Annotated in this window: 40 protein-coding genes (1 of these 40 cut by a window edge); 18 read left to right on the top strand and 22 right to left on the bottom strand. The window is 45.5% G+C overall.

Going from position 1 to position 57,671, the window contains the following annotated elements; all coding sequences use genetic code 11:
- The first annotated feature begins 357 nt into the window (after positions 1–357).
- From pdhR to lpdA, 4 genes are all read left to right on the top strand, one after another.
- On the top strand, positions 358–1,119 hold the full coding sequence (pdhR, locus tag L0992_13275; protein XGB66683.1) for a pyruvate dehydrogenase complex transcriptional repressor PdhR: 762 nt from the start codon (positions 358–360) through the stop codon (positions 1,117–1,119).
- Between the two features lie 62 nt (positions 1,120–1,181).
- A complete protein-coding gene (gene aceE / locus L0992_13270; protein XGB66682.1) occupies positions 1,182–3,845 on the top strand; it encodes a pyruvate dehydrogenase (acetyl-transferring), homodimeric type in 2,664 nt (887 codons plus the stop codon).
- A gap of 26 nt (positions 3,846–3,871) precedes the next feature.
- Positions 3,872–5,764 carry a pyruvate dehydrogenase complex dihydrolipoyllysine-residue acetyltransferase gene (gene aceF / locus L0992_13265; GenBank protein ID XGB66681.1) on the top strand — a complete coding sequence of 631 codons (1,893 nt, stop codon included), beginning with the start codon at positions 3,872–3,874 and terminating at the stop codon, positions 5,762–5,764.
- Between the two features lie 241 nt (positions 5,765–6,005).
- A complete protein-coding gene (gene lpdA / locus L0992_13260; protein ID XGB66680.1) occupies positions 6,006–7,436 on the top strand; it encodes a dihydrolipoyl dehydrogenase in 1,431 nt (476 codons plus the stop codon).
- A 374-nt stretch (positions 7,437–7,810) separates the two neighbouring features.
- On the opposite strand, the gene L0992_13255 is transcribed toward lpdA, so the two are convergent.
- On the bottom strand, positions 7,811–8,416 hold the full coding sequence (locus tag L0992_13255) for a TetR/AcrR family transcriptional regulator (protein ID XGB66679.1): 606 nt from the start codon (positions 8,414–8,416) through the stop codon (positions 7,811–7,813).
- Positions 8,417–8,753: 337 nt separating this feature from the next.
- Here L0992_13255 and hpt point away from each other — a divergent pair, with 337 nt between their 5' ends.
- A complete protein-coding gene (gene hpt / locus L0992_13250) occupies positions 8,754–9,284 on the top strand; it encodes a hypoxanthine phosphoribosyltransferase (GenBank protein ID XGB66678.1) in 531 nt (176 codons plus the stop codon).
- A gap of 69 nt (positions 9,285–9,353) precedes the next feature.
- Here the strand turns inward: hpt and can are convergent, their stop codons facing one another.
- Entirely contained in the window at positions 9,354–10,022 is a 669-nt protein-coding gene (gene can, locus L0992_13245; GenBank protein ID XGB66677.1) for a carbonate dehydratase, read from the bottom strand.
- Between the two features lie 286 nt (positions 10,023–10,308).
- Here can and L0992_13240 point away from each other — a divergent pair, with 286 nt between their 5' ends.
- From L0992_13240 to L0992_13230, 3 genes are all read left to right on the top strand, one after another.
- Positions 10,309–11,940, top strand: a complete 1,632-nt coding sequence (locus L0992_13240; protein ID XGB68735.1) for a SulP family inorganic anion transporter — start codon at positions 10,309–10,311, stop codon at positions 11,938–11,940.
- Between the two features lie 316 nt (positions 11,941–12,256).
- Positions 12,257–13,174 carry an ABC transporter ATP-binding protein gene (locus tag L0992_13235; protein XGB66676.1) on the top strand — a complete coding sequence of 306 codons (918 nt, stop codon included), beginning with the start codon at positions 12,257–12,259 and terminating at the stop codon, positions 13,172–13,174.
- 1 nt (position 13,175) lies between these two features.
- Positions 13,176–13,946: an ABC transporter permease gene (locus L0992_13230; protein XGB66675.1), complete on the top strand. Its 771-nt coding sequence runs from the start codon at positions 13,176–13,178 to the stop codon at positions 13,944–13,946.
- A gap of 137 nt (positions 13,947–14,083) precedes the next feature.
- On the opposite strand, the gene panC is transcribed toward L0992_13230, so the two are convergent.
- From panC to sfsA, 7 genes are all read right to left on the bottom strand, one after another.
- The gene (gene panC / locus L0992_13225) at positions 14,084–14,974 is read right to left on the bottom strand and encodes a pantoate--beta-alanine ligase (protein ID XGB66674.1); all 891 of its coding nucleotides are present in this window, start codon (positions 14,972–14,974) and stop codon (positions 14,084–14,086) included.
- Positions 14,975–14,982: 8 nt separating this feature from the next.
- Positions 14,983–15,777, bottom strand: coding sequence for a 3-methyl-2-oxobutanoate hydroxymethyltransferase (gene panB, locus L0992_13220; GenBank protein XGB66673.1), 795 nt, complete (start codon positions 15,775–15,777; stop codon positions 14,983–14,985).
- 22 nt (positions 15,778–15,799) lie between these two features.
- Positions 15,800–16,285: a 2-amino-4-hydroxy-6-hydroxymethyldihydropteridine diphosphokinase gene (gene folK / locus L0992_13215; GenBank protein XGB66672.1), complete on the bottom strand. Its 486-nt coding sequence runs from the start codon at positions 16,283–16,285 to the stop codon at positions 15,800–15,802.
- Entirely contained in the window at positions 16,282–17,637 is a 1,356-nt protein-coding gene (gene pcnB, locus L0992_13210) for a polynucleotide adenylyltransferase PcnB (protein XGB66671.1), read from the bottom strand. The genes folK and pcnB overlap by 4 nt, the downstream gene beginning before the upstream one ends.
- Before the next feature lie 183 nt (positions 17,638–17,820).
- The gene (gluQRS, locus tag L0992_13205) at positions 17,821–18,696 is read right to left on the bottom strand and encodes a tRNA glutamyl-Q(34) synthetase GluQRS (protein ID XGB66670.1); all 876 of its coding nucleotides are present in this window, start codon (positions 18,694–18,696) and stop codon (positions 17,821–17,823) included.
- A 148-nt stretch (positions 18,697–18,844) separates the two neighbouring features.
- Positions 18,845–19,291, bottom strand: a complete 447-nt coding sequence (gene dksA, locus L0992_13200; GenBank protein ID XGB66669.1) for an RNA polymerase-binding protein DksA — start codon at positions 19,289–19,291, stop codon at positions 18,845–18,847.
- A 135-nt stretch (positions 19,292–19,426) separates the two neighbouring features.
- Positions 19,427–20,170: a DNA/RNA nuclease SfsA gene (gene sfsA / locus L0992_13195; protein ID XGB66668.1), complete on the bottom strand. Its 744-nt coding sequence runs from the start codon at positions 20,168–20,170 to the stop codon at positions 19,427–19,429.
- Between the two features lie 94 nt (positions 20,171–20,264).
- Between sfsA and hrpB the strand changes: the two genes are divergently transcribed.
- The 10 genes from hrpB (at position 20,265) to L0992_13145 (ending at position 36,771) form a co-directional block, all read left to right on the top strand.
- Positions 20,265–22,703: an ATP-dependent helicase HrpB gene (hrpB, locus tag L0992_13190; GenBank protein XGB68734.1), complete on the top strand. Its 2,439-nt coding sequence runs from the start codon at positions 20,265–20,267 to the stop codon at positions 22,701–22,703.
- Positions 22,700–25,099, top strand: coding sequence for a penicillin-binding protein 1B (mrcB, locus tag L0992_13185; protein ID XGB66667.1), 2,400 nt, complete (start codon positions 22,700–22,702; stop codon positions 25,097–25,099). The genes hrpB and mrcB overlap by 4 nt, the downstream gene beginning before the upstream one ends.
- A 38-nt stretch (positions 25,100–25,137) precedes the next feature.
- Positions 25,138–27,477 carry a patatin-like phospholipase family protein gene (locus tag L0992_13180; protein XGB66666.1) on the top strand — a complete coding sequence of 780 codons (2,340 nt, stop codon included), beginning with the start codon at positions 25,138–25,140 and terminating at the stop codon, positions 27,475–27,477.
- Positions 27,478–27,749: 272 nt separating this feature from the next.
- Entirely contained in the window at positions 27,750–30,338 is a 2,589-nt protein-coding gene (acnB, locus tag L0992_13175; protein XGB66665.1) for a bifunctional aconitate hydratase 2/2-methylisocitrate dehydratase, read from the top strand.
- A 159-nt stretch (positions 30,339–30,497) separates the two neighbouring features.
- On the top strand, positions 30,498–30,866 hold the full coding sequence (locus L0992_13170; GenBank protein XGB66664.1) for a YacL family protein: 369 nt from the start codon (positions 30,498–30,500) through the stop codon (positions 30,864–30,866).
- Positions 30,867–31,116: 250 nt separating this feature from the next.
- Positions 31,117–31,455 carry a P-II family nitrogen regulator gene (gene glnK / locus L0992_13165; GenBank protein XGB66663.1) on the top strand — a complete coding sequence of 113 codons (339 nt, stop codon included), beginning with the start codon at positions 31,117–31,119 and terminating at the stop codon, positions 31,453–31,455.
- 27 nt (positions 31,456–31,482) lie between these two features.
- Complete coding sequence (locus tag L0992_13160; GenBank protein XGB66662.1) at positions 31,483–32,712, top strand: ammonium transporter; 1,230 nt, start codon at positions 31,483–31,485, stop codon at positions 32,710–32,712.
- Between the two features lie 144 nt (positions 32,713–32,856).
- Positions 32,857–33,870 (top strand): Fe(3+) ABC transporter substrate-binding protein, encoded by a 1,014-nt coding sequence (locus tag L0992_13155; GenBank protein ID XGB66661.1) that lies wholly within the window; start codon positions 32,857–32,859, stop codon positions 33,868–33,870.
- A 247-nt stretch (positions 33,871–34,117) separates the two neighbouring features.
- Positions 34,118–35,743 (top strand): iron ABC transporter permease, encoded by a 1,626-nt coding sequence (locus L0992_13150; protein XGB66660.1) that lies wholly within the window; start codon positions 34,118–34,120, stop codon positions 35,741–35,743.
- Positions 35,743–36,771 (top strand): ABC transporter ATP-binding protein, encoded by a 1,029-nt coding sequence (locus L0992_13145; protein ID XGB66659.1) that lies wholly within the window; start codon positions 35,743–35,745, stop codon positions 36,769–36,771. The genes L0992_13150 and L0992_13145 overlap by 1 nt, the downstream gene beginning before the upstream one ends.
- Positions 36,772–36,931: 160 nt before the next feature.
- Here L0992_13145 and L0992_13140 read toward each other — a convergent pair whose 3' ends face one another.
- From L0992_13140 to L0992_13080, 13 genes are all read right to left on the bottom strand, one after another.
- The gene (locus L0992_13140) at positions 36,932–38,344 is read right to left on the bottom strand and encodes a phosphoglucomutase/phosphomannomutase family protein (GenBank protein XGB66658.1); all 1,413 of its coding nucleotides are present in this window, start codon (positions 38,342–38,344) and stop codon (positions 36,932–36,934) included.
- A gap of 74 nt (positions 38,345–38,418) precedes the next feature.
- Positions 38,419–40,824, bottom strand: coding sequence for a N,N'-diacetylchitobiose phosphorylase (locus tag L0992_13135; GenBank protein ID XGB66657.1), 2,406 nt, complete (start codon positions 40,822–40,824; stop codon positions 38,419–38,421).
- A 127-nt stretch (positions 40,825–40,951) separates the two neighbouring features.
- Positions 40,952–42,886, bottom strand: a complete 1,935-nt coding sequence (locus L0992_13130; protein XGB66656.1) for a family 20 glycosylhydrolase — start codon at positions 42,884–42,886, stop codon at positions 40,952–40,954.
- A gap of 12 nt (positions 42,887–42,898) precedes the next feature.
- Positions 42,899–43,783, bottom strand: coding sequence for an N-acetylglucosamine kinase (locus tag L0992_13125; protein ID XGB66655.1), 885 nt, complete (start codon positions 43,781–43,783; stop codon positions 42,899–42,901).
- A gap of 2 nt (positions 43,784–43,785) precedes the next feature.
- Complete coding sequence (locus tag L0992_13120) at positions 43,786–45,507, bottom strand: glycoside hydrolase family 9 protein (protein ID XGB66654.1); 1,722 nt, start codon at positions 45,505–45,507, stop codon at positions 43,786–43,788.
- Positions 45,508–45,605: 98 nt separating this feature from the next.
- Positions 45,606–46,601, bottom strand: coding sequence for an ABC transporter ATP-binding protein (locus L0992_13115; protein ID XGB66653.1), 996 nt, complete (start codon positions 46,599–46,601; stop codon positions 45,606–45,608).
- An 86-nt stretch (positions 46,602–46,687) separates the two neighbouring features.
- Positions 46,688–47,671 (bottom strand): ABC transporter ATP-binding protein, encoded by a 984-nt coding sequence (locus tag L0992_13110; protein XGB66652.1) that lies wholly within the window; start codon positions 47,669–47,671, stop codon positions 46,688–46,690.
- A 2-nt stretch (positions 47,672–47,673) separates the two neighbouring features.
- Positions 47,674–48,699 carry an ABC transporter permease gene (locus L0992_13105; protein ID XGB66651.1) on the bottom strand — a complete coding sequence of 342 codons (1,026 nt, stop codon included), beginning with the start codon at positions 48,697–48,699 and terminating at the stop codon, positions 47,674–47,676.
- A 2-nt stretch (positions 48,700–48,701) separates the two neighbouring features.
- Positions 48,702–49,688 (bottom strand): ABC transporter permease, encoded by a 987-nt coding sequence (locus L0992_13100; GenBank protein ID XGB66650.1) that lies wholly within the window; start codon positions 49,686–49,688, stop codon positions 48,702–48,704.
- A 169-nt stretch (positions 49,689–49,857) separates the two neighbouring features.
- Positions 49,858–51,540, bottom strand: coding sequence for an ABC transporter substrate-binding protein (locus L0992_13095; GenBank protein XGB66649.1), 1,683 nt, complete (start codon positions 51,538–51,540; stop codon positions 49,858–49,860).
- Between the two features lie 710 nt (positions 51,541–52,250).
- Positions 52,251–55,640 (bottom strand): response regulator, encoded by a 3,390-nt coding sequence (locus L0992_13090; protein ID XGB66648.1) that lies wholly within the window; start codon positions 55,638–55,640, stop codon positions 52,251–52,253.
- Positions 55,641–55,856: 216 nt separating this feature from the next.
- On the bottom strand, positions 55,857–56,879 hold the full coding sequence (gene rsmC / locus L0992_13085) for a 16S rRNA (guanine(1207)-N(2))-methyltransferase RsmC (GenBank protein XGB66647.1): 1,023 nt from the start codon (positions 56,877–56,879) through the stop codon (positions 55,857–55,859).
- Between the two features lie 110 nt (positions 56,880–56,989).
- A protein-coding gene (locus tag L0992_13080; protein XGB66646.1) for an AI-2E family transporter crosses the window boundary here: on the bottom strand, positions 56,990–57,671 show its 3' portion. It continues 404 nt past the right edge of the window; 682 of the gene's 1,086 nt are visible here — the last part of the coding sequence; the start codon falls outside the window, past its right edge; it ends in the stop codon at positions 56,990–56,992.

Below are 57,671 nucleotides of genomic sequence, written 5' to 3'. Positions count from 1 at the left end.
GAGAGTGTGACGAGCTTATCAAACACTCATATATTAAAACTTATGAACAGAATTTCCCTCCCAAATGTGCGCTTGGTTCGATTTTTAACCGAGTTAGGCTAATCTTTCTGAAACAATTCATTTTTATCCTGAAACTTTCTAGCACGAATCCTCCCCAAAAGTATTACCCCTGTAAATGGTAAGACCAATTTGGTTGCTGTTTTAAATTTCATTTGTTAAATCACGGTTAATTCACACTGCATTCTATGATGCAGGTCAATTTTACGCTGGACAGTGGCGTTTTAATTATGTTAATTTCTGCCCAACTTAAAATTGGTATTACCAATTGTCAGCGAAGAAAAAGAAGAACAACAAACTATGGCTTATCAAAGGATTCGTCAGCCAAAACTCTCCGATGTTATCGAACAAGAGTTAGAAAGGTTGATAGTGGAAGGAACACTGGCTCCAGGGCAGCAGCTGCCGCCTGAGCGTGAACTGGCGAAACAGTTCGATGTGTCTCGTCCTTCAATCCGAGAAGCGATACAACGTTTAGAAGCAAAACGCTTGCTTACTCGCCGTCAAGGTGGAGGTACGTTTGTTAGCGAAAATATCTGGAAAAGCTTTTCAGATCCTTTGCTTAATTTGTTGTCCTCCCATTCTGAAACCCAACTAGACTTGTTGGAATCGCGTCATGCGATGGAAGGGATTTCGGCTTACTTCGCGGCATTGCGTGGCACTGATGAAGACTTTGCTCGAATTCAAGCATGCCAAGATAAAATTCATGGCGCGCAAGATAAGGGTGATATTGAAGCCGAATCTGCAGCGGTGATGGCTTTTCTTATTGCTTTAACAGAGGCAGCGCACAATGTGGTGTTATTGCACATTGTTCGTAGTTTGGCTCCGTTACTCGAACAAAACGTCTTAGAGAATTTAAAGCTGTTGCATCGTCGTAAAGACGTTGTGGAGAAAGTGAGTATACATCGAGCTAACATTGTAGATGCGATTGTTTCAGGGCAGCCAGAACAGGCACGTGAAATGTCACACTCTCATTTAGCTTACATCGAAGAAACATTGCTGGATTTGACGAAGGAAGAGTCGCGCCGCGAACGTTCTCTACGTCGAATTCAACAGGGTAAATAGTCGTAATACTTCGACTTTTTACGTGTTTAGTAGAATCCAACTAACAAAAAGGATAGATCGCCATGTCTGACATGAAGCATGACGTTGATGCTCTGGAAACTCAAGATTGGTTAGAAGCTCTTGAGTCAGTAGTACGTGAAGAAGGTGTAGAACGTGCACAGTTTTTACTAGAACAAGTTCTAGATAAAGCGCGTTTAGATGGTGTTGATATGGCTACAGGCATCAACACAAACTACATCAACACAATTCCAGCAGCACAAGAGCCAGCTTACCCTGGTGACGTAACTCTTGAGCGTCGTATTCGTTCGATTATTCGCTGGAACGCAATCATGATCGTATTGCGTGCTTCTAAGAAAGACCTAGACCTTGGTGGTCACATGGCTTCTTACCAGTCAGCTGCAGCGTTCTACGAAGTATGTTTCAACCACTTCTTCCGTGCTCCAAACGAGACTGACGGTGGCGATCTAGTTTATTACCAAGGTCACATCTCTCCAGGTATCTACTCTCGTGCATTCGTTGAAGGTCGTCTAACTGAAGAGCAGCTAGATAACTTCCGTCAAGAAGTTGATGGTAAAGGTATCCCTTCTTACCCGCACCCTAAACTGATGCCTGAGTTCTGGCAGTTCCCTACAGTATCTATGGGTCTAGGTCCGATCTCTGCGATCTACCAAGCTCGTTTCCTTAAGTACCTAGAAGGCCGTGGTCTTAAAGATACTTCTGCTCAACGTGTATACGCTTTCCTAGGCGACGGTGAGATGGATGAGCCAGAATCACGTGGTGCTATCTCTTTCGCTGCGCGTGAGAAGCTAGACAACCTATGTTTCCTAATCAACTGTAACCTACAGCGTCTAGACGGCCCTGTAATGGGTAACGGTAGCATCATCCAAGAACTTGAAGGCCTATTCAAAGGTGCAGGTTGGAACGTTGTTAAAGTTATCTGGGGTAGCAACTGGGATTCTCTACTAGCTAAAGACACTACTGGTAAGCTTCTTCAACTAATGAACGAAACTATCGATGGTGACTACCAGACATTCAAATCTAAAGATGGCGCATACGTACGTGAGCACTTCTTTGGTAAGTACCCAGAAACAGCTGCACTAGTTGCAGACATGACTGATGACCAAATCTTCGAACTGAAGCGTGGTGGTCACGATTCTTCTAAACTGTTCGCTGCATTCAACAATGCAAAAGAGACAGGTGGCAAGCCAACAGTAATCCTAGCTAAGACAGTTAAAGGTTACGGCATGGGTGAAGCTGCAGAAGGTAAGAACATCGCTCACGGTGTTAAGAAGATGGACATGACTCACGTACAATACCTACGTGACCGTCTAGGCCTACAAGACATCCTTTCTGATGAGAAAGTGTCTGAGCTTCCTTACCTGACTCTTGAAGAAGGTTCTGCAGAGTACGAATACCTACATGCTCGTCGTAAAGCCCTACAAGGTTACACGCCAGCACGTCTGCCAAAATTCACTCAAGAATTCAAAGTTCCTGAGCTAGACGCATTCGCACCTCTACTAGGTGAACAGAAGCGTGATATCTCTACAACTATGGCTTATGTACGTACGCTAAACATCCTTCTTAAAGATAAGAACATTGGTAAGAACATCGTTCCTATCATCTGTGATGAAGCTCGTACATTCGGTATGGAAGGTCTATTCCGTCAGGTTGGTATCTACAACCCACACGGTCAAGAATACACACCTGAAGATAAAGGCATCGTTTCTTACTACAAAGAAGCAACGTCTGGTCAAGTACTTCAAGAAGGTATCAACGAGCTAGGTTCTATGGCTTCATGGGTTGCAGCTGCAACTTCATACAGCACGAACGACCTACCAATGATCCCATTCTACATCTACTACTCAATGTTCGGTTTCCAACGTATTGGCGACATGGCATGGCTAGCAGGTGACCAACAAGCTCGTGGCTTCCTACTAGGTGCTACAGCTGGTCGTACAACACTGAACGGTGAAGGTCTACAGCACGAAGATGGTCACTCGCACATCCAAGCGAACACTATCCCTAACTGTATCTCTTACGACCCAACGTTCGCTTACGAGCTAGCAGTAATCATGCAAGACGGTATCCGTCGCATGTACGGTCCTGAGCAAGAGAACGTTTACTACTACCTAACAGTAATGAACGAGAACTACGCAATGCCAGCAATGCCAGAAGGCGCTGAAGAAGGCATCCGTAAAGGTATCTACAAGCTTGAATCTCACGCTGGTGCTAAGGGCAAAGTTCAACTAATGAGCTCTGGTACTATCATGAACGAAGCGCGTAAAGCTGCTGAAATTCTAAGCGAAGAGTACGGCGTAGCATCTGACGTATTCTCAGTAACGTCGTTCAACGAGCTAACTCGTGACGGCCAAGCGGTAGAGCGTGACAACATGCTTCACCCAGAAGCTGAAGAGAAAGTACCGTACATCACAACTGTTCTTGGTAAAGAACCTGCAATCGCAGTGACTGACTACATGAAGAACTACGCTGAGCAAGTACGTGCGTACATGCCAACTGAGTCTTACAAAGTACTTGGTACAGATGGTTTCGGCCGCTCTGACAGCCGTGCAAACCTACGTCGTCACTTCGAAGTTAACGCTGGCTACATCGTAGTTGCAGCTCTAACTGAACTGGCTAAACGTGGTGACATCGAGAAATCAGTAGTTGTTGAAGCAATTGCTAAGTTCGATATCGACACTGAAAAAACTAACCCGCAATACGCATAAGACTGGCATTAAGGTAGGTAAATACAATGACAATCGAAATTAATGTACCAGACATCGGTGCTGACGAGGTTGAAGTAACTGAGATTCTTGTAAACGTTGGCGACAAGGTTGAAGAAGAGCAGTCACTGATCACTGTTGAAGGCGACAAAGCTTCAATGGAAGTTCCAGCGTCTCAAGCGGGTATCGTTAAAGAAATCAAAGTAGCAGAAGGCGATTCTGTTTCTACTGGTTCTCTTATCATGATCTTCGAAGCGGAAGGTGCTGCAGCAGCACCGGCTGCGCCAGCAGTTGAAGCGGCGGCACCAGTTGCTGCAGCTCCTGCAGCGGCAGCTGAGCTTAAAGAAGTTCACGTACCAGATATCGGCGGTGATGAAGTTGAAGTAACTGAAATCATGGTTGCTATCGGTGATGCAGTAGAAGAAGAGCAATCTCTTCTTACTGTTGAAGGCGACAAGGCTTCAATGGAAGTTCCTGCACCATTCGCTGGTATCGTTAAAGAAATCAAGATCGCTTCTGGTGATTCAGTTTCTACTGGTTCTCTAGTAATGGTATTCGAAGTGGCTGGTTCAGCACCTGCAGCAGCTCCGGCTCCTGCGGCGGCAGCACCAGTTGCAGCTGCTCCAGCAGCATCTGCTGAGAAAGAAGTAAACGTTCCTGATATCGGTGGTGACGAAGTAGAAGTTACTGAAATCATGGTAGCGGTTGGCGATACAGTAGAAGAAGAGCAATCTCTAATTACTGTTGAAGGCGACAAAGCTTCAATGGAAGTTCCTGCACCATTCGCTGGTACAGTAAAAGAAATCAAGATTGCAGCTGGCGACAAAGTGTCAACTGGCTCTCTAATCATGACTTTCGTAGTTGAAGGCGCAGCTCCTGCTCCTGTTGCAGCACCTGCACAAGCAGCAGCTCCAGCGGCGGCACCAGCTCCTAAAGCAGAAGCACCTGCAGCGGCTCCAGCAGCAGCTGGCGACTTCCAAGAGAACGGCGACTACGCGCACGCTTCTCCAGTTGTTCGTCGTCTTGCTCGCGAATTTGGCGTTAACCTTTCTAAGGTTAAAGGTACTGGTCGTAAGAGCCGTATCCTTAAAGAAGACGTTCAGTCTTACGTTAAAGATGCACTTAAGCGTCTAGAGTCTGGTGCAGCAGCATCTGGCAAAGGCGGCGACGGTTCTGCTCTTGGTCTACTACCATGGCCAAAAGTTGACTTCAGCAAGTTCGGCGAAACTGAAGTTCAGAAACTTTCTAAGATCAAGAAGATCTCTGGCGCAAACCTACACCGTAACTGGGTAATGATCCCTCACGTTACACAGTGGGATAACGCAGACATCACTGAGCTAGAAGCATTCCGTAAAGAACAGAACGCAATCGAAGCGAAGAAAGACACTGGCATGAAGATCACTCCACTTGTGTTCATCATGAAAGCTGTTGCTAAAGCGCTAGAAGCATTCCCAGCGTTTAACTCTTCTCTTTCTGAAGATGGCGAAAGCATCATTCTTAAGAAGTACGTAAACGTGGGTATCGCTGTTGATACACCAAACGGTCTAGTTGTTCCTGTATTCAAAGACGTGAACAAGAAAGGCATTTACGAGCTATCTGAAGAGCTAATGGCTGTTTCTAAGAAAGCACGTTCTGGTAAGCTAACAGCGGCAGACATGCAAGGCGGTTGTTTCACAATCTCAAGCCTTGGTGGTATTGGCGGTACTGCATTTACTCCAATCGTAAATGCGCCAGAAGTAGGTATCCTAGGTGTATCTAAGTCCGAAATTAAGCCAGTTTGGAATGGTAAAGAGTTCCAACCACGTCTACAGCTTCCACTGTCTCTATCATACGATCACCGTGTGATCGATGGTGCTGAAGGTGCACGCTTCATTACTTTCCTAAACAGCGCACTATCTGACATTCGTCGTCTAGTACTGTAATTGAGAAAGTAATTATTAAGGTGGCTTTCGGGTCACCTTAATTCTTTATATAAAGACTATTTTTAGAGAACAGTTTCCCGCATTTCTCATAAAGCGGAAGGGAATTGTTGTCTAGCTCACAGGCTAACTTAAAGCTACTTTCACACTGTTAACATCTCTGTAAAATGTTTCCTGTTTGAAAGCCCAATAATTTAAGAACATCCACTCAGCCTGTTAGGGATAATGACTACAAGAGGTCACAATGAGCAAAGAAATTAAAGCCCAAGTTGTTGTACTTGGTTCAGGTCCTGCTGGTTACTCAGCTGCATTCCGTTGTGCGGATTTAGGTCTAGAAACAGTACTAGTTGAACGTTACAGCACTCTTGGTGGTGTATGTCTAAACGTTGGTTGTATTCCATCAAAAGCACTTCTTCACGTTTCTAAAGTAATCGAAGAAGCTAAAGCGATGGCAGAGCACGGCGTTGTATTCGGCGAGCCACAAACGGACATCAGCAAGATCCGTATCTGGAAAGAAAAAGTAGTAGACCAGCTAACTGGCGGTCTTGGCGGCATGGCTAAGATGCGTAACGTAACTGTTGTTAACGGTTTCGGTAAGTTCACAGGTCCTAACAGCATTCTTGTTGAAGGCGAAGGCGAAGCAACAACTGTTAACTTCGACAACGCAATCATCGCTGCGGGTTCTCGCCCAATCAAGCTTCCTTTCATCCCACATGAAGACCCACGTATTTGGGATTCTACGGATGCACTTGAGCTGAACGAAGTTCCTGAGAAACTGCTTATCATGGGCGGTGGTATCATCGGTCTTGAAATGGGTACGGTTTACCACTCTCTAGGTTCTAAAGTAGACGTAGTTGAGATGTTCGACCAAGTTATCCCTGCAGCGGATAAAGACATCGTTAAAGTCTTCACTAAGCGTATTAAGAACAAGTTCAAGCTAATGCTTGAAACTAAAGTTACTGCAGTTGAAGCGAAAGAAGACGGTATCTACGTTTCAATGGAAGGCAAGAAAGCACCAGCTGAAGCTGAGCGCTACGATGCAGTTCTTGTTGCTATCGGTCGTGTTCCAAACGGTGCACTTATCGACGCTGAAAAAGCTGGTATCGAAGTTGATGAGCGCGGCTTCATCAATGTTGATAAGCAAATGCGTACTAACGTTCCTCACATCCACGCGATCGGTGACGTTGTTGGCCAACCAATGCTTGCTCACAAAGGTGTGCATGAAGGGCACGTAGCTGCTGAAGTTATCTCTGGTAAGAAGCACTACTTCGACCCTAAAGTAATCCCATCAATTGCGTACACTGAGCCAGAAGTTGCTTGGGTAGGTAAGACTGAGAAAGAAGCGAAAGCGGAAGGCCTGAACTACGAAGTTGCTACTTTCCCTTGGGCTGCTTCTGGTCGTGCAATCGCTTCTGACTGTGCAGACGGTATGACTAAGATGATCTTCGATAAAGATACTCATCGCGTAATCGGTGGTGCTGTTGTTGGTACTAACGGTGGTGAGCTTCTTGGTGAAATCGGCCTAGCAATCGAAATGGGTTGTGACGCAGAAGATATCGCTCTTACTATCCACGCTCACCCAACTCTACACGAGTCTGTTGGTCTAGCTGCGGAAGTATTCGAAGGTTCAATCACTGACCTTCCAAATAAGAAAGCAGTGAAAAAGAAAAAGTAAATACTCTTCATACTTGAAGCCGCAGCGTTGTTAACTGCGTAAGTTCACCCTAATCACATAGTAAATCTATGCTCATAGGGCTGAACTTACTTGTTGCCTAGCTGCAACTCCAATTATTTTGAGTATATCTAGATTATAAAAGCCGCTGATTAGTCAGCGGTTTTTTTATGTCTGAAGTAAGGAGCAGGAGTGTTTCACTCCGAGATGCGAGTACGCTGCGCTCCGTGATACGAAGAGCGAGTGCTAAAACAAAAAGGGTTGACCCATTAGGTCAACCCTTCACAATTCTTCTCGAATCTCGAATCTCGAATCTCGAATCTCGAATCTCGAATCTCGAATCTCGAATCTCGAATCTCGAATCTCGAATCTCGAATCTATTTATAGATGCACAACATGTTTAAGTAGCTATCCGTTAAGCTTGAAAGCTCTTCTGGCGTTTCTACACGTTTCGCTTGAATGAATAGCGAGTAGCAGATGCCGTGGAATAGATTCGCTAGATGCTTAGGATCGTGATCATCGCAAACTTCGCCGCGTTCAATCGCTTTGCTAAACATGTTCTGTACTAACATTTGGTTAGTGCGGTTAGTGGTTACGAATAGAGGCCATACTTCATCGCGAGTCGATGCGCTCCATTCGAACCATACATTCAACCAATGGCTATCTTGAGCCACTAACGTCACCATTTCAGTCGCAATATTATGTAGGTTTTCTTTTGCGTGAATATCTAAGTCGATATTGTCTGAAAGGAAGTTAGAGAATTGGCGTACAACGTGATTCAGTACTTCATCAACCAGATCTTCACGGGTTGGGAAGTAGTTAAATACGGTCGCTACAGATACCTGAGCAATATCTGCAATGTCTGCGTGTCCACCACGGCCAATGCCACGGCGAGAGAACACTTCAAGTGCGATTTCCATCAATTGAAGTTTTCTTTTTAGGGGTGAAAGCCTAGTTCTAGGTCTCTTAGAGATTGAGTCCATTTTGTTTTCCTTGCCAACGAATTTCTTATATTAATGATTTTATTATTATTTAAGCCAAGATGAGTGTAATGGTGCATATGCGAATGGTCAATCCTTTGAGCTTATTTAATAGACAGTTACATCAAACTTGATACATAAAGCGTGATCAGTATTGATGTGAAAGGAAGCGAGTATCGGGCAAGGCAGTAACGTACATTATCGTTGATAATCTGACAGTAAATTTGAACCATAAGGTGGTGTGGGTATTTGAGCAGTGCTAGACTTACGCACAAATTGAGCGGCGCCGATGGCAGAACTGTCTACACTTGTCGCAATCACCAAATAAAATGAGAGCAGTATGAAGCATACAGTTGAAGTCATGATCTCTGAGCAAGAAGTTCAGGATCGAGTGAACGAACTAGGCAAACAGATCACGGAACACTACAAGGGTAGTGAAGATCTAGTTTTAGTTGGCTTATTACGTGGATCTTTTGTCTTTATGGCGGATCTTGCTCGTGCTATCGATTTAACTCACCAAGTTGATTTCATGACCGCATCTAGCTACGGCAACGGCATGGAAAGCTCACGTGATGTTCGTATTTTGAAAGATCTGGATGATGATATCCAAGGTAAAGACGTTCTGCTTGTTGAAGACATTATCGATACAGGTAACACACTGACTAAAGTGAAAGAGATTCTGAGCCTACGTGGTCCTAAATCTATCGAAATCTGTACGCTACTAGACAAGCCTTCTCGTCGTGAAGTGACGGTGGATACTAAGTGGATCGGTTTTGAAATCCCTGACGAATTCGTTGTGGGTGTAGGTATCGACTACGCACAGAAATATCGTCACCTGCCGTACATCGGTAAAGTTGTACCTCAAGAGTAATCATTACGCTTGTCGAATAGAAGTCATTAAAAAGCCCGCATCAAGCGGGCTTTTTGTATTTATAGCGGTCTAGCCTTGCTGGCTAAGAAGAGGCGTCGTTAAGATTTTATTCAATGCCTCTAAATGACTGTTCTCTAGGGTATCGTTACTCGAGCAACGTACGCCAAGGTCTTGTAACTTGCCATCGCCAATGCCGTAAACCACACCGTGGATTTCAACCTCTTGGCCTCGCTCCCATGCGTTCTGCATAATGGTTGAGTTACCTAGGTTATAAACCTGCTCTGCGACGTTGATCTCGCACAGCTTGTCACCCCACTGTTCACGAGGAAGCCCCTCGATCTGCTTACGGTATTTTAGGTAATTGTCGCGGATGTGAAGTAACCAGTTATTGATTAGGCCAAGTTTAGGATTATCAATCGCCGCGTTAACACCGCCACAACCGTAGTGGCCACAAACAATAATGTGCTTCACTTTGAGTACATCGACCGCGTACTGCACAACAGACAGGCAGTTTAGGTCGGTATGAACCACTTGGTTAGCAACATTTCGATGAACAAACAGTTCGCCAGAATACAAACCAGTGAGACGCTCGGCCGGTACACGGCTATCAGAGCAGCCGATCCATAGGAAACCAGGGTTTTGACCCTCTTCAAGCGTTGTAAAATACTCTGGTCGCTCTGAGCGAATTTCTTCAGACCATTTAGAGTTGTTTTCAAAAAGCTGTTTAATCTCTGGCATTTTGCGTCTTACATCCCTTAATTAAGAATCACAACTATACACAATGTTACAAATTCAATCTCGTAAAAACTGTGTCAATTAGTACTCATCTGACGTGTTCTAGTGGTTAAAATCATGAACTTAGCTTAGAAGCTATAATCCGGTTATAAGACATGAATAATGTGATTGAATTAACACTTTCTGAACACTTGATACATTTGTTAAAGTGATAAGGTTTGTCATTTCATCATCAGGAAGGTGTGTTTTGTTTGGAAGTCGTTTTACGGATATCAATCTCAAAGGGGATATGTTTGGCGGTGTGACTACAGCCATCATCTCACTGCCTTTAGCGTTGGCATTTGGTGTTGCTTCTGGGGCTGGTGCTGAAGCAGGCCTTTGGGGCGCGATTATGGTCGGCCTATTTGCCGCTTTGTTTGGCGGTTCAAGCAGCCTGATATCTGAGCCAACCGGCCCGATGACAGTGATCATGACAGCAGTAATGACGAGCATGGTCGCTAAATATCCTGAAACCGGAATGGCAATGACCTTTACCGTCGTGATGATGGCGGGTGCGTTTCAAATATTACTTGGCACGTTAAAGCTCGGGAAATACGTTACTTTGATGCCATATAGCGTGATCTCCGGTTTTATGTCGGGTATTGGCGTTATTCTAATTATCCTTCAACTATCGCCATTGCTCGGGCACGCCGCCCCCTCTGGTGGAGTGATGGGCACACTCTCCGCGCTTCCTGATACGCTAGCAAACCTAAAAGTGAGCGAACTGTTTTTAGGTGCTTTGACGCTCGGTATTCTGTTTGGCTTCCCTGCTAAGTATCGTAAGTATGTGCCCGCACAACTAGTCGCGTTAGTGGCTGTGACTCTGCTGTCTGTTATCTTCTTCGATACCGATTCTATTCGCCGCATTGGTGAAATCCCCGCCGGGCTACCTTCTCTTGTTATTCCAACTATCAGCGCTGAGCAGTTCACTACCATGGTTATTGATGCCTTAGTGCTTGGTACTCTCGGTTGTATTGATACGCTTTTGACTGCGGTTATTGGTGATTCACTGACTCGTAAAGAGCATGATTCTGATAAAGAGCTTCGAGGGCAGGGCATTGCCAATATGCTTTCTGGCCTGTTCGGTGCACTGCCTGGTGCGGGCGCGACTATGGGCACCGTGACCAACATTCAAGTTGGCGCACGATCTCCACTCTCTGGTGTAATTCGTGCCTTAGTATTAGCACTAGTCGTTTTGGTCGCTGGTGGTTTAACCGAGCCCATTCCTATGGCGGTGCTGGCAGGTATTGCTATGTACGTTGGCTTCAATATCCTTGACTGGAGTTTCATTCAGCGCGCGCACAAGGTGAGTTACGCAGGCATGGGCGTGATGTATGGCGTAATGCTGCTCACTGTATTTGTTGATCTGATTATTGCTGTTGGGCTTGGTGTCTTTATCTCGAATATCCTGATTATTGAAAGGCTAAGTCGAGAGCAAGCCAGACAAGTTAAGGCGATCAGTGATGGAGATGATGAAGACGATATCCCACTCACTGATAGTGAACGTCAGCTGCTCGATAGCGCGAATGGTAAAGTTCTGTTCTTCTATCTTTCAGGGCCAATGATCTTCAGTGTTTCTAAGGCGATTTCGCGCCAGCACTCGAGTATCTCTGACTATGAAGCGATGATTCTAGATTTAACGGACGTTCCGATGATTGATGTAACCGTTGGTCTAGCGCTGGAGAATGCCATCAAGGATGCCCTAGATGCTCAGTGTGAGGTGTACTTGTTGTGTCCAAACGAGAATACACGTCAGCAACTTGAGAAATTCCATGTAATTGACTTGGTTCCAGAATCCAATACTTACCGATTCAGATACGAAGCGCTGACAGCTGCAACCAGTTATGTTGAAAGAGACGAGCACCAGTTTGAGTCAGTCTAAGCTTCAGCGATGAACTTATTTGATTAATCGATTCTTCATTTAATTCTGATAAAAATGCCGTTAAGCGAATGACTTAGCGGCATTTTTTTATTTATCGAGCACATTCATTTTCTCTAGTTAGCTTAGAACCTCCACTGTTTTAAAAAGAAAGCACGAATCGATATTTGTGTTCATCGTCAATCAACGATAAACTTGTTCGCAAAATGGCCGAGTAAACAAATCTTGGGTTAGCTTTCCGCTAGTTCGTTTTACGTTTCACTCTCTTCCTCATGCTCGGTCATCAACATCTATCTATAGCAAATGGCAGTCTATCTCTATGTATGCATTAGAAATTGAGCAATTAAGAAAAACTTATGCTGGGGGCTTTGAGGCTCTTAAAGGCATTAGTTTACAAGTAGAAAAAGGCGATTTTTACGCACTACTTGGTCCAAACGGTGCGGGTAAGTCGACCACCATCGGTGTAATCTCTTCACTGGTTAACAAGACTTCAGGCAAGGTTAAAGTGTTCGGCTACGACATTGATACTGATCTGGAGTTGGCGAAACAAAACCTAGGTTTAGTGCCTCAAGAGTTTAACTTTAACCCGTTTGAAACTGTTGAGCAGATCGTTTTGCAACAGGCTGGTTACTACGGTGTGCCGAAAGCTCTTGCGAAAGAACGAGCGAAAAAGTATCTATCTCAACTCGATCTGTGGGAAAAACGTAGCGAACGTGCGCGCAACTTGTCTGGTGGTATGAAGCGTCGTTTGATGATTGCTCGAGCTCTGATGCATGAGCCGCAGCTGCTGATTCTTGATGAGCCAACTGCGGGTGTCGATATTGAGCTGCGTCGTTCTATGTGGGAGTTCCTGAAAGAGATCAACGAGAAGCAGGGCATTACCATTATCTTGACCACGCACTACCTAGAAGAAGCGGAAATGCTGTGTCGTAATATCGGTATCATCAATCGTGGTGAGCTGATTGAGAACACAACCATGAAAGCGTTGCTAGGTAAGTTGAGTGCCGAGACCTTTATTTTGGATCTTGAAGAGGGCGCGACTGAACCTAAGCTAGAAGGCGTGAATAGCCAAGTGATGGTAAACGGCTCACTAGAAATTGAGATCGACAAGAACCTCGGCTTGAATACCATCTTCGCTCAGTTGAGCGATCAACAGGTTAAAGTCCTCTCTATGCGTAACAAAGCAAACCGTCTAGAAGAGCTATTCGTGAGTATTGTCCGTGAGGGGAGTAAATAATATGTACAGCCTATATTGGACAGCCTTCTGTAGTTTATTAACTAAAGAGATCAATCGTTTTACGCGTATCTGGGTGCAAACTCTAGTGCCGCCAGCGATTACCATGACACTTTACTTCATCATCTTCGGTAACCTGATTGGTGCGCGCATTGGTGAAATGAACGGCTTTAGCTACATGGAATACATTGTTCCTGGTTTGATCATGATGTCGGTGATCACCAACTCATATTCAAATGTGGCGTCGTCGTTCTTTAGTGCAAAGTTCCAAAAGAACATTGAAGAGTTGCTTGTCGCACCTGTCCCTAACTACGTGATTATCGCGGGCTTTGTAATGGGTGGCGTCGTGCGTGGTTTGTTAGTCGGTACTATCGTAACCTTCGTATCATTGTTCTTTGTTGACCTACAAGTCGATCATTGGGGCGTGATTATTGCGACGGTATTCCTAACTTCAGTCGTGTTCTCACTGGGGGGGCTTATTAACGCGGTGTTTGCTCGCACGTTTGATGACATCTCGATTATCCCTACCTTTATCTTAACGCCACTGACTTATCTTGGCGGTGTGTTCTACTCGATCAGTCTATTGCCTGAGTTTTGGCAAGGTATATCGAAGCTGAACCCTATCGTGTACATGGTAAACGCGTTCAGATATGGCTTCTTGGGTGTGTCTGATGTGGGTATTGTGACGTCATTTGGCGTGCTAGGTGTGTTTATCGTGGTGCTGTATGGCATCGCACATTACCTAGTGACGAAGGGTATCGGCTTACGTAGTTAATACCAATCGTAGTAAATAACGGGTTATCCTGAATAACAGACAAAGAAAAAGGTCGATATTACATCGACCTTTTTTGTTTTTTCGTTTGTGCTTTTGCTTTGCGTTAGAAGCTGGTTTACGCAAAGAGAAGAACGCGATTACTCAGCCGTTTCTTCTTTCACTTCTTCTTTCGTTTCCGTTACCAAATCAAGAACTTGGTTGTCGATAAGACGAGTCTTACCTAGGAAGGCTGACATAAGAATCACTGCTTGAGTTGATTCTGAAGTGATGGCTTGTAGAGTCTTAGCGTCACAGATGAAGATCTCATCTGGTTGCAGATCTGCTGCGCGAAGCTGGTCTGTTGCATCTTCAATCACTGATGCGTAATCATCGCGACCGCCGCGAATTGCGCTGCTGATCCAACGCATGGTGCGCGCTAGAACAGGTGCGCGTTGGCGCTCATCAATGGTGAGATTGCTATTGCGAGAGCTCATTGCCAAACCGTCCATTTCACGAACCGTCGCGACACCCACAACTTCAATGTCTAACGCTAAGTCAGTCGTCATCTGACGAATCACAGCAAGTTGCTGGAAATCTTTCTCGCCGAAGCATGCAAAATCTGGCTGAACGATATTGAACAGTTTAGTGACAATCGTTGAGACACCGCGGAAGTGACCCGGACGCGAAGCACCTTCAAGCATGTGAGAGATTCCCGGGACTTCAACAAACGTCTGCTTGTCTAATCCTTCTGGGTACATAACCTCTGGCGTTGGTGTAAATACCAGTTCAACCCCTTCGCCTGTTAGTTTGCTTAAATCAGCTTCTAACGTACGAGGGTAGTTGTTTAGATCGTCAGCACGGTCAAACTGCATTGGGTTAACAAAGATGCTTACCACAACAATGTCAGCCAGCTCGCGCGCTTTCTTTACCAGAGTTAAGTGGCCTTCATGCAGGTTTCCCATTGTCGGAACAAAAGCAACCGTACGTCCATCACGCTTAAACTGTTTAATCTGCTCACGAAGAGCCGCTATTTCAGCAAAAGTTTGCATACTTACTCCTAAGCGATTGTATGAGCTTCATCAGGGAAGCGCGCGCTCTCTACTTCTTCTTTGTATAGAGCTACTGCCTTACGCATGTCACCTGTTTCAGCTAGGAAATTCTTAGAGAATTTCGGCATGTAATTCGCAGAAATACCGAACATGTCATGCATAACAAGGATCTGACCATCGGTAACGTTACCTGCGCCGATACCGATAACCGGTACGTCACAAGCTTCTGTAATTCGTTTTGCTAATGAAGCTGGTACACATTCAAGTAGAACGATTTGTGCGCCTGCATTTTGCAATGCTAGAGCATCAGCAACCATTTTATCGGCTTGCTCGTCGTCACGGCCTTGAATCTTGTAACCACCAAAGATGTTCACAGACTGAGGCGTTAAGCCCAAATGTGCACAAACTGGTACTGCACGCTCTGTTAGCATTTTCACAGTATCAACCAACCAGCTTCCGCCTTCGATTTTTACCATGTTCGCGCCAGCACGCATTAAGGTTGCAGCGCTCTCACAAGCTTGCTCTGGAGTCGCGTAGCTCATGAAAGGCATGTCAGCCATCAGAAGGCAGTTAGGGCTACCTGCACGCACTGAGCGCGTATGGTAAGCAATCTCTTCAACGGTAACTGGTAATGTGTCGTTATGGCCTTGTAGAACCATACCCAGTGAATCACCGACAAGTAGCACTGGCATTTCTTGGCTTTCGAATAATTGAGCAAAGCTCGCATCGTAAGCTGTCGAAGTCGCGAATTTACGGCCTTCAGTTTTGCATTTGATAAGGTCGTTAATGGTTACTTTTTTCATTGGTTTTCCTTAATGCGTTTGGCTATTGCTGCCAAACATTGAGCCCGTTCTTATCTACTATTTTGAGTAGCTCTGTCAGCTCAGTCCCATCAGGGAGTTGTAAACTTGGTGCGATTTCAGCAAGCGGGTAGAGTACAAACTCTCGTTCTTTCATTCCGTAATGAGGAACGATTAAGCGCTCTGAATCGATCACCTCATTGCCGTATAACACAATGTCGAGATCCAAGGTTCTTGGACCCCAACGCTCGTCTTTACGGACGCGCCCTTGCTCTAGCTCGATTTTTTGAGTGCAATCAAGCAGTTCAATTGGCGTTAATTCGGTTTGGATTGCCACCACCGCGTTGATGTAGTCCGGTTGATTTTGCGGTCCCATTGGAGTGCTACTATATAGCTGAGAGGTCGCAATAAACGTTGATCGCGGTAGGCTTTTTAGCGTTTCGATAGCCAAATTTGCTTGGCTAACTGGGTCGGCAAGGTTGCTGCCGACCGCAATGTAAGCAGTGATCATTCTGATTGCTTACTCTTTTTGTTTCGGTAAGTCTTACGGCGACGATTACCTGACTTTGCTGGCGCTGCTACATCATTAGCCATGGCTTGGCGCATATTGCGACCGGCTGTTTGGTAGCGCTCCCACCATTTCGCTAGATCTTTGGTTTCGCCACCTTCAATCTCACCACGCATTTCTAGGAAATCGTAGCCTGCACGGAACTTGTTTAGCTCCATTAGGCGAACGGCACGTTTACCGTTGCGGCGAGGCAGTCGTAATTGCAGCTGCCAAACTTCACGAATGGTTGCTGTGTGACGACGAGGGATTGCAATAGATTTAACTTGCTGGTCAAGGATGATGTTGCTTGCTTCCATGATCGCATCGTAGTGCGCCATGCCTTGCTCTGCGACTAGCTTGTCTGCCAACTTGTTCATTGGGTACCAAAGAATCGCAGCAAACATAAACGCAGGGTTTACGCGTTTACCATCTTCGATGCGAAGGTCAGTCGAGTCGAGTACCAAGTCAAGCATCTGTTCTGTATGAGAGTCGTAATCTTCAGTGAAGAACTCAGCGATTGCTGGGAACATCTGTTGGAACAGGTTGTATTCGCGCATCAGGTGGTAGGTTTCTAAACCATGGCCTGATTGAAGCAATTTAAGAGATTCTTCGTAAAGACGTGCCGCTGGGATATCTTTTAGAAGGTGCGCCAGTTCTTCAATTGGATCGGCTGTGTCTTCTTCAATATCGAAGTCCAGTTTAGCGGCGAAGCGCATTGCACGTAGCATACGTACTGGGTCTTCGCGGTAGCGTGTTTCTGGATCGCCGATTAGACGGATCAGTTTGTCTTCTAAATCTTCTACACCACCTGCGTAATCGTGGATGCTGTAGTCTGCAATGTTGTAGTACATCGCGTTGATTGTGAAATCGCGGCGCTCTGCATCTTCATCAACACTGCCGTATACGTTATCGCGTAGCAGCATGCCTTCTTTAGATTGTGCAGACACGTTTTTCGATGGCTCTTGATGGTGACCACGGAAAGTGGCTACTTCGATGATGTCACGACCAAACATGATGTGCGCCAAGCGGAAACGGCGACCGATTAGGCGACAGTTTCTGAAAAGGTTCTTGATTTGCTCTGGCGTTGCGTTGGTCGCAATATCAAAATCTTTTGGCTGAGAGCCTAATAGGATATCGCGTACACCACCACCGACTAAAAACGCGTCAAAACCCGCACCATTCAGGCGATATAACACTTTTAGTGCGTTGTCGCTGATCTGCTTGCGTGAAATATTGTGCTCTTGACGAGTATAAATATTCAGAGCTAATTCGTGGAATCCGCGTTGTTCGCTTGGGGTATTGTCGTTTGTATTCATTAGTTTAGAACAAAGTAGGTATCGCCAACTTTGTTTTTCTCTTAGTCCAAAGTGGTAGTGCAGAGTTTAATTGCGGCTAATAATAGCTTAGCGCGAGCCATTTGAGAACATCGTCTGCTTAACCACTGTGGTAGGTTATGGCATTTTTATGTGTCGTTTTTGCTATTTGCCGTGAATTTCGAGCTAATTACAGTGCTCTTTTTGTAAACTATCAGGTAACTGATTGACGTTCCATTGTTGGCAGCCCCACAATAAAATCTCATCGATTGAAGCCTCACAAATAGCCTCAGGAATAGTGAAACCTAAGAATTGCATGGCATTAAGTAGTGTTGGTTTTGGGTTGTCGAGATCGATGGCTGTGGCGTGGTTCTGTTTTGACAGTTTATTCCCCAAGCCATCGGTTGCCAATGGTAAGTGCAGGTAACTGACGGTTTTTTGCTTGAGTGTCTTATACAAACTGATTTGTCGACCTGTTGGTTCGATTAGGTCAGCGCCTCTAACAACTTCTGTCACCCCTTGGTCGATATCATCAAGGACAACCGCCAAGTTATAAGCAAACAATCCATCTCGGCGTTTGATAATGAAGTCTTCTTCCGCCAATGCCTTAGGTATCTGGATTGTACCGTGACGAACATCGTCAAACGACTCGACAGGATAATCCATGCACAAGCGTACTGCTTGCTCACCTGAATCAATCAAACCTACGTGTCTGCAGTGACCATTATAGAAACCACCTAAGGCTTTTATCTGTTTACGAGTGCATTGGCAGTAATAGGCTTGTTTATCAGCGACCCATTGATCAATTTGCGCTTGATACATGTCGTGACGTTGACTTTGATAGACGACTTCGCCATCCCAAAAGAGATGGTAAGCCTCAAGCGTCTTAAGAATCAGGTCTGCAGCTCCAGCCATTTCTCTTGGTGGGTCTAAGTCTTCCATACGAACCAACCACTTTCCTTGGTTAGATTTCGCTTGGAAGTAGCTACCAAGAGCAGCAACAAGTGAGCCAAAATGAAGAGGACCTGACGGTGATGGTGCAAAGCGCCCGATATAATTCATGTGTGAACAACCTAATCTGGATGGTACCGCAGTAGCCGATTCTTAAGACGTTTAACTGTCGTAGTATTGTTTCTAACTCGCGCTTTAACGCGCTGAGATAACCAACAAAAAAGGGAGCCAAAGCTCCCTTTCTTTATATCTGCAAGAATTAACCTTGCATCTGTTTCTCTTTGATCTCTGCAAGTGTTTTACAGTCAATACAAAGGTCAGCAGTTGGACGAGCTTCAAGGCGACGAATGCCAATCTCGATACCGCAAGAATCACAGAAGCCGAAATCGTCTTCTTCGATCTTGTCTAGTGTCTTTTCAATTTTCTTGATTAGACGACGCTCACGGTCACGGTTGCGTAGCTCTAGGCTGAATTCTTCTTCTTGAGAAGCACGGTCAACTGGGTCTGGGAAATTCGCTGCTTCGTCCTGCATGTGGTGAACAGTACGATCAACTTCTTCCCTGAGCTGGTTGCGCCAAGCTGCTAAAATTTTTGTAAAATGTTCCGTTTGCTCAGGTGACATGTATTCTTCACCTGGCTTTTCTTGGTACGGTTCAACACCTGCGATGGCTAGGATGCCTAGCGCTTTTTTCTTAGATTCTGGCATACAGCATCTCCTATTTACACCTAGTCAACTGCAAAGCAGCTAATTTTAAGGCGGGTATCTATAGCAGAAAGAACGAATGGTGGCAAATACTCTTATTCAAACTTGCAATCAATGTGATTTGTTCAACATCTTTGTTCAGTTATTGATAAATTCAACAGATTGTTTTAGTTGTATTTGAGTACTGCTGAGCTCTGCTTTATAGCAAAGCACTTCAACTCCAGCGTCTTGTGCTTGTTTTAGTAATAACGAATATTTGGCGTCTATATGGTGTGCCGCAGACACTTTTTCAATACCTGAATGCAAAACAGTGAATAAAAGTACGGCTCTATTTCCAGATTCGACCATTTCTGTGAGTTCACGCAGATGTTTTTGGCCTCTGGTGGTGACCGCATCAGGGAAAAAACCTTGTCCTTCGGTAGAGGCCTCTTGCTTAGTTGACACTTGTTGCTCGTCGAGCAAAGTGACGCTTTTTACTTCGATGTAACAAGGTGGCTTTTCGTTATCTTCAAGCAGAATGTCAATTCGACTATTCTCGCTACCATACTTCACTTCGGTTCGTAACGCGTTATAACCTAAGAGTTCAACTATAGTCCCATTTTCAATTGCTTCCACCGCTAGCTGGTTTGCTCGCGCAGTATTTACACAAATACGGTGACCTTTGTCTGTTTCTGAGATCTCCCAGCTGTTTGGGTACTTTCTTTTTGCATTATCAGATGTTGAGTACCAAACGGTGTTACCTGGGGTCGCACATCCTGTCATCGCTCCAGTGTTAGCACAGTGAATCGTACGCTCGCTGCCGTCTGGAAGTTTGATGTCGGTGAGGAAACGTTTATAGCGTTTGATAAGAGTCGCTGACTCTAATGGTGGATTGAAGTGCATATTACTTATTTAGACGAGTAGGTTTTTATGTACAATGTTGCCAACATTACACCACAAGGTTCTCCCATTGCCACAACTGCCCATAGAAGCTGTGATGCCAGATCTGCTCGCTGGCGTAGAAACACACACTCAACTTATTCTTAAGGCCGCTCCCGGTGCAGGTAAGTCAACATTCTTCCCTTTACAACTGGTTAAGACTAATGCCGTTCAAGGCAAAATTATCATGCTTGAACCTAGGCGTTTGGCGGCAAGAAATATTGCGACTTACTTGGCGAGCCAATTGGGAGAGAAGGTCGGGGAGAGCATAGGTTTTAGAGTTCGTGGTGAATCTAAAACCAGCAGCACAACGCGCTTGGAGATCGTTACCGAAGGGATCATGACAAGAATGATCCAAACCGACCCTGAATTGACTGGGGTGGACATGGTGATCTTCGATGAGTTTCACGAACGAAGTATTCATGCCGATACCGCTTTGGCTTTTAGCCTAGAGATCCAAGATGCGCTACGTGATGATCTGAAAGTGGTTGTGATGTCGGCAACTTTAGATCAACAAGCGCTGCAGTCTTTATTGCCGAATGCCAAATATGTTGAATCTCAGGGTCGTACTTTCCCGGTCGACTTCCGCTATCAACCTCTGAATACCAATGAATATTTAGCCCCAAAAATGGCGAATGTAATTCGCTCTTTGATGGAGAAGGAATCCGGTTCGTTGTTAGCATTCTTGCCTGGAGTGTCTGCGATTAAGCAGGTGGAGTCGCAATTAGAACAACTCTCTAGCGATATCGATGTGTGCCCTTTGTATGGTCAACTCAGTTTTTCTCAACAGCAGAAGGCGATAGCACTGTCTGAGACAGGGCCTCGAAAAGTGGTGTTGGCCACCAATATTGCTGAAACCTCTTTGACCATTGAGGGCATTCGCTTAGTGGTGGACTCAGGTCTTGAACGAGTCGCCAAGTTTGATTTGAAAACCGGCATCACCAAGCTTGAGCAAGTGAAAATCTCGCAGTCTTCCGCTGAACAGCGTGCAGGCCGTGCAGGGAGAATTGAGGAAGGCCTGTGTGTTCGCTTGTACAGCGAAACGCAGTTAATGCAGCAACCCGCTGTACCGGAGCCTGAAATTCTACATTCGGATCTCTCTTCATTGGTGGCTGAGTTGACGCAATGGGGCGCTGCAAATGCAGACGAGTTGCAATGGCTAGATATTCCGCCACAAGCTTCAGTTGAGCAAGCCAAGCAACTGCTGCAAAGCCTTGAGCTATTAGACAACAATGGCCAATTTACGGCGCTAGGTAAACAGGCTCAACGATTAGGTCTTGAGCCACGTATCGCCAGCATGCTGATAAAAGCGCAACAGAACAGCCCATCATTGCTGAATGCTGCGATTGTCGCCGCTGCTTTACTTGAAGAGCCTGAACGCAACGTCACCGATATTCAGCATTCGTTGCACCGACTTAAGCAAAGAAAGCATTCGAAAAACAGCGTGGTGATGCAGCGAGCGAAAAGTCTCGCCAGCAAACTCAATCATCACGTAGATTTGTCACAACTTGACGAATCATTGTTACCATTAGTGCTTTGTTTTGCATTCCCTGACCGAATAGCTCAAGCGAGAAGTGCAACCAGTAGTGCTTTCCTTCTTACGAATGGTCACGGCGCTGAGGTGCGTGATGATGATCCATTGGCGAATAACGATTACATCGTGGTGATTGATTTGATGCGCAGCACAGGGCGAGCCAGTCAGATTTTCTTGGCAACTGCTGTCGATATTGCGCAGTTAGAAGAAGCGTTTCCAAAACTCTTTGCCTGTTCAGATTATGCGGATTGGGATGAAAAACGTGGACGCTTAGTTGTCGAGCAGCGAGTCTCTTTAGGCAAACTGATTATCAGCACCAAAGCGTTACCAGAGCCGAGTGCGAATCAGGCGAGCCAAGCGCTACTCAATTATATCGCTCGATGTGGGCTTGACCATTTACATTGGACGCCTGCTGCGAAGCAGCTAGTTGAACGCGTACGTTGCGCCCAGCTTTGGATGCCAGAGCATGATTGGCCTGCGATGGATAATGCTAGCTTAATGGAACATCTAGATACTTGGTTATCGCCGTATTTGAATGGCATTAAGTCAGCAAAAGGGTTGTCGAATGTTTCCATTGAACAAGCACTGTCGGCGTACCTTAGTTGGCCGTTGAATCAAGAAATCGACCAATGGTTACCGACGCATTACGTGATGCCTACAGGCAGTAAAAAAGCGATTCGATACCAATATCAATCGGAGCCTGTGATCTCGGTGCGAATGCAAGAAGTCTTTGGTGAACAAGACTCACCATTGATAGCGCAAGGTCGTAAAAAAGTCGTGCTTGAGTTACTTTCTCCAGCGCAGCGACCACTGCAAATCACTCAAGATTTAGCTGGCTTTTGGGCTGGCGCGTACAAAGAAGTACAAAAAGAGATGAAAGGCCGTTACCCAAAACATCCTTGGCCCGATGACCCTGCTAACCATGTAGCAACCACTAAAACCAAACGACAGTTGAACCGATGATGACCAAAATGTTAACGCCAAAAAAGGCACCACCTAAAAAAGCGCCAGCAAAGAAGTCACCAGCGACCAAAGCCAAGCCTCGAAAACCGAGAGCTGCCGCGAAGAAGACCAAACCAAGAGCCAAAAAAACGGGCAACCGAGGCTGGTTGAAGCTCCTTTGGGGCATCGCGTGGAAAGCGGGCTTAGCCTTGGCTGCGCTATTGTTGTTCGTCGGTATCTACCTAGATTCGGTGGTCAAGCAGCGCTTTGAAGGTCAATTGTTTGATTTGCCTACCGTTGTTTATGCTCGCGTGTTGGACCTGTCTCCGGGTACTGCGGTGAGTTTGACACAGGTTAAGAATGAGCTAGATGTGCTTAATTACCGTAAGGTGAATTCTCCTCGTCACCCGGGTGAGTACTCTTCTTCTTCAACCAAGATTGAGATGATTCGTCGTCCGTTCGAGTTTGTCGATGGGCCGGAAGCCGACCGTCACGTGATGTTGCACTTCAATGGCAATGAATTAACCCGAATCCAGTCGTTAGAGAAGAAAGGCGACATGGGCTATCTGCGTGTTGAACCGAAAATGCTGGGTATGCTTGAGAAAAGCAACGATGAGCAACGACTGTTCTTAAAACGTAACCAGTTCCCAGAAGTGATGGTTGATGCGCTACTGGCGACCGAAGACCGAAACTTCTACCAACACGATGGGGTTTCGCCATTGGCGATCGCTCGTGCGATGGTGGTAAACGTTAAAGCCGGACGTACGGTACAAGGTGGTAGTACGCTGACTCAACAGTTGGCGAAGAACTTGTTCCTCTCTAGTGAACGCACATTGTGGCGTAAGGTTCGTGAGGCCTACATTGCGCTTATCTTGGATCATCGTTACAGCAAAGACCGTATCCTAGAGGCTTACTTAAATGAGGTTTACCTAGGGCAAAATGGTGGGCAAGCGATCCATGGCTTCGGTTTAGCGTCTCGCTTGTACTTCGGTCAGCCCATTCAAGAGCTCCGCATTGATCAACTAGCATTGTTGGTGGGTATGGTGAAAGGACCTTCGTATTACAATCCGGTTCGTTATCCTGAGCGGGCTAAGACTCGACGCGATTTGGTTCTTCGCTTATTGATGCAGCAAGACATATTAACTCCGCGACAATACGAAGAAGCGGCGAGTCGTGATTTGGATATTCAAGACAATCCACGTATTGCTAGCCGTCAGCCAGCTTACTTCCAACAAGTCAATATTGAGCTTAAGAAGTATGTCGGTGATCGATTTGAAGCGAAAAAAGGGATTCGAGTCTTCACCTCTCTGGATCCGGTTTCCCAAGACAAGTTAGAGAAGTCGATTGCACGCAAGGTGCCTGATTTATCGAAAACCGCAGGTAACAAACTGGAAGCAGCAGCTATTGCCGTAGATAGAAATACCGGTGAAATTCGAGCTATGGTTGGTGGTAAGCGTACTGGCTACGATGGCTTTAACCGTGCCTTGAACGCGAGTCGTCCTATTGGTTCTTTAGTTAAGCCTGCAATCTACTTAACCGCATTGGAACAACCTGATAAGTACACACTTGCGACAACATTGATGGATACGCCATTAAGCTTGAAAGGCAGCAAAGGAAGTGTGTGGAGCCCAAGAAACTTCGATCGTAAGTTCCGTGGAGATGTGCCCTTGTATGTGGCGCTTTCTAAGTCTTATAACGTACCTACGGTTCGCTTAGGTATGCAGTTAGGCATTGATAGCGTCTCCGATACGATTGGAAAACTGGGCGTCGATAAGAATGAAATTCGTCCAGTGCCATCGATGTTTTTGGGTTCGTTCTCACTGACTCCGTTCCAGGTGGCACAGATGTACCAAACCATCACCAACTCTGGCCGTATCGCACCTTTGTCTGCGCTTCGTTCGGTGGTTGATAATGATGGTGAGGTTCTGTATCAGTCGATTCCTCGTGTATCACAGAGCGTTGACCAGCAAGCGGCTTGGCTAACCACCTACGCGATGAAGCGTGGTGTGTCGGAAGGCACGGGGCGCTTCCTACAAGGTCAGTTTGCATGGGCTGGTTTAGCCGGTAAAACAGGCACCAGTAACGACAGCCGAGACAGTTGGTTTGTTGGAGTTGACGGTCGTGAGGTGACGACGATTTGGCTCGGGCGTGATGACAATAAACCGACTAAACTCACAGGTTCTAGCGGTGCGCTGCGTGTCTATGCTGATTACCTGAAGCAAAGAACACCAGAACAGTTATTGCTGCCTTGGCCGACAGGGATTGCGACCGCCAGCTTTACTCGAACTCCCGAAGGGGCTTTAGAGTTTGACTGTGATGGTACCGTAAAATTGCCAGTTTGGGATGAAAGCGGGAATATTAAAAAGGGCTGTGAAAGTCAACCAAAACAGTGGCTAAAGAAGCTTTTTCAGTGGTAAAGTCGTAACAGAAAACAATGACAAGGATAGTTTAAAGAATGATTTCTCGTTGGTTAGTGAGCAGCTTAGGTGTTGTAGGTACAGTGATCAGTTTTCAACTGTTTGCAGCAACTGCGGCGAAGGTTGATTCATCAGAACACGTTGAACTTGCACAAGCTCATAAAAGGCCAACCGTCGCTGTCGTTCTTGCTGGTGGGGGAGCGAAAGGTGCTGCCCACATCGGTGTGCTTAAAGCCTTAGAAGAGATGCAGATCCCAGTCGATTACATCACTGGTACTAGTATGGGCGCCTACGTTGGTGGTCTTTATGCGACAGGGATGAGCGCTGACGAGATTGAAAGTTTTATTTACACGGTTGATTGGAATCGTGGTTATCGCGACCGCGTCAACCGTAGTGATCGCCGTGTGCGTGACAAAGAGTATGAAGATCGCTATCAATTGAACACCGACCTCGGTTTAGGCTGGGGTGAAATCAAAGCGAGAAAAGGTGTGGTTCAAGGTCAGAATATGTTGCGTATCCTGCGTGAGACCACCGGCAATCTATCTTCATTCGATTCTTTCGACAACCTTGCTATCCCATACCGTTCAGTAGCTACTGATATCATTGAACTCGAAGAAGTGGTCATTGACCACGGTCACCTCGTTGATGCCATGATGGCGAGTATGTCAGTACCCGGAGCGCTTCCACCTTATGAAGTCGATGGGCGAATGCTGGTCGATGGTGGTGTAACCAATAACATGCCAGTGGATGTTGCCCGAGCGATGGGTGCAGACATCGTTATTGCTGTTGATATCAGTACAAACTACAAAAGCAAAGAAGACTTCACTAACTTTCTTGCTGCCGCAGACCAACTTTCTAATTACTTGGTTCAACGCAGTACCCAAGAGCAAGCCGCGACGTTAACGGACCATGATTTCTTCCTCCAACCTGATGTTGGGGAAATGGAAACCACAGAGTTCGATAAAATGCCGACGGCTTATCATGCTGGGTATGAAGCGACTAGGCAGTACACAGAGCAGCTTTCTAAGTTGTCACTCTCGAATGCAGACTACCAACACTATATTGATGACAAGCAGAAGGCTCGTAGACAGCTGAAGCACGGTGATAAAACTGTGATCGACAAGGTGGTTATCAATAACAACACCCACTATTCAGACAAGCTGCTTGAAAACCGCTTAAACCTCGATGCTGGTGAGGTTCTGAAAACCAGTGAAATCGAATCTAAAGTACAAGATCTTTATGCATTAGATAGATTTGAACTCGTGACTTATGAATTTGATACGGTTGATGGTGAAGAGCAACTTCATGTGGATGTGGATGAGAAGTCATGGGGTCCTAACTACCTTAACTTCCGATTCTTTCTTGAAGATGATTTCTCTACCACAAGCCAATACTCGATCGGTCTTTCGGCTAACTTCACCGATATTAACTCGCACGGTGCGGAGTTAAGAACCAATATCGAGATGGGTACCGACAAGCGAATTGAGGCGGAACTCTTTTCGCCTTTCTTCTCTAGTCAGAAGTTATTTACTTCAGCTTCGATTGTCTACAGTAAGCAAAACCGAAATTTGCCAGTGGACATTGATGAGATTGAAGAACCTACTCTGGATGTAACTCAAGACTATTTCCCGATGACATACAGCGAATACATCGGTGAAATTGCACTGGGCTATCAACCCACTTTGTGGCAAGAGCTGAAATTCGGTGCGCGTTATACAGACGGTGATGTTGAAGTGGCGTCGCTGCCGTCTCTTGGTAATGGCGGGTACAAACGTATTGGCGGCTTCATCAGTTATCGATTGGATACTTTAGATAACTTTAGCTTGCCTACCGAAGGTTATTTTGTCGACTTAGAATATCTGGTTTCTCATGACGACTTTCAGAATGACACTAATATCAATGACACTGAACTCACCTCTGAGAGTGATACGGTTTATGAGTTTTCAGCGAATTTCATGGCTGCACAAAGCTATGAAAGACATACTTTAGTCGGAAAGGTCGATTACGGCATTGTAGAGAGTAAAAACTCGGTTTTCCCTATCGACCCTAAAGAGCTAGGTGGTTTCCTTAACCTATCCGGTATACCAAGAAATAGCTTAATTGGTCAGAACTTGGCGTACACCAGTCTGATCTATCGATATAAGTGGTTTGAAAATGACTTTGGTCTCTTCGAATCACCGTTCTACGTGGGCGCATCCATTGAACATGGTGGTGTCTGGTCGAACAATGATTTAAGGCTTGATGAAGCGCCAATGTATACAGCTGGGTCTGTGTTCGCGGGGGTGGATTCGCCAATTGGACCAATCATATTAGCTTATGGACGAACGGAAGATAACTTCGACTCGGTTTACTTGATTGTAGGAACCTCTTACAAATAATCATGCGCAGAGTCGTCATTTAAGTGCGTAAATAGGCAAAAATAGTGGGACTTTCGTCTTAACTTGCTATGTTGGTCAAAATGATAAGATTTTAATTTAACGTTAAATTTGCTATTCTACCGCCCACAGTTTGGCCTCTATGACGCCGCTCATCAATACAAATTGAATGACAAAAATGGCAATGGAGAGCCAAGTTTCCAAGGATGTTCGCTTCTTTATTTTACTAACAATTATGAAGGTAAGAAGTGAACCGCAATGAGAGGAAAAAAGTCGTGCTTGAAGCCTACCGTAAACACGTCGAAGAACGTGCTGCCGAGGGAGTTGTTCCAAAACCACTAGATGCTGAGCAGGTTGCTGGCCTAGTTGAACTTCTGAAGAATCCACCTCAAGGTGAAGAAGAGATCATTCTTGACCTACTAGAAAACCGCATTCCACCGGGTGTAGATGAAGCTGCTTATGTAAAAGCAGGTTTCCTTACGGCTATCACAAAGGGTGAAGTATCATCTCCGCTAGTAAGCAAAGCAAAAGCTGCTGAATTGCTTGGTACTATGCAAGGTGGTTACAACATCGAATCTCTAGTATCTCTACTTGATGATGCTGAGCTTGCTCCTATCGCTGTTAAAGCACTGTCTCACACTCTCCTAATGTTCGATGCATTCTACGACGTAGAAGAGAAAGCGAAAGCTGGCAATGCTGCTGCACAACAAGTACTTCAATCTTGGGCTGATGCTGAATGGTTTACAGCGAAAGATAAAGTAGCAGAAAAAATCACAGTAAAAGTATTCAAAGTCACTGGTGAAACGAACACCGATGACCTATCTCCAGCACCAGATGCATGGTCACGTCCTGATATCCCGGTACACGCAAAAGCGATGCTGAAGATGGAACGTGAAGGTATTACTCCTGATGACCAGGGTAACGTTGGTCCAATTACTCAAATTGAAGAACTACAAAAAGATGGCATTCCACTGGCTTACGTTGGTGATGTTGTTGGTACAGGTTCTTCACGTAAATCTGCGACAAACTCAGTGCTTTGGTTCATGGGTGAAGATATCCCATTCGTACCAAACAAACGCACTGGCGGTGTTTGTTTAGGTGGTAAAATTGCTCCAATCTTCTACAACACAATGGAAGATTCAGGCGCACTACCTATCGAACTGAACGTACAAGACATGAACATGGGCGATATCATTGATATCTACCCGTACGAAGGTGTTGTTCACAAAAACGGTTCTGTGATTTCAAACTTCGAACTCAGCAAAGTTCTTCTAGATGAAGTTCGTGCTGGTGGTCGTATTCCACTGATCATTGGTCGTGGTCTAACTGGTCGTGCTCGTGATTCTCTAGGTCTAGCTGAAACTGATTTGTTTGCTAAACCAATTGATCCTTCTGCTTCTGATAAAGGCTACACGCTTGCTCAGAAGATGGTAGGTAAAGCATGTGGTGTTGAAGGCGTTCGCGCTGGTCAATACTGTGAGCCTAAGATGACAACCGTAGGTTCTCAAGATACTACAGGTCCTATGACGCGTGATGAGCTTAAAGACCTTGCGTGTCTTGGCTTCTCTGCGGATCTAGTGATGCAGTCTTTCTGCCACACGTCGGCATACCCGAAACCTGTTGATGTTAACACGCACCATACGCTACCTGATTTCATCATGAATCGTGCGGGTGTTTCACTGCGTCCGGGTGATGGTGTTATCCACTCATGGCTAAATCGTATGCTCCTTCCTGATACTGTTGGTACAGGTGGTGACTCGCATACTCGTTTCCCATTAGGCATTTCGTTCCCTGCGGGTTCTGGCCTAGTCGCATTCGCGGCGGCAACGGGTGTTATGCCACTTGATATGCCTGAATCTATCTTGGTTCGTTTTAAAGGTGAAATGCAGCCAGGTATCACGCTACGTGACCTAGTACACGCAATTCCTCTATACGGCATCAAGCAAGGTCTACTGACCGTAGAGAAAGCAGGTAAGATCAACGAATTCTCTGGTCGTGTACTAGAAATTGAAGGTGTTGAGCACCTATCTGTTGAACAAGCATTCGAACTTTCTGATGCATCTGCTGAGCGTTCTGCTGCAGGTTGTACGGTTAAGCTGTCTGAAGAGTCTATCTCTGAGTACTTGAACTCGAACATCGTGATGCTTAAGTGGATGATCGCTGAAGGTTACGGTGATGTTCGTACTATTGAACGTCGTATTACTGCGATGGAAGAGTGGCTAGCTAACCCTGAGTTACTGTCTGCTGATTCAGATGCTGAATACGCTCACGTTATCGAGATCGATCTTGCTGACATCGATCAACCAATCCTATGTGCGCCAAACGATCCAGATGATGCTCGTCTTCTTTCTGACGTTCAAGGTACTGAGATTCAAGAAGTGTTCATCGGTTCTTGTATGACGAACATCGGTCACTTCCGTGCTGCAGGTAAGATGCTTGAAGAGTTCAATGGTTCTCTAAACACTCGCCTATGGGTTGCTCCGCCAACTAAGATGGATAAAGACCAGCTGACAGAAGAAGGCTACTACGGCATCTTCGGCCGTGCTGGGGTTCGTATCGAAACTCCGGGTTGTTCACTGTGTATGGGTAACCAAGCACGTGTTGCAGATAAGTCGACAGTAATGTCTACGTCTACTCGTAACTTCCCGAACCGTTTGGGTACTGGTGCGAATGTTTACCTAGCTTCTGCTGAACTTTCTGCGGTTGGTGCGATTCTTGGTCGTATCCCAACGAAAGAAGAGTACCTTGAGTACGCAGAGAAGATTAACGCAACGGCTGCAGATACATACCGCTACCTGAACTTCCATAAAATGGGTCAGTACACGGAAAAAGCAGACACGGTTATTTTCCAAGAGCCAGCATAATCGCTGACTGATTGAGTAACTTGCTGAACGCCTTCTATTCGTAGAAGGCGTTTTTTTATGTCTGCATGTTAGATGCCGAGCGACTCGATCTCTTGATGACTTCGCTATATACTCTCGCCTCATTTTTAACCCTATCTGTCATTAGTGCACGGAGCCTTTATGGAATTTGAATTTACAAGAAACACTTTAATGGGTGAGTACTATGTAAAGTGCAGTATGGGACACGAGATCGTTGGCCGCTGGCTACAAGAAGAGATCGGTAAAGATAAGCAGAAACTAGAAAATGTAATGGCGCTTATTGAGCAATCTCGACAGGATCTAAGCAATGAAGTGACCTTGCTTGGTAAAGAGATCAGCTTAGCGATCAATGAAGACGAAGTGACGATTCAAGAAAACGTACTTGGCCACGAGCAAGAGATGGAAGAGGGCAGTGAGTTCGACTTTTACAACTGCGAGAGCCAAGCAAGCTGTGGCATCGATGACTTCGAGTTGTTGATTGAGCGCTGGATGGAGTTTCTAGGTTACTAGTCTTTGATTTTCTAAACTCGATATTCTGTTTCTATTTTTAGGTTTGAAGACCTTGTTGCCCAAAACTGGAGCAACAATAGTGCAACGCATTAAGATAGTGAAAAGGCCGCACCATATTGGTGCGGCCTTTTTTGTTATTACGGATTTATTATTATCATATTCTTTAAAATCAATGGTTTAACTTTTTGGCACGCTACTTGGATTGTAATAAGAGAATTAACGGATTAAGTGAAGAATTTAAGGAACGAATATGAAACTAATAAATGCCATTGTTAAGCCATTCAAATTAGATGATGTACGTGAAGCACTCTCTGATGTGGGTATTGAAGGTATGACGGTCTCCGAAGTGAAAGGCTTTGGTCGTCAGAAAGGACACACTGAATTGTACCGTGGTGCGGAATACCAAGTAGATTTCCTACCAAAGGTAAAACTAGAGATAGCTACTCAAGCTGAAAATGTTGACCGAGTTGTTGAAGCGATTAGCCAAGCGGCACACACCGGAAAAATCGGCGATGGCAAAATTTTTGTGTATGACCTAAGCCAAGCCGTACGAATTCGTACTGGTGAAATGGATGCTGAAGCACTTTAAAGAATTACAAGGACTGGAGACTTTAATATGGAACTTACAACAACAGTAACGGAACTACGTTACGCACTAGACACTTTTTTCTTCCTCATTTCAGGTGCGTTAGTAATGTGGATGGCAGCAGGCTTCGCGATGTTAGAAGCTGGCCTAGTTCGTTCAAAGAACACCACAGAAATTTTAACTAAGAACATCTGCTTGTACGCGATTGCTTGTACTGCTTTCTTAGTTGTTGGTTACAACATTATGTATGTAGATAACGGTGAAGGCGGTTGGTTGCCATCATTCGGTACTCTGATTGGTACTCAAGGTGAAGGTGCAGACCACTCTTTAGAGTCAGACTTCTTCTTCCAGGTAGTATTCGTTGCAACAGCAATGTCTGTGGTATCTGGTGCGGTTGCTGAGCGTATGAAGCTTTGGTCATTCCTAATCTTCTCAGTAGTACTAACAGCGTTCATTTACCCTGTTGAAGGTTACTGGACTTGGGGCGGTGGTTTCCTATCAGAAGCAGGTTTCAGTGACTTTGCTGGTTCAGGTATTGTACACATGGCTGGTGCAGCTGCTGCATTAGCAGGTGTTCTACTACTGGGTGCTCGTAAAGGTAAATACGGTAAGAACGGTGAAATCTACCCGATTCCTGGTTCAAACATGCCGCTTGCAACATTAGGTACATTTATCCTTTGGTTCGGTTGGTTCGGTTTCAACGGCGGTTCTCAACTAATGGTTTCAGATTTCGAGAACGCGACAGCCGTTGGTCAAATCTTCCTTAACACTAACGCAGCAGCAGCAGCGGGTGCAATCGCAGCACTACTAGTATGTAAAACAACTTGGGGTAAAGCAGACCTAACAATGATTCTTAACGGCGCATTAGCTGGCCTAGTAGCAATCACTGCAGACCCTCTATCACCATCACCTCTATTCGCAGTAGCAATTGGTTCGGTATCTGGCGCATTGGTGGTATTCAGCATCATCGCTCTAGACAAAGCTAAGATTGATGATCCAGTAGGTGCTATCTCAGTACACGGTGTGTGTGGTTTCTTCGGTCTAATGGCTGTGCCACTAAGCAACGCTGATGCAACATTCGGTGCTCAACTACTAGGTGCTGCAGTAATCTTTGCTTGGGTATTTGGTGCGAGCCTAGCGGTATGGGCTGTGCTTAAAGCGACAATCGGTATCCGTGTAAGTGAAGACGAAGAGCTGGAAGGTATGGACATGCACGATTGTGGTGTAGGCGCTTACCCAGAATTTGTGTCGGTAAAATAATTTACAAACATTTACACTTAACCTACTTGAAACCTGCTCTGATGAGCAGGTTTTTTTTATGTTTAACATTGTGTTTAATCTAATGATACATATAATAATGCAACTGATAAATATTATCATTTCTATGCAAAAAAGGATTGAATCATGAAAAAACTGCTAACTCTTTCAGCTCTTGCGTGCAGCACAATCGCACCAGCAGCAATGGCTGCTGAAGAAGTAAACGTATACTCTTACCGCCAACCTTTCCTTGTTGAGCCAATGTTCGATGAGTTCACAAAAGAGACGGGTATCGAGGTGAATGTTAAGTTTGCTAAGAAAGGTTTAGCAGAGAAGCTAGCTCAAGAGGGCGAATACAGCCCTGCAGACGTGGTATTAACTGTTGATATCAGCCGTCTATCTGAGCTAACTGAAAAAGGTTTGGTTCAAGCGGTAAACAGCGACGTTCTAGAAAAGAACATTCCAGCTCAGTACCAAGATACGGACAACGAGTGGTTTGCTCTAACAACTCGTACTCGTAGCGTTTACTCTTCACGTGACCGTGTTGGTCGTCTAGGTGAAGATTTCACTTACGCTGATCTAGCTAAGCCTGAATTCAAAGGCAAAATCTGTACTCGTAGCGGTAAGCACCCATACAACGTTTCTCTAGTATCTTCTATGATTGCTCATAAAGGCGAAGCAGAAACTAAAGAGTGGCTAGAAGGCGTAAAAGCTAACCTAGCTCGTAAGCCTCAAGGTAACGACCGTGCACAAGTTAAAGCTATCAAAGAAGGTCTATGTGACGTTTCTCTTGGTAACAGCTACTACCTAGGTAAGATGGTTAACGATAAAGAGCAAAAAGCTTGGGCTGACGCTGTTTACATCAACTTCCCTAACCAAGAGACGACAGGTACTCACGTAAACATCTCTGGTATGGCAATGGCTAAATTCTCTCCAAACAAAGAGAACGCAGTTAAGCTAATGGAATTCCTATCTGGTAATACAGCACAAGGTATGTACGCAGAAGTAAACTACGAATACCCAGTTAAAGCTGATGTTAAACCTTCTGAGCTAGTAGCTTCTTGGGGTGAATTCAAGGCAGATACTATTTCTCTAGACCAAATTGCAGATCACCACGAAGCTGCAATCAAACTTCTAGACGAAGTTAAATTCGACCTGTAATTCCTAATATCGGCTTCGGCCAATATTAGATTAAACAACCTCAAGTTACCGTTTTTGGTGCTTGGGGTTGTTTTGTTTTAGTTAAGTCACTTTTTGAAACAAAGCTCTTGATGGATCTTGAGAGTTATTAGCACAGCTCCTTGAAGTCATTACAGTATATGGGTATAAATAACCCCCACCACTAAAAGGGCATGAGATGTATTTGCAACTGCATTTGTATTCCATTAAGCCTCGTTGTAATTAGGCGATGAAAGAAAAGAATTATTTATGGAACACCAGTAGTGGGCTTATAGCTACACTACTGGTTTTTCCGATCTTAGCGATATTCACGACCGCTGTGGGTGAAACAGATGAGCTTTTTTCTCATTTGATGTCCACGGTGATGCCGACTTATGCCTATAACACTGTCGTTTTAGTGCTAGGAACCATGTTCTTATCGCTGCTATTTGGTATTCCTTCGGCATGGATCATGGCGATGTGTCGTGTACCTGGCGAAAAGGTGCTGCAGTGGGCTTTAGTTCTACCGCTCGCAATGCCGGGTTATATCGTGGGTTACATCTTTACCGATTGGTTTGACTTTGCCGGCCCTGTGCAAATCTTACTTCGTGACCTCACAGGATGGGGGCCTGGAGAGTATTGGTTCCCAGACATAAGAACCTTAACCGGCGCTATTATCGTCCTCTCTTTAGTGCTGTACCCTTATGTTTACTTGCTGTGTCGCGCTGCATTTATGGAGCAGAACGTTTCGCTGCTGCAATCTGCTCGTCTATTAAAGTGTTCGCCTTGGGAGAGCTTTCGTCGCATCTCTTTACCCTTAGTTCGCCCTTCGATTGCGGTTGGCTTATCGCTTGTTGCAATGGAAACCATCGGTGATTTTGGTACGGTGAGTTACTTTGCTGTAAATACCTTAACGACCGCGGTGTATGACACGTGGCTTGGCTACTCTAGCTTGACCGCTGCCGCTAAGATCTCAGCCATTATGCTGATTATCGTGATACTGCTGTTGAGCTCTGAACGTTACAGTCGTCGTAAGCAGAAGCTGTTTCAAAACCAATTCAGTAGCCGAGAAGATTTCCGTTACAACTTAGTTGGTTGGAAGAAGTGGTTAGCACTGTTTTGGTGTTGGGGTTTGGTCTGCGCGGCGTTCGTGTTCCCTTTAGGCCAGTTGTTGATTTACGCTTACAAGTATTTTGCACAAAGCTGGACGGCTGAGTTCCGCGAGTATGCACTTAACAGTTTAAATGTCTCGATACTTGCAGCGCTAATTGGTGTGGCGATTGCGCTTATTGTTAACTTTAACCAACGCGTCAGCCCTGCGAAGCACAATCTTGCCTTTATGCGACTATCTTCTATGGGCTATGCGGTGCCAGGAACGGTATTAGCCATTGGTGTGATGGTACCTGTTTTGTTCATGGATCACCTAGTAAACGATATTGCGAAAGTGATGGAGTGGGGACGTCCTGGGCTGATTTTCTCAGGCTCTATGTTTGCGCTTATTTTTGCGATGGTGGTGCGCTTTTCTGCGGTTGCTATTGGCAGTGTGGAAAGTAGTTTAAGTAAAGTTTCTCCTTCATTGGATATGGCTTCAAAGACCATGGGGTGCAACACCAACCAGATGCTGCGTCGAGTGCATTTACCTCTGATTAAACGCGGTGCCTTGATTGCTGGATTACTGGTGTTTATCGAGTCGATGAAAGAGTTAAATGCGGCTCTATTGCTGCGTCCATTTAACTTTGAAACCCTAGCAACCTATGTTTATAACTACGCCTCAGATGAGCATCTAGAGCTGGCTGCGATGCCTGCCGTGTTACTTGTACTGGTAGGCCTCATCCCGTTGATCATCGTTAACCGTTCTTTGGAGCAAAAAAACTAATGAGCTGTGCATTATCCATTAAAGATCTGACTTGTAAGTATGAGTCACAAACGGTTCTTGAGTCGCTTTCTCTTGAAGTTGAACATGGCGAGATCGTCTGTCTGCTTGGTGCCAGTGGTTGCGGTAAAACGACTTTGTTAAAGGCTATTGCTGGGTTATTGCCTCTTAGCCATGGTGTAATGAACCTCAATTGCCAAACTATTGATGATGGTAAGAATTGGCTACCGCCAGAGCAACGTAACATCGGCATGATCTTCCAAGATTACGCACTGTTCCCACACCTGACGGTAAATCAGAACGTGGCATTTGGCCTGCGTGATATGTCTGAGCAAGACAAGAAAGCAAAGGTTCAAGAGATGCTTGAGCTCGTTCATCTTGATCAATACGGCGATCGCTATCCTCACCAATTGTCTGGTGGTCAGCAACAACGTGTCGCGATTGCGCGCTCTTTGGCTTATAAGCCGGATCTACTGTTGTTGGATGAACCTTTCTCGAACATTGATACTCAAGTGCGCCATGAGTTGATCTCTCAGATCCGTAAGATCTTTAAGAAGCAGGGTGTGACGGCGATCTTTGTGACCCACAGTCGCGAAGAAGCGTTTGCCTTTGCGGATAAAATGGCCGTAATGAATCACGGTGTGATTGAACAATATGGTTCGGCATCTGAGTTGTATTTCCATCCATCAAGTAAGTTTGTGGCTGATTTCTTGGGTGGTGGTAGCTACTTGAATGCACAACGCATTTCAGACAACGAATTTGAAACCAGCTTAGGCCTGATTGAAGCGAAAGCACAAACAGAGATTGAGGTGGGTACGGATTGCGCGTTGTTGTTAAGACCTCAACATATTGTGGCAAGCCATGATGACGACAGCAATCTGTCTGTATTGGAACAGCAATTCATGGGCGATCACTGTCGCTATGTGATTGAAGCCAATGGTCAGAAGTTATTAGCAACCTCTTCGGAAGCGCTTGAAGTCGGTATGCCAGTAACCGTGAAAGTAGATACCAAAGGCGTGCTGGCGTTCTAACTCAGTAGACTCACTAAATCCTACTCTGCCAAGCAATAGAAGTTAGCCATAAAAAAGCCCAGCACTTTAATCAAAGTACTGGGCAAGAGTTCTTCATCTATAGGCTTTAACAAGGCAGTAATTTGTTAAGTCCCATTTAAAACTGCTGCACTCTATAAGCCTATAGAGAGAGGAAGTCTTTCACTTTTTGAAGAACACGTTCTGCAGTGTCTTGGTCTTCCATTTCTGCGAAGATTCGTAGTAACGGCTCTGTTCCTGAGAAACGAGCAATCACCCAGCCGCCATTCTTGAAGTACACCTTAGCACCATCTTCATAGCTGACTTTTTCAATTTCATATTCAAATTCAGGCAGTTGCTTCTCTACGTAGATCTTAGTGTAGAGTGCTTCTTTCTCCGAAGGCTTGAATTTACAATCTCCCTCTGCCGTATAGGCGTAGCCGTACTTAGAGTAGATCTCATCAAGCAGCTCAGACAATTTCTTACCTGTTACACTGATCATTTCAACCAGTAGGCTTGACGCGAAGACGCCATCCTTACCCTTGATGTGACCACGAATGGTTAAACCACCTGAGCTTTCACCACCAATCAGAGAGTCATCAGCTTCCATTTGCGAGCTGATATGCTTAAAGCCTACTGGAACCTCAAAGCTCTTTTCACCATGATCGGCCGCAACTTTATCGAGTAGATGAGTAGTTGCGATGTTACGGACTACAGAACCTTTCCAGCCCTTGTATTCCAACAAGTAGTAGTAAAGCAGTAGCAGCACTTCGTTAGGGTGAATGAAGTGACCTTTCTCATCGATGATACCCAAACGGTCTGCATCGCCATCGGTACCAATACCAATGTCATAACCTTCTGCTGCAACTAAGTGCTTCAAGCGATACAGTGTTGCTGCGCTTGGAGAAGGCATTAGGCCACCGAAGTCTGGGTTCTTGCCATCGTTGATTACGTCGACATCACAACGACCATTGATAAGAACCGTTTGCAGAGCGTTTTTCGCCACACCAAACATTGGGTCGATCAGTACGCGTAGATTCGCTTTCTTAATCGATTCAATATCGATGGCATTAATTATGGAATCAACAAAGGCGTTCATCGGGTTGATGATTTCGATCTCTTTGTCATTCAACGCTTGCTCGAAATCGACACGAATAACATCTTCGTTGGTTAGGGTTGCGATTTGCTGTTCGATCTTCTCGGTGATGATCTCATCAGCATCACGGCCACCTTCAATAAAGATCTTAATGCCGTTGTAGTCTGCTGGGTTGTGAGAAGCGGTGATACATGCCGAGTAGGTGCAGCCCATCTCTTTCGCTTGGAACATTACGATAGGAGTTGGAACGAACTTATCGATGAAGCTCACTTTGATGTTGTTTGCTGCCAATACTTCAGCAAACCAACATGCGGCTTTATCGGAAAGGAAGCGACGGTCATAGCCGATCACAAATCCGTTCTTGGCTGCATTTTCGTTGTTGATGATGTTTGCGAGCGCTTGCGCCACAAGGCGAACGTTTTCTCTGGTGAACTCTTCACCAATGAAAGCGCGCCAGCCACCTGTACCAAATTTAATCATTAGAAATTCCTTTTAGTCTCATTGTCTCAAGCCTGTAAAGACTTGAGACAAGAGCTGTTCGTTAAATTGAGTGACTAGCCTAGAACAACGACAACATCGTTCACGCTGCCTTCTGCTTGTACTGGAATTGCACCTTCAACTGACTCACCGTTGATAGTGATAGAAGCAACGCCTTTGCTTACTGCATTCGGGTTTTGCACCGTGATGTTGTAAGTTGCACCGCGCCATTGACGAGTGACCTCGAACTCTGGCCAATCCGTAGGGATACAAGGATCGACAGTTAAGCCTTCGAAACCTGTACGAACACCAAGAATGAAGTTGGTTACCGCAAAGTAAGCCCAACCAGAAGTACCGGTTAACCAAGGGTGGTTTGCACGGCCGTGGTCTTGGTGATCTTTACCCATGATGAACTGCACGTACGAGTATGGTTCTGCGTAACGTGTTTCAATCATGTCGTTTTGGTTGTATGGGTTGAGTGCGTCGTAGAATTTCATCGCACGGTCTCCACGACCAAGTTTCGCTTCTGCTACCCAAGCCCATGGGTTCGGGTGAGAGAAGATAGCGCCATTCTCTTTTACTCCTTGGTAAACGCGAGTCACAAAGCCGATGTCATCGTTTGGTGTTGCGAATGATGGAGAATTTAGATGTAGGCCGTATTCAGAGAATAGGTTCTCATCCACAGCGTCCATCGCTTTCTCGCCGCGCTCTTGAGAAACCGCACCAGACAGAACCGCTAGTGTGTTTGACTCAAGGTGCACACGACCTTCAGTTTGTTGAGCAGTACCGATCTTGTCGCCATTTTTGGTTAGACCACGGATGTACCAACCGCCTTCATCATCCCAAAGGTGTGTTTCACACGCTTCGCGAACATTCGCAGCCATTTCAGTGTATTTCGCAACGTCAGCGTCGTTATTGCGGAACTTAGCTAAGTCTAAGAATTCTTGTAGAGCCCAGAAGTGTAGGAATGAAACCATTGAAGATTCACCGCCACCTAAGTTCAAACAGTCATTCCAGTCAGCACGTAGACCTTTACAGATGCCGGTTTGACCTACGTATTCTGCTGAGAAGTTCAGTGCTGCTTTCATGTGTTCGTAGACGGTCGCTTCACCGCCGTCTGCGTATGGAATTACTTCATCAAAGAAGTCGTGCTCACCGGTTTCCATCACGTATTTGATGATGGTTGGGACTATCCACAAGTGATCATCTGAACAAGTGTCTTCAATGCCGTGGATCTTGTCGTCGTCTGAAGGAGTCGGAACAACCGTAGGTGATTTCGATGGCTCAACGTCTGCTTTCTCTGGATCAAACCAGTCTGGATCGAATAGGTGTAGACCGTAACCCGCTTTCACTTGGCCACGAAGCAGGTCGATAATACGTTTCTTAGTCATTTGTGGGTTGGCATGAGGTACTGAGATCGCATCTTGCGCAGTATCACGGTAACCAAGACCAGTACGGCCGCCAACTTCAATGAATGATGCAAAGCGCGACCACACCACACAAGTTTCTGCTTGGTATAGTGTCCACGTGTTGATCATGGTGTCTAAGCCTTCGTTTGGAGACTTGACTTGGAACTTGTTGCAACGCTCATCCCAGTGATCTTTGATACCTTGGAAAGCCGCATCTACGTTTGCTGTGTCTTGGTATTTTTCGCGTAGGCGTTCACCATTGCCTTTGCCGATACCTAGTACATAGGCAAAGCGAACTTCTTCACCCGGTTGAATGATAAATTGCTTGTGCAGAGAACCACAGTGGTTGTAACAGGTTTGAGCGCTGTTAGAACATTTACCGTTTTCAACTGCTATTGGGTTAGCTTCGTCACGGTACATGCCAAGGAAGTTGTCACGTTGGCCGTCGTAGCTATCTGGTGAGAAGGTTGACGCTAGGTAGTAGAAGCCTTCAAAGTCGTTAGTGTTGTAGTACAGGTCGTATTCCAACACACCTTCTTGGTAAGACGTGCCTGCAGAGTACAAAGACATCTGGTGGTTCTGGTTGTCCGATTGGATGTGGCTGAACGAGAACTCAACAAATGAGAATGTGCTGATAGTACGAGGCTTATCCGTGTTGTTCTTTAGGACAACGTCCCAAACTTCTGCATCTTCGCCTTTAGGTACGAATAGCGTTTTGGTCGCGGTAATACCGCTGTACTCACATTTGAACTTTGAGTATGACAGGCCGTGACGGACTTCGTAATTCGCTTCATCTAGGCTCTTTGCCACTGGCTGCCAAGAGATAGACCAGTAATCACCCGTCTCATCATCACGCAGGTAAACATAGTGTCCTGGACGGTCAAAGGTGCCGTTTGGACGGAATTTAGTAACACGGTTGTATTCCGGAGAATTGTAGAACGAGTAACCGCCCGCATTGTGCGAAATCACGGTACAAAACTTTTCAGTACCTAGGTAGTTGGTCCAAGGTGCCGGTACATCAGGGCGAGTGATGACGTATTCGCGATTGTCGTTATCGAAATAGCCGTATTTCATTGTCATTTCCTTTTTAACAAACTGCATCTATGCAGCTAATTTTTAAATAGTGATGCTGAGTTTTATTAGACTGAGCACCTTAATTTGAGTCAGCAATCACTCGATGTGAGTGTGCTGTGGTTTTGTTTTATTCAGCTTTCCAAGGGTTGCGATAATCGACATTGAGCCTGTCGAGTAGTGGCAAGTGACCCTTTAGGCGAGATAGGTAATCTAGCCAGTTTCGGTTGTTTTTATGTGTCCAACATCCTTCAGCTAAAGCGCTAATTCTTGGGAATACCATGTAATCCATACGCTTTTGATTGGTGACGATCTCACACCATAGAGCACACTGAATTCCGCGGATCCGCTTACGAATTGGGTCGGTGTCGGATATCTCAGCAAGCGCTTCGTAGGTATAAGCTTGTTCTAATGGGATAACGGCAGCCCAATCTACGCCCGGCTCTTCCGGTGCATAATCTTGGGTCATGTCGAGATAGGTAAATTGTGCAGGTTGCAGAACCACATCAAAGCCTTGGCGAGCACAGTTCACAGCTGCTTCTTCGCTGAGCCACGAGTAGATGATGGTCTCTTTGCTCACCTTGTCGCCGTGCTGAGCTTCTTCCCAGCCGACCATGCGTTTGCCAAGTTGCTTAAGTTTGTTCTCGGCATAGCGGAATAGGTGACCTTGCAAGTCTTTGCTATCTTGGTACTGGTGCTCTTTCATCAGTGCTTGAGCGGCAGGGCTGTTAGTCCACACGCCCGGTGGTACTTCGTCTGCGCCCATGTGAATCAATTCGCTAGGGAATAGCTCTGCAACTTCTTCAATAACCGCATCTAGGAACTGGTAAGTACCCGGCAAGCCTGGGTTTAGCACGTTGTCGTTGTAGTGCTGAATGCTCTTGTATTGAGTGGTGTCCGCTTGCTCTACCAACATATCAGGCAGTGATTTGATAGCTGCACGGCAGTGTCCCGGGATATCGATTTCAGGGATAACCGTGATGCTGCGCTGTTCTGCGTATTCAATGACTTCACGAATCTGTTGCTGTGTGTAGAAGCCGCCGTAGTTTTCAGCAATATGGGTATATTGTGGTTCCAATGCATGATCAGGACCACGCCAAGCACCGATTTCAGTAAGTTGAGGTAGGCTTTTTATCTCGATTCTCCAACCTTCATCATCAGTTAGATGCCAATGAAAAACGTTGAACTTGTAGTGCGCTAATTGGTTGATTAAGCGCTTCACTTGTTCCACTGAATGGAAGTGACGAGCGCAGTCCAGCATCATGCCACGGTATTTGAAGCGTGGTTGGTCGGCGATTTTGCAACATGGCACAGAGAAGCTTTCGGCATCCTGTTGTTGAACCAATTGAATCAGACTTGCCACGGCGTGTGTGAAACCAGATTGGCTGCCTGATTCAACAATTATCTGTTGTTCAGTAATGCGGAGTTTGTATTCGGCTTCATCTAAAGTCGGATTACTGCGAAATAGAAGGTCATCGCCTTCTCCCGTTGGAAGTTGATTCGAAATCGACAGTTCAAAGGTAGAAAGTAATTCTTGTTTCAGCCAAGTGACGGCTTTATCTGCAAGGTGAGATTGAACCTCAATCTTACATTCGCTGTTTAGGGTGAAGCTATCTTGCTTAAGTTCGATCTGGTTTGGCTGAGGAATCAATGCAATCTCAGCTGCATTCACTTCAGGTACCTGATTGCGTTCACGGTATGGTGACGCCAGAACAATGGGTGATATCGCAACTGGCAGTACTGAGGTTTCGCCTTGATGATGCGTTTGGATAAAGGCATCGTTTAGACCGTCAGAATAAAAACGGAATGGGGCGCTTTGAATGCTGAATTCAAGGTAGTAATGGTTGTTCGCTTTTAACACTGACGAACTTGGTTTGAACGAACAAAAACTGCCAACTTGAGTCAGTTCGCCCTGCGATAAACTCTCCTGAAGGATGAATCGATCAAACGCAAAATGCAGTGACCAATCTGTTACATCAAGGTCACTTAAGTTATGTACCGTAAGGCCGAATCGGCAGTTATTTTTTTGTTCAGAAAGAACAGCTAAGTCGATGCGATAATTCATATAACTTCCCTGCTAAGCCTGTTGATACAAGTTGTGCTGTGGTTTATCGGCAAACATCAATGCGCCTTCAATAGCGTCAAATTGAGGTTCAACGATCCATTGTTGTACTGGTGGTGATAGCCAGTTGAGAATGCGCTCAGCGATACTACCCATCAGGCATACCTTGTTCGCGCCTTTGCGATGAAGTGCTAGCACAAACATTTCGATGTCAGCTGCGGTTTGCTTGAGCATCTCGATAGCTAGCTCATCGCCTTCGTTAGCGAGTTGAAAAATCACTGGTGAAAATTGACCGTAGTCTTTTGGAATAGCGCCTTTGGACCATTCGACGATGGCATCAACATCATTGCCAAAGTGGTTCATCACGTGTTGAGTCAGTGGTGTCTTGTTGCGAATGCCATCTTCAGCAAGCAGAACTTGTTGAATCAAACGAAGGCCCATCACAGCACCGCCACCTTGGTCAGAAATTGGGAATTCACGACCGCCAACCACGTGCTGCTCACCATCTTGTAGGTAGATGCCGCATGAGCCAGTTCCACCAATCATGATCGCGCCGTTTTGACCATTGTGAGCGCCAATACAAGCGCCATAAGCGTCAGTGTTGAGCGTCATACTTGCGAAAGGGTGTGGTTGAGCCATGAAGTCGAACCATGCCGATTTCTGCTCGGCGCCAGCCAGTGCAAGGCCGACATGCATATTGGAAAAGTGATTTGAGTCGAGTTGCCCTTGCTGAGCTGCTTGAGTAATCGCATCAACAATCGAGCTCATCGCAACATCAACACCTAAAAGGATGTTAGCGCTGCCGCTTTTAGCTTCACCAATGAGTGTGCCTTGGTCATCGCGAATACGAGCACGACAAGAAGTGCCGCCACCATCAATACCTACGTAGTAAAGAGTCATAATTATTGCTCCTTACGCTGTGTTAGGAAATTGAATTGCGCAGCGGTTGCCAATAGGAACCAAGCGCCGTGAGGGATCCATTGCTCGCCCCAGCGCCAGTTCTGGAGCATGTCATCTTTTTGCGCTGGTGGGTTGAACGCAATGTCTTGATCATCTTCGAAGCCAGCGGTGATGCCGTTACAGATGCCGCCTTTCGCATTGAAAAAACCAAGCTGAGGCAGGTAGTCAGGGTTGTTATGACCATGACCATCAAGCATGCACATGTGGTATGGGTTGAGGCCCAAGATCCAATCTAGGCTGTTCTGTGAAAGTTGGATTAAACGCTTTTGAAGTTCGCTGTCTTGAATGTGTGGTTGAACTAGGTAAGCCATGGTTGCGATTGAGCCAAGACGTGCGTTCTCGCCTTGCCACCAGTAGCCTGTTTCGTTCTTCTGAGCGACGAAGAAAGCATCGTGCTTATCACCATCAACATTTTTAACGTATTGTCGTGGGTAGCCAAATGGGTTGGTTACTTTATCGGTGATGTTGATTTCGAACTGACATGCTTGTTCAACAACGGTGCGAGCTTGTTCTTTCAGCTCCGTATCGGTTTCATTGTTGATGTACTCACACAGAGCAATCACTGGAAGGCCGGCTTCAGCGGCATGAAAGTATGGGCGAGAGCCATCAGCGTTTGCTGACCAGAAATGTGAAAATGAGTCATCTGACTGTTGGCGAGAGATCAAACGAGTCGCCCAAGTTCTTGCTTCTGAAAGGTATTGTTCGTCTTGTGTTACTCGGTACAGCTCATTGGTTGCGAGTAGGGCGCAATACTCATCAATGATGTTCTCTTCACCATCGTTTAGGTACTTCAGGTTGTACTCTTTGAGATGCCAGTAACCTTTGGTTGCGGTATCAAGATAGGTTTGGCTAGAGTAGCTGCCTGAAACCTCAAGCTCAGAAGCTGCGGCTAATGCTGCAATAGCAACACCGGCACCTTGTCGGTAGCCTGCTTGTAAATCTGTAGACTTATGACCTTCTTGCGTGGCGTACGCGCAGATATCGCGTTGGTTGATGTCTTTGCTCCACTTGTCGAATACTGTCATGTAGAAGTATCCAGCCGCGTCTTGCATACGTACCAAGAAATCAGCACCGAATAGCGCTTCTTCTGTTAGGCGAGTCATGGAGAATTTAGGGAATTCTGAATTGTCGCTAGTTAAGCGCACGCTTTTAAGCATGTTCCAAACAACCATAGGAATCTGTTGTGGGTTGAGGTAGTTGCCGTAAGACAAGTGGCTAAAGTACTTGCTAACATCACCTGATGCATCGTACCAACCACCGTGGACATCGACGTATCTGTCGGTTCCGAGAATTTGTGCTTGTCGATCTTTCTTGTCAAAAGTACCGCCACAACGTTGAGACTTAAAGTAATGAAGTACATCAGAAAAGGTGTGATTCATTAATAGGTTGCTGCCAATCTCAAACACTTCTGAGCGTAGGTTATCAAAGCGCAGGTAGTAACGACCGGTTTCGGTAAATGAACTGAAATCGATTGTGAAGAATTGTCCTTGATGCCAGTTTGCTACGCGGCCTTGTTTTACAACATCAAAGTTGCCCACAGTAATGTGGTTGTCGGCACACACTAAAAGTGCAGTCGTACTCGATAAACGAGCCTTTTTAGTTTGTAAGATCGCTTGCTTGGGAGCCGAAGATTCGTAGCCAATATGGTTGGTCAATAACAGCATCAATGTTCTCCAAAGGTCCTAGTTTCTTTTGGCTAGGTACCTGAATTAGTTTGGATATGAGTAGTTAGGGCCCGCAGACCCTAACTCAGTCTTAATGTTTAGCTTTCGTGTAGGTAACAACGAACAAAGTGGTTATCGGCTAATTGAGTCACACCTGGCAGCTGCTCTTTACACTTGTCCATTGCGTGAGTACAACGACCTGCAAACGGACAACCTGCTGATACTGGTGTCCAAAGTGGAATCTCACCTTTGTTACCTGCCAATTGTTCGTGGATCGATTTCTTAGGATCTGGAACGGCAGAAACAAGTAGCTGAGTGTAAGGGTGTTGAGGGTTAGCAATAACGTCATCGGTATCGCCCCATTCCACCATATGGCCGACGTACATCACTGAAAGGTCTTCAGCAATGTAACGAGCCGTTGCGATGTCGTGAGTGATGTAAAGCAGAGACATTTGTTTCTCAAACTTCATCTCTTCCATCAGGTTCAAAACACCAGCACGAATTGAAACGTCCAGCATTGAAGTAGGCTCATCCGCTAGAACAACCTCAGCACCAACCGCGATGTTACGTGCTAGGTTGACACGCTGACGTTGGCCACCAGACAGTTGGTGAGGGTACTTCTTCGCTGTCTCTTTTGGTGGGATCAGGCCCACTTGCTCTAAAAGATCGTAAACACGCTCTTCTAGTTCTCTCTTATTGCCCGGAGTTACCTTCTTGTGGATCAACAGTGGTCGAGCAATGTGGTGGAAGATATTGTGTGTTGGGTTGAGTGAACCAAACGGGTCTTGCCATACCATCTGCACACCTTCACGGTAGTGCATAAGATCTTTTCTGCTTGAGATCTCTTGGATATCGCGGCCTTTGTATTCAATCGTACCGCCTGAAGGCGCGTACATCTTTGCGATCATTTTTGCTGTTGTTGATTTACCTGAACCAGATTCACCAACGACCGCTAAGCCGCGGCTTTTGTACATCTTGAATGACACGTCGTTGATTGCACGCATCATCGGGGTTTGAATGGTGGTACTGCTTATTGGGAAGTCTTTTACGACATTCTTACCTTCTACCAATAATTGACCGAAATCTTTGCTCATAATTGTCTCCAGAATCCTTGTTCGCTTTGCTTGTTTTTAGGCGGTCGAGCCGCCTGTTTAGTTATTCACGCCGAAAAGCGTGCAAGCTATAGCTTCCTTTGTACTATTGGGTCGCCGTACAGGTGGCAGTTAGACAAATGTCCCGGTTCGATAGAACGCAGCTTGGTTGGCACCTTAGTACAGGTTTCATGTACACGGTCACAACGAGCTTGGAAACGACATCCTTCAGGAATCTCTAATAGGTTCAGAGGGTTGCCCGGAATACCTGCTAGTTTTGTCTTTGGCCCTGTTAGTGGAGGGAAAGAACTTCCCAACCCTTTGGTGTAAGGGTGGTAAGGGTTTTCTAGAATATCTTGAGATTTAGCAACCTCGATAAGCTCACCTGAGTACATGATGCCGATGCGGTCAGAGAACTCGACCATCAATGACAAGTCATGGGTAATGAACAGAATCGAGAAGCCAAACTCTTCTTTCAGTGCATAGATCTTTTGTAGGATTTCGCGTTGAACAACCACATCAAGTGCTGTCGTTGGCTCATCCATAATGATCAGCTTTGGATTTAGGGCTAGAGCTATAGCAATAACCAAGCGTTGACGCATGCCACCAGAGAATTGGTGAGGGTAGTCACTCAAACGGCTAGGGTGAATATCTACGATTTCTAGTAGACCTTCCGCACGTTGTTTAGCTTGCTCACGAGTCATGTTGGTGTGACGCATGATTACGTCACAGAACTGCTCTTCCATCGGTAGTACTGGGTTGAGTGCGTTCATCGCACTCTGGAATACCATCGACATCTCGCTCCAACGGAACGCTTGCATGCGGTCATCACTGTATTCAAGGATGTTCTCGCCATTGAAGATAACTTCACCACCACTGATGTAAGCAGGCGGCTTATGAAGACGCATTAGAGAGAAAGCAACGGTTGATTTACCACAGCCAGACTCACCAGCTAGGCCGAATACTTCACCTGGCGCGATATCGAAGCTTACGTTGTTACACGCACGAACATCGCCAGACTCTGTGATGTAATCCACGCATAAGTTGCGGATAGAAATTAGTGGTTCAGACATGATTATTTATCTCCGCTCCAAAGTGCATTTTGTGGTGGTAGTTCTGGTTCACGTTCTTCTTTGTCTTGAGCTGCTAGTTTCTTCCAACGCTTCATGCCTTTGTGAGAACGCAGCTGCGGGTTAGCAATTTCATCGACAGCAAAGTTAAGCAGAGCAAGACCCGTTACGAGCAGTGTCAGTGCGATACAAGGAGCCAACAGTTCCCACCAAGCGCCAATCAGCATTGATGAAGAGGTTTGAACGTTGTAAAGCATGATGCCCCAGCTGATTGTGTTCGGGTCACCAAGACCTAGGAACGAAATCGTTGCCTCCATCATGATTGCGTACATCACCGAACCGATGAAGCTCGCACCAACGATAGAGATAAGGTTTGGAAGAATCTCTACGAAGATGATGCGGAATGAAGATTCACCCAAAACTTCTGCAGCTTTTACAAACTCTTTTTCACGTAAAGCTAAGGTTTGGGAGCGAACAACACGGGCGCCCCAAGCCCAGGACATAAAGCCGATAACCAAGGTTATGGTGAGTGGCCCTGCCTCACCGATAAAGGCTGCTACTACGAACAGCAGTGGGTATTGAGGGATAACTAACATAATGTTCATTGCGGCGGTTAGAACGTCATCGACACGTCCACCGAAGTAGCCTGCAGAAACACCAATAACAGTGGCTAGTAGACATACGGTTAGACCCGCACCAAAACCTACAGCAAGAGATACGCGTGCGCCGTATACCACTTGAGACCAAACGTCACGACCCATACGAGTTGTACCAAGTACGTGGTCTGCCTTTTTAGACATAATCAATGTGCGACGGTCATCTGCTAAGTTTTGAGCAACCCAACCTTCAGGGTTAGTTTGTGCTGACTTAACGACGAAGCCAGGGTATTCGTGTGGATTACCGGTACGCTTGTCTGGTACATGCTTAGTGATCAATGGAGCAGCAAGTGCGCCAAGGATAAAAATACTTAGGATGATGACGCCTGTTAGGGCCATCGGGTTACGCCAAATGAGTTTTAGAAAGTCTTTCATGATTATTTACCACCCTTACGAAGACGAGGGTCAAGAACAACGTAAAGCATGTCTGCAACTAGGTTAAAGAACAGCATGAATAGCGTCATGATAAGCAGTTGACCTTGCAGTACTTGGTAGTCACGAGCGTTAATTGCGTTGAAAAGTACACTGCCAAGACCTGGGTAGTTAAAGATGATTTCGATAATTAACTGACCACCGATTGCCATACCTAGTGACATTGAAAGCGCTGTCACACTTGGTAGCATCGCGTTACGAGCTGCGTAGTTGAATACCACTCGGTTTTCGCTCAGGCCTTTGCCTTTCGCCATGGTGATGTAGTCTTCTGCCAGTAGGTTGATCATGTTGTTACGCATGTTTACTAGGAAGCCACCAATTTGAACAACAGAAGCACAGAACAGTGGTAAGAAGGCGTGGTAAGCGACATCTTTAATGAATGCCCAGCTTGTCCAATCAGGCATAGTACCTGCGGTGTAGGCATAACCAGTTGGGAACCACTTCAAGCCAATCGCAAAGGTAAATAGTGCAATCATCGCGATAACAACTTGAGGAACGGCTTGTAGAATCAGCATTCCTGGCGTTACGAAGGCATCGTATTTACTGCCGCGTTTCCACGCTGCGAAAATACCTAGGATTGAACCAATCGAGAAAGAAAGAATAACTGCGGTGCCAGCTAAGAAAAGCGACCAACCGAATGCTCCGCCCAACAGTGTGTTTACAGAAAGTGGGTAGAATTGAATTGATGTACCAAGTTCCCAGCTAAGAATGTTCTTCATGTACGCTGCGTATTGAACCAGTAAGCCGCCATCAACGAAGCCTAATAGTTCTTTCATTGCAGCAATACGCTCTGGAGTAACTTGTACTGAAGCGTTCGCAAACATCATGGTAACTGGGTCACCAGGCATTGCTCTTGGAATAATAAAGTTTAACGTCGCAGCAACTAATAGCGCGACAAAATAAAATGACAAACGTCTTAAAAAATAACCCATAACTCACACCTTACTCACCCAGATTGTTTCCCTGTTTCTGGATTCAGGTCGCTCCTAGCGAAATTTGGAACGAAAAATCCCCTGACGACTAGCGCCATACTTTCAATTGAGAGTGTGGGGATTTTTATAAGCGGCGTAAGAGGTTACGCCGCAAGGATTGAACGATTACTTATTTAACTGGTTTTAGGTCCAGTACATGAAGTAGACGCTCTGGAATACCAGCCCAAATGTTTGGACGGCCTTTTGGATTTTCTTCGTTCCACCAACCAGTGAAGCGAGTTGTGTTGTATTGGTACATGTAAGCACCAGACATCACAGGGATTGTCACTTGGTCTGCAGCGATGATTTGCTGGATACCGTGTGCAATATCTAGCTGCTCGTTCTTATCAGCTGTTTTGTAGAAGCTGTTTAGAAGACCATCTAGTTTTTCGTTTTTGTAGAAGTGCATTGCGAAACGAGGCATACCATCACCAGATTGTAGTGATGAGTTGTAAGCACTGTTCCAGTACGTGTATGGATCCGCGCCGTGGAAGTAGTTTGTGTATGCTACGTCGTATGTACCTTCAAGCATTGCTTGGTTGTACACAGAGAAATCTGGCGTACGAGCTTTTGCTTTAATACCGATTTCGTTTAGCTGTTCTACCGCTAGTTGAACTGTGTTGTTGAAATCAGTCCAGCCGTTTGGCGATTGGATCATTAGTTCGAAAGACTTGCCAGATGGAGTGTCAACAAAACCATCTTTGTTTACATCTTTGAAGCCAGCGTCAGCAAGAAGCTTTTTCGCGCCTTCAGCGTTGTAAGTGTTGAAGCCTTTGTACTTGTCATGAGTTTTTTCATCAGACCAAGCTTCAAACGCGTAACCAAGACCCGATGCGAAATCGTTCACAGTACCGCCGCCATAGAATGCGATGTCGATGATAGTTTGACGGTCAAGAGCCATAGAGAAAGCACGACGGAAGTCAACGTTGCTCAACGCTTCATGCTTCGCAGCATCAGGGTGTTTGAAGTTAACGATGAATGCCTGTGTACCTGCTGGCGGGTACCAGTAGTGGTGTTTAGGGCTAGCTGCTGCGTATGTACGGTCGATATCTGGAACGAAAGAAGACGTCCAGTCCATTTCACTGTTTACAACTTTACCTAGGAATTGGTCGTTGTTCGCAATTTGTGGAACACGTAGACAGTCAACATCTAGGTTGTCTGCATCCCAGTAGTTCGGGTTGGCACACTGGATGTATAGTTGAGCTGTAAACGTATCGATTTCTGTAAACGGACCAGAACCAACTGGATTTTCATTGGTAAACGTTGATGGATCTTTAACGTCTTTCCAGATGTGCTTAGGTACTACAGGTACTTTAGCAATCTCATAAGGTACGTTCGAGTTTGCTTCTGTTAGGCTGAACTTAACTTGGTTGTCGTTCAGTTTTTCTACAGAAGTTACCCAAGAGTTGATACCAGATTGGTCAAGCTCTGGCTTCTCTTTTACAAGGTTGAAAGAAAAAACAACATCATCAGCAGAGAAAGCTTCTCCGTCAGACCATTTAACACCCTTACGAATGTCGAAAACTACGCTCATCAGATCATCTGACATTTTGAAGTTTTCAGCTAGACGGAACACTGGAGTGTTACCGTGCATTTCGTTAAATACTACTAGCGGCTCATACATGAAGTCAGTTGTAGTATGTAGGTTAGTAGCACCAAGGTACGGGTTAAAGTTACGTACGAATGTAGTGTACTCTTTCGGGTGAACGGTCAGTTCACTGCGTTCTGCAGCTGTTGCTACTGATGCAAAACCTGTTGTAGCGGTCGCAATAATTGCTGTTGCTATTGCTGTTTTTTTTATATTGGCAAGCATAGCTGTTCCTTACTATTTGCTTTCATTTCACTAATGGATTGAATGTTATCTGTCGCTAAATGGTTTAGTAGATACACACTCTAGTTAAAGGCCTACCTCTTCTTCGTTGCTCCAGATTCATCGTTGATTCCGAGAAGTGGTAAGAGTGGCCTGTAGGCCTTTGGCAGGAGTAAGAAAACACCTTATCGATGAATTAATCAAACTCGTTTCCCGTCAAAAACGTTAAAAACACATAACCACACGTCATTAACGTCAAAATAGGGTGGTTTGATGGTTTTTTGCACGTAATTGTTATGGTGATGTGACTCGCAATTGAATTTGTGTTGGCAATAAAATGTTAGTGCTTACTTACTTTTTGTTCTTTTAATTATATAACCTTGTTCTGTTTTAATGTAATTGTAGATCTTGGTCACTTGCTCGTTTTACGTTAAATTTCCCTAGAAAATTAAATCTGCCGTTCTGTTGTGACTCGCTTCTCAAACTGCAACAAAGAGTCAGAGGAATGTGAAATTCAGCCAAGAAAAAGCTTCCAAAGAGTGATTGAACTGATGATTGTTTAAGCTTGAGTAACGTGTCACTTTGCTTGTTTAATACAGTGAAATAAGTGTGTCTGAATAGACGTTATTGTGCTTTGTTCGTGAATGATACTCATAAAAAAGCCCACGCTAGGTGGGCTCCATTATTTACAGTATCGTGATATTACTTCAGGGTTAGCTGGTCAGTAGTTTCTGCAGTTTATCTCTTAGCATCTCGATATGAGTTCTTTCTGGTGTTTGTTCTTTACAGTGCTCAAGAATGAATTCGATAGAGCTCAGTACCGTTCGCCAGCGAGGTGTTTTCGGTAGAGTTTCTACGCGTAGGTATTTGTCTAGCGTTCTAGTTTGCAGGGTACTACGGTCTAAGTAGACTCGCCACAAGCCACTCTTTTCTGCGAAAGCAAACTTGGTCTCACCGGTAACAGATTCCCAGTAGATAATGGCGTTGGTCATGGCATCCACTAGGACTTCACGCATCAACTCTTGTTTGTTTTTACCTTCGCCGGTTGCCTTATCAGCAAGACGCGTAAACTCACCACCTAGCTCTTTGAGTTGTTGCAGCTTATCCTTGTCACCTTCAAAGGCATAGCTAGAAAGCGCTTCAACGGCCGTCTCAAGGTTATTGATACGGTTTGAGTTAACGCCACCACCAACATTGAAGATGTACATGGTGTCGAGCCCAGAACCTTCTGGCAGCTTAAGGATGTCACTTGGTATGCGCTGACGGGTGTCGTCAATATAGATGTCGATATCACCACAATAGTGCGCCTGTTCCACCTTAAGGTACTTAGGTGCGATGATCTCATCGGCCATGGAGCGCTTAAGTTGTTCTTGCCCACGTCTAAATAGCTTCGCTGCCGCTTCATTGGCAAAGCGAATACGCTGATCATCACGAATACAGATGATGGCTTCTGGAGCCGACTCTAACTGTTCTAGCAAACGTCCTTGAGTTTCTAGCAGGTTAGCTTCAACCATGGCTCTGTGTTTGAGCTCAAGTTGCAGTTGGTCATTCTCAAGGCGTCTTTGTTCGGCTTTACTTGCTGATAAGTGAGCCGTGATTCGCGCAGCCAGTTCCTGTTTGTTGAACGGCTTAGATAAATAATCATTGGCACCCGCTTCGAAACCTCGAACACGGTCTTCTGCTTGGTTGAGTGCCGTCAGCATGATGATTGGCAACTGTGCGTGGTCATATTGCTTACGCAGCGATTCACACACTTGATAGCCACTCATGCCCGGCATCATGATGTCGAGTAGAAGCAGTTCTGGCTTCTCTTTCTCAATCAATTCAATGGTTTCAGGGCCATCACAGGCTGTGCGTACTCGGTAGCCTTCTAATTTCAAGAAGCTGTCCAATACTCGCAGGTTCACGGGTTCGTCATCAGCGATAACTAAGAGTGGACCGTCAGGGTTCTCACTGATTACACTGTTCTCTTGCTGGGCGTTATCAATCAAATCAGGTGCTTGGAAGTGCGAGTAGCTGCCTGATTCGTTGTAGTTCTTTAGCTCTTCTTCTGTAGCCAAAGGCAGAGTAAAGCTGAATGTGGTACCAAGCATCGGTTGGCTACTTACGTACAGCGAGCCTCCCATTAGCTCGATTAGCTGGCGACTGATTGATAACCCAAGCCCTGCACCTTGGCGATAGTTACTCGCATCTTGTCCTGCTTGAATCAGCGGTTCAAAGATGTGCTCAAGGTACTCTGCTGGGATGCCTTGGCCTGTATCGACCACTTGCACGCGAATGTTGTCGTCGATAACGCTTGCTGAGATAACAATCTTACCTTCGGATGTGTACTTGATGGCATTACCGACCAAGTTATACATCACTTGCTCAAGTCGTTGAGGATCGGATGAGACCAGCCCTAGATCGCTTGGGACTTGGTTAATAATACGGATTGGTTTGTTACCTAGCAGGTGATGAGATAACTCAAGCACCAAGCTGGTGGCAGCTGACAGATCAACCGCAGATTTCTTAATATCTAAGCTGCCGTAACGCATCTTGTGGTAATCAAGCAAGTCATCAACCAGCGTAGCTAATCGCTGACCACTATTGATGATGATATCTAACTGGTACTTCTGGTTAGCCGGAATAGGACCATTCGCGCCGGATATCAGTGCTTCTGCAATACCAACCATGCCATGCAGTGGAGTTCTCAATTCATGAGAGGTGGTCGCTAAGAACTCATCTTTGAGTTTGTTAGCCAGCTGTAACTCTTCGTTTTGCTTCTGGATTGTTTTGAGGTTGTCTTCAAGTTCATCATTTTGGCTTTTGATGAGTTGCATCTTTTCACGAATAGAGCGCTGCATTCGTTCAAAGCTGACTGCCAAGCGACCGATTTCATCTTTACGCTCGGTATTGATCATCGTCTCATCCAGATCTCCGGCTGATACTTTTTCGGCTGCCCATGTCAATTTAAGCAGCGGTGAGGTGATGAAGTTAGAGAGGTAATGCGATGCGACAACCACCAGAATGATCGCCGTTAGCATCACGATCACGAAGATTTTTTCTAACTGATGAATACGGGCAAATGCTTCTTTTTCTGGAAGCTCGACAACGAGAGCCCAAGTCGCATACTTGAGTTCAATTGGTGTATAGGCCGCGATAATCGCCTGATCTAGAGTGTTATCAAATGTGCCTACGGCTGTTTCGCCCGCAAGTGCTTTATCAACCACGTCTAGGCTTAAGTTAATCGACTCTTGAGAGTGCGCAAGGCTACGAGGTAAGTGGTCACTACCTACAAGAAGCGTTTGAATGTTAGAGCTCTTGTTTAGATCGGCAATCAGTTTGGTGATGCCATTGATCGGCAGTCTGAACATCGCATAACTGTGCAGATAGCCCTGCTGTACGATAGGTGCACCTAGCCATGCCGTCTGTTTACCGTTCTCGTCTTTAAAGTCCGACACAATAACTGGTGTGTAATCTTCATTGGATTTACGTCGGTCGGTGACATCTTTAGCTAGTCGTTGAAAGGTAACACCTAGGTTTGAGTCTTTGTACTTACCAGTTAGTAAGTTAGTGCCGTAATCGTCATTTTTAAAGACGGAGTAAGCAACGTTACCGTTGATATCAACCAATAGAATATCGTCAAAATCGGAGCGTTTAAGCAGCTCTAGGTAAGCGTTATGGTAGCGCTTGTGCAGTAGGCGATAACGCTCACTGCCAATGTAGCTACTCGACTCAGGAAGAATCGATGTTTTGATTTGATCGCCCGATCCTTGAATGTAGCGTTGCTGCGCATTACTGCGTGCTTCGTCAATATCTAGACCAAGTCGCTGGAAGGCATTGATCAAACCATAGAATCGACCGCCACTGGCATTGGCTAATTCTGAGCGAACAAAGCCCATCACTTGGGATTCTTGAGCTTGCAGGTAATCGACAATTTGCTGTTGCTTAGTATCACGGACTGAAACAAGGTGTGAGGTACTTTGTTCCTGAAGATCCTGACTGTGCGATTGAAGGAAAAATATCGCGATAAGTGTCACTGGGGTAATACTGAGGACAAGAAATGCCAGCATTAGGGTATTTTGAAGGCGCTTAAACTTCTGCTTACGATAAAATCTAAACATAAATTGGGTACTACTTTCCTTTGATGTACTGCTAAAAGGGGCGAAAACAAGTACAGAGAATAGAATTAATGGTTTCCAATTTAACGAAATTAACGAGTTTTTTTACTTTGACAAGTAAGTGGTATTTAAAGCGTGTGCAAAAGCTCACTTTTATAGACTTTTGATAAAAATATGAACAGACAGCGCAGATAATGACCCTGCGCTGTGCTAGAGAGGCTACTTACTTGCGTGGTAGATCGCGAACTTGGTGGTCTTATTTAGAGTCGCGCATTTTCCAAACGCTTGCTCAATAATTGGGATGTACTTTAAGAAACTGTTCGCGACAATAATCATCTCACCAGAGCGCTTTAAATGTTTAGGTGCCTGCGCGAGTAAGGTCTCAGTCGCGCTATAGCTGGTGTCTAAACCAGAGTGGAATGGTGGGTTACTGATGATGAATTGGTAGTCTTGTGCTGTATCAGAATAGACATCTGACGCGAAGACTTTACCTGTTAAACCATTCGCTTCGAGTGTTGCTTGGCTTGATGCTACCGCAAATGCACTGATGTCGCACATTTCTAGTTCGATATCAGGGTTACGAGATGCCATTACTGCGCCTAACACGCCTGCACCACAACCAAAGTCCAGTACTTTGCCTTTCAGTTTTGGCAAAGTATCCAGCAGTAGTTGACTACCCACATCGAACTCACCGTGGCTGAATACGCCAGGAAGGCTTTTCACAGTAAGTGATTGCTCACCAATGTTAACCGTGTAGGTTTTAAACCAGTCTTGTAAGTTGAAAGCTTGTGGCTGCTCGAAGCATTGACCCCAGTAGAAAGAACAGCGACGCGCTGAATCGTATTTTACGACCTTGCCGTAAGGCGCAAACATCTTCTCGATGCTTTTCACGCCAGAGCGGTTTTCACCGACAACGACAATCTCAGTGTCTTTACCTAGCTTGGCAAACAGCATTGCCAACAAATACTCAGCTTCTGCCTTGGCTTTTGGCCAGTAGAGCATCACTAAGTCAGCTTTGGTCTCTTCGGTAAACTCAGCACCGTAAAAACGTTGGATGCTACTATAACCTTCAAGCTGACGGTAGTAGCTGTAATTAGAGGTGAACACAGAGACAGATTCACAATGCTTGGCTAATTCAACAGGGAATAAGTCTTCAGCCTCACCGGCAACTAAAACATGTTTGCCTTCAAAGTAGGCAAGTTGGCGCTCAGCAATCTGGCTTGGGGCAATATAAGCTGACATAGGACACTCTATTGAATCGTTAGCAAAAAATGAGGGCGGATTTTCGCATAATCCGCCCAAAGCTTGAAGTGTTTAATACTCGTTCGGCAAGTAAGTGATTGAAGAGCGGTTTAACTCTTGTCTTGCTGGTTTAAAAAGTCCTTAAACTCTTCATCGTAGATGTTGAATAGGACGATAGTAATCGCAAAAATCAGTGGGCCGTAGATAAGACCAATCAAGCCAAACAGTTGAATACCACCCAGTAGGGAGAAGAAAATCATTAGGGTGTTCATGCCTGCGCTGCCTTGCATTAGCAGCGGACGCAGAAGGTTGTCAATTGAGCCAACGATCGCCACACAGTAAACCGTTAGGAAAATGGCCCACGTAGTATCACCGGTTAGGAATAAGTAGGTCGCCGCTGGGATCCAGATTAGTGCTGTACCGACAACAGGGATGAAAGAGGCGAAGCCCATCATGGTCCCCCAGAAGAGTCCTGGGAAACCTGCAATCCACATACCTAAGCCGCCGGCAAAACCTTGTGCAATCGCCGTTAAGAACGAGCCCATAACGGCTGATTTAGAAACTTGCTCAATCTCAGTGAGGAGCTTGTCTTCTTGGCTGCGAGATAGCGGAAGAATATGACGAACCACACTGATGATTTTGTCGTGATCTCTTAACAAGAAGAACAGAACAAACAACATCAAGAAGAAGTCCATCAAGAAGTTGGTCGCATCACCAAGGATTTTTGCACTGATCCCAACAAGTTTCGAGCCAAAGCTTGTCGCGAATTCACCGACCTTCTGCGCGATCGCT

It is taken from the genome of Vibrio pomeroyi, from assembly GCA_041879425.1.
In the GTDB taxonomy this organism is placed as follows: domain Bacteria; phylum Pseudomonadota; class Gammaproteobacteria; order Enterobacterales; family Vibrionaceae; genus Vibrio; species Vibrio pomeroyi_A.
The sequence above is the reverse complement of the archived record's forward strand: the minus strand, read 5'-3'. Positions and strand labels throughout refer to the sequence as shown.

Bases quoted from the DNA above. Each gene is read 5' to 3' on its own strand.
- L0992_13130 (XGB66656.1), bottom strand. From the start codon at position 42,886: ATGAATTATCGCATCGACTTAGCTGTTCTTTCTGAACAAAAAAATAAC.
- mrcB (XGB66667.1), top strand. From the start codon at position 22,700: ATGATGACCAAAATGTTAACGCCAAAAAAGGCACCACCTAAAAAAGCG.
- L0992_13145 (XGB66659.1), top strand. From the start codon at position 35,743: ATGAGCTGTGCATTATCCATTAAAGATCTGACTTGTAAGTATGAGTCA.
- L0992_13155 (XGB66661.1), top strand. From the start codon at position 32,857: ATGAAAAAACTGCTAACTCTTTCAGCTCTTGCGTGCAGCACAATCGCA.
- L0992_13150 (XGB66660.1), top strand. From the start codon at position 34,118: ATGAAAGAAAAGAATTATTTATGGAACACCAGTAGTGGGCTTATAGCT.
- pdhR (XGB66683.1), top strand. From the start codon at position 358: ATGGCTTATCAAAGGATTCGTCAGCCAAAACTCTCCGATGTTATCGAA.
- L0992_13095 (XGB66649.1), bottom strand. From the start codon at position 51,540: ATGCTTGCCAATATAAAAAAAACAGCAATAGCAACAGCAATTATTGCG.
- gluQRS (XGB66670.1), bottom strand. From the start codon at position 18,696: ATGAATTATATCGGGCGCTTTGCACCATCACCGTCAGGTCCTCTTCAT.
- L0992_13110 (XGB66652.1), bottom strand. From the start codon at position 47,671: ATGTCTGAACCACTAATTTCTATCCGCAACTTATGCGTGGATTACATC.
- L0992_13115 (XGB66653.1), bottom strand. From the start codon at position 46,601: ATGAGCAAAGATTTCGGTCAATTATTGGTAGAAGGTAAGAATGTCGTA.
- folK (XGB66672.1), bottom strand. From the start codon at position 16,285: ATGATCACTGCTTACATTGCGGTCGGCAGCAACCTTGCCGACCCAGTT.
- hpt (XGB66678.1), top strand. From the start codon at position 8,754: ATGAAGCATACAGTTGAAGTCATGATCTCTGAGCAAGAAGTTCAGGAT.
- rsmC (XGB66647.1), bottom strand. From the start codon at position 56,879: ATGTCAGCTTATATTGCCCCAAGCCAGATTGCTGAGCGCCAACTTGCC.
- L0992_13105 (XGB66651.1), bottom strand. From the start codon at position 48,699: ATGAAAGACTTTCTAAAACTCATTTGGCGTAACCCGATGGCCCTAACA.
- sfsA (XGB66668.1), bottom strand. From the start codon at position 20,170: ATGCACTTCAATCCACCATTAGAGTCAGCGACTCTTATCAAACGCTAT.
- L0992_13240 (XGB68735.1), top strand. From the start codon at position 10,309: ATGTTTGGCGGTGTGACTACAGCCATCATCTCACTGCCTTTAGCGTTG.
- dksA (XGB66669.1), bottom strand. From the start codon at position 19,291: ATGCCAGAATCTAAGAAAAAAGCGCTAGGCATCCTAGCCATCGCAGGT.
- lpdA (XGB66680.1), top strand. From the start codon at position 6,006: ATGAGCAAAGAAATTAAAGCCCAAGTTGTTGTACTTGGTTCAGGTCCT.
- L0992_13140 (XGB66658.1), bottom strand. From the start codon at position 38,344: ATGATTAAATTTGGTACAGGTGGCTGGCGCGCTTTCATTGGTGAAGAG.
- L0992_13230 (XGB66675.1), top strand. From the start codon at position 13,176: ATGTACAGCCTATATTGGACAGCCTTCTGTAGTTTATTAACTAAAGAG.
- L0992_13160 (XGB66662.1), top strand. From the start codon at position 31,483: ATGGAACTTACAACAACAGTAACGGAACTACGTTACGCACTAGACACT.
- glnK (XGB66663.1), top strand. From the start codon at position 31,117: ATGAAACTAATAAATGCCATTGTTAAGCCATTCAAATTAGATGATGTA.
- L0992_13100 (XGB66650.1), bottom strand. From the start codon at position 49,688: ATGGGTTATTTTTTAAGACGTTTGTCATTTTATTTTGTCGCGCTATTA.
- L0992_13120 (XGB66654.1), bottom strand. From the start codon at position 45,507: ATGCTGTTATTGACCAACCATATTGGCTACGAATCTTCGGCTCCCAAG.
- L0992_13125 (XGB66655.1), bottom strand. From the start codon at position 43,783: ATGACTCTTTACTACGTAGGTATTGATGGTGGCGGCACTTCTTGTCGT.
- L0992_13135 (XGB66657.1), bottom strand. From the start codon at position 40,824: ATGAAATACGGCTATTTCGATAACGACAATCGCGAATACGTCATCACT.
- hrpB (XGB68734.1), top strand. From the start codon at position 20,265: ATGCCAGATCTGCTCGCTGGCGTAGAAACACACACTCAACTTATTCTT.
- panC (XGB66674.1), bottom strand. From the start codon at position 14,974: ATGCAAACTTTTGCTGAAATAGCGGCTCTTCGTGAGCAGATTAAACAG.
- panB (XGB66673.1), bottom strand. From the start codon at position 15,777: ATGAAAAAAGTAACCATTAACGACCTTATCAAATGCAAAACTGAAGGC.
- L0992_13235 (XGB66676.1), top strand. From the start codon at position 12,257: ATGTATGCATTAGAAATTGAGCAATTAAGAAAAACTTATGCTGGGGGC.
- aceE (XGB66682.1), top strand. From the start codon at position 1,182: ATGTCTGACATGAAGCATGACGTTGATGCTCTGGAAACTCAAGATTGG.
- pcnB (XGB66671.1), bottom strand. From the start codon at position 17,637: ATGAATACAAACGACAATACCCCAAGCGAACAACGCGGATTCCACGAA.
- L0992_13255 (XGB66679.1), bottom strand. From the start codon at position 8,416: ATGGACTCAATCTCTAAGAGACCTAGAACTAGGCTTTCACCCCTAAAA.
- L0992_13170 (XGB66664.1), top strand. From the start codon at position 30,498: ATGGAATTTGAATTTACAAGAAACACTTTAATGGGTGAGTACTATGTA.
- can (XGB66677.1), bottom strand. From the start codon at position 10,022: ATGCCAGAGATTAAACAGCTTTTTGAAAACAACTCTAAATGGTCTGAA.
- L0992_13180 (XGB66666.1), top strand. From the start codon at position 25,138: ATGATTTCTCGTTGGTTAGTGAGCAGCTTAGGTGTTGTAGGTACAGTG.
- L0992_13090 (XGB66648.1), bottom strand. From the start codon at position 55,640: ATGTTTAGATTTTATCGTAAGCAGAAGTTTAAGCGCCTTCAAAATACC.
- aceF (XGB66681.1), top strand. From the start codon at position 3,872: ATGACAATCGAAATTAATGTACCAGACATCGGTGCTGACGAGGTTGAA.